Here is a 56624-nt window from a genome sequence, read left to right as displayed (position 1 = left end):
CGTACACCTCGGTGGTCGGCTCGACGAAGAGCGTGCCGCGCTCCTGCAGGTTGATCATCGCGTAGGACGTGGCGGTGCCGGACCGGTCGGCCACGAGCGAGCCGCTGGGGCGGGTGCGCAGCTCGCCGAACCAGGGCTCGTAGCTGTCGAAGACCTGGTGGGCGAGGCCGGTGCCGCGGGTCTCGGTGAGGAAGTCGGTGCGGAACCCGATGAGCCCGCGGGCCGGCACGACGAACTCCATGCGGATCCAGCCGGTGCCGTGGTTGGTCATCTGTTCCATGCGGCCCTTGCGGACGGCGAGCAGCTGGGTGATCGCGCCGAGGTACTCCTCGGGGCAGTCGATGGTGAGCCGCTCGACCGGCTCGTGCACCTTGCCGTCGATCTCGCGGGTGACGACCTGCGGCTTGCCGACGGTGAGCTCGAAGCCCTCGCGGCGCATCTGCTCGACGAGGATGGCCAGCGCCAGCTCGCCGCGGCCCTGCACCTCCCACGCGTCGGGGCGCTCGGTCGGGAGCACCCGGAGCGACACGTTGCCGACCAGCTCGGACTCGAGGCGGTCCTTGACCAGCCGCGCCGTCACCTTGGTGCCGCCGGAGCGGCCGGACAGCGGCGACGTGTTGGCGCCGATGGTCATCGACAGCGCCGGCTCGTCGACGGTGATGAGCGGCAGCGGCCGTGGGTCGTCGACGTCGGCCAGGGTCTCGCCGATGGTGATCTCGGGGATGCCGGCGACGGCGATGATGTCGCCCGGGCCGGCCTTCTCGGCCGGGACCCGCTCGAGCGCCTCGGTGATGAGCAGCTCCGTGACCTTGACCCGCTCGATGCTGCCGTCCTTGCGGCACCAGGCGACCTGCGCCCCCTTGGCGATCTCGCCCTCGTGGACGCGGCACAGCGCGAGGCGGCCCAGGAACGGCGACGCGTCGAGGTTGGTGACGTGGGCCTGCAGCGGCGCGCCCTCGGTGTACGTGGGCGCCGGGATGGTCTTCAGGACGGTGTCGACGAGCGGCGCGAGGTTCTCGGAGTCGGGCATCGCGCCGTCGGCCGGCCGCTCGATGGAGGCCTTGCCGTCGCGGGCGCAGGCGTAGACGATCGGGAAGTCGAGCGCGGCCTGGTCGGCGTTGTCGTCGAGCAGGTCGATGAAGAGCTCGTAGGTCTCGTCGACCACCTCGGCGATGCGAGCGTCGGGCCGGTCGGTCTTGTTCACCACGACGACGATGGGCAGCCGGCCCTGCAGCGCCTTGCGCAGCACGAACCGCGTCTGCGGCAGCGGCCCCTCGCTGGCGTCGACCAGCAGCACCACGCCGTCGACCATGGACAGGCCGCGCTCGACCTCGCCGCCGAAGTCGGCGTGGCCCGGCGTGTCGATGATGTTGATCGTGGTCTCGCCCCACCGCACCGCGGTGTTCTTGGCGAGGATGGTGATGCCCTTCTCCCGTTCCAGGTCACCGGAGTCCATGACCCGGTCGGCGACGTCCTGGTTGGCGCGGAACACCCCTGACTGCCACAACAGCGCGTCGACGAGGGTGGTCTTGCCGTGGTCGACATGGGCCACGATGGCGACGTTGCGGAGGTCGTCGCGGCTGCGCACGGACATGCGGAGAACTCGTTCCTGAATGGGGGAGATGACGCCTAATCCTACGGCCTGCCGCCCCGCTCCCCCGCATCGCGCACCCCGCGCCGCCGTCCACAGCCCCGATGTCCCCCGAGGAGGTGGTGCGGCCGGCGGCACGTCAGGACGGCCTGGTCACCGGGGAGGCGACCGGTGGCCGGCGACATGACGCCCGAGAGCATCCGCCACGCGCTCGGTTCCGGGCGGCGCCGGCAGCGGCCGGCGAAGGGTGTGGTCGCGACCCCCACCGGTCCGTCGAGCCCACGGCAGCCGGTGCGCGCAGTCCTGCCGTCCTCGCCACCCAGGCTCGCCCATCCCGGGGCTGCCGGGCACGATGCCCACGTGGTGGTCGAGGTCGAGGCAGCGGTTCTCACCGGCCGACGACGGCGTGCCGGGTGACCTCGGCCGGAACGTCTCCGGGGTGAGGTCAGACGACGCGGGTGTTGACCTCGGCGAAGTGGCAGGCGACCGGGTGGCCGACACCGGTGTCGATGAGCGGCGGCTCCGTGGTGGCGCAGATGTCCTGGGCCTTCCAGCAGCGGGTCCGGAACCGGCAGCCGCTCGGCGGGTCGAGGGGGCTGGGGACGTCGCCGGAGAGGATGATGCGCTCGCGGCGGCGCTCCTCGACCGGGTCGGCGGCCGGAGCGGCCGAGAGCAGCGCCTGGGTGTAGGGGTGCGCCGGCCGCTCGTAGACCTCGTCGCGGGTGCCGGTCTCGACGATCTTGCCCAGGTACATGACGGCGACCCGGTCGGAGATGTGCCGGACCACCGAGAGGTCGTGGGCGATGAAGATGTACGCCAGGCCGAGCTCGTCCTGCAGGTCCTCGAGCAGGTTCACCACGCCGGCCTGGACCGACACGTCGAGCGCGGACACCGGCTCGTCGAGGACCAGCAGGCGGGGCTCGAGGGCGAGCGCCCGGGCGATGCCGATGCGCTGGCGCTGGCCGCCGGAGAACTCGTGCGGGTAGCGGTTGCCGTGCTCGGGGTTGAGACCGACGAGCTCGAGCAGCTCGGCGACCCGCTTCTTGCCGCCGCCGCGCCACCGGCCGTGCACCTTGAGCGGCTCGGCGATGATGTCGTTGACCGGCATCTTCGGGTTGAGCGACGCGTACGGGTCCTGGAACACGATCTGCAGGTCGCGCCGGACCTCGGTCATGCCGCGGGCGTCGAGGCTGGTCAGCTCCTTGCCCTGGAACACGACGGAGCCCGACGTCGGCTTGTGCAGCTGCAGGATGGCCCGGCCGGTGGTCGACTTGCCGCAGCCGGACTCGCCGACGACCCCGAGGGTCTCGCGCGCGTCGACGTGCAGAGAGACGCCCGTGACGGCCTGCACGTGGCCGACGACGCGGCGCAGCAGGCCGCCGCCGTAGACCGGGAAGTGCATGACCAGGTCGGTGACGTCGAGGAGGTGCTGCCCGGTGCCGGCCTCGGACGCCGCCTGCGGCGAGGTTTCCGTGGACGTCGCCATGTCAGACCGCCTCGCTCTCAGTGCGGAAGAACACCGTCGGGTCGTCGACCTCGGCGAGCTTGTCCCAATGGTGGCACGCCGCGACGTGGCCGAGCTCGTCGGTGGGCGCCAGCGGCGGCTCGACCTCGCGGCAGATGCCGGTGGCGAGCGGGCAGCGCGGTGAGAACGGGCAGCCCGTCGGCATATTGATCAGCGACGGCGGCGTCCCGACGATGGGCCGCAGCCGCGAGCCGGCGCCGTTGCCCTCCAGCGACGGGATCGAGCCAAGCAGGCCGGCGGTGTACGGCATCCGCGGCTGGTAGAAGACGCGGTCGGTCTCGGCGATCTCGACCGGCTTGCCCGCATACATGACGAGCACCCGGTGCGCCATGCCGGCGACCACGCCGAGGTCGTGCGTGATGAGCACGATGGCGGCGTTGACCTGGTCCTTCACCTGGACCAGCGTCTCGAGGATCTGCGCCTGGACGGTGACGTCGAGGGCCGTGGTGGGCTCGTCGGCGATGATGACGTCGGGGTTGTTGATGACCGCCATGGCGATCATCGCGCGCTGCCGCATGCCGCCGGAGAACTCGTGCGGGTAGTTGTCGAGGCGCCGGTTCGGCTGCGGGATGCCGACCAGGGCCAGCATCTCCTCGGCCCGGGCCAGCGCCTTCTTGCGGGGCATGATCTCGTGCGAGAGCACCGCCTCGGCCAGCTGGTCGCCGATGGAGTAGACGGGGTTCAGCGCGGTCATCGGGTCCTGGAAGATCATCGCGATCTTCTTGCCCCGCAGGGCGCGCTGCTGCTTCGCCGACTTCTTCAGCAGGTCGTCGCCACGGTACAGGATCTTGCCGGCGATGCGGGCGGACTTGGGCAGCAGCCCCATGACCGCCATGGACGACACCGACTTGCCCGATCCGGACTCGCCGACGATGCCCAGGACCTCGCGCTCGTGGACGGCGTACGAGACGCCCCGCACGGCGCGGACCAGGCCGTCGTCGGTGGGGAACGAGACGGTGAGGTCCTCGACGCGCAGGACCTCCTTCTCGCCGGGGCCGGCGGTCTCCTCGAGCTTGGTGGCGACGTGCACCTCGGCTGCGGACTCGGTGACGGCGGGCTGGTCGAGGCCCCCGCCCGCGGCGGGGCCGGGCAGCGGGGCGCCGATCGGCATGCTCGGATTCGTCATCAGTCACGCACCCGGTTCTGTCGAGGGTCGAAGGCGTCGCGCAACCCGTCGCCGATGAAGTTCACCGACAGGGCGATCGCGATGATGAACACGCCGGGGAACCAGAACAGCCAGGGCCTGGTGGAGAACGCCGTCTGGTAGGTGCTGATCAGCTTGCCCAGTGACGTGTCCGGGTCCTGCACGCCGAAGCCCAGGAAGGACAGCGCGGCCTCGAGCAGGATGGCCGCGGCGATGGCAAGCGTCGCCGCGACGATGATGACGCCGACGATGTTCGGCAGCATGTGCTTGACGATGATGCGCCGCGCCGACGTGCCGGCCGCGCGGGCCGCCTCGACGAACTCCTTCTCGCGCAGCGACAGGAACTCGCCGCGCACCAGCCGGGCCAGGCCGGTCCAGGTGACCAGGCCGATGACCAGGCCCAGGACGACGATGCCCGAGTCGCCGTAGCGGCGGCCGAGGACGGCGGCGACGACCAGCAGCGGGATGGTGATCATGACGTCGGTGAAGCGCATCAGCACGGCCTCGATGCGACCCCGGAAGTAGCCGGCGGTGGCGCCGATCAGGGTGCCGATGACCGTGCCGACGAGGCCGACGATGAACGCGATCGTGAGGGACTGCTGCACACCGCGCATGGTGAGCGCGAAGTAGTCCTTGCCGACGTTGTCCTGGCCGAACGGGTGCTCGCCGAGGTGCATGCCGCTGCCGCCGAGCCAGGTCGGGACGACGCTGAGCGTCGGCCGGCCGCCGTTCTCGACGGTGGCGATGGAGAAGTAGTCCTTGTCCCACCAGCCGGGAACGCTGGCGAAGCCGATGGAGCTGAACGCCAGCAGCACGATCAGCACCAGCGCGATCAGGCCGCCCATGGCGGCGCGGTGCCGGAAGAACCGGCGCCGGACCATCTGGGCCTGGGTCCGGGCGACGACGGTCATGCCCTGGGCGTCGGTGGCCGCGTCCGCGGCGGGAACGGGCCCGGGGTCCGGAGTCGTGGGGTTGCTCATCGTTTCGTCCTCCTCACGACAACCGGATGCGCGGATCGAGGAACGCGTAGGCGATGTCGGCCAGCATGTTGAACACGACAGCTGCGGTGCCGGCGATCAGGAAGAAGCCCATGACCGGGTTCGGGTCGACGGCTCGCAGTGAGTCGGTGAACAGTCTGCCGAGACCGGTCCAGCCGAAGACGTTCTCGGTGATGACGGCACCGCTCAGGACGCCGGCGAAGTCGAACGCCATGAGGGTCGTGATGGGGATCATCGCGTTGCGGAACGCGTGCTTGACGATGACCCCGCGCTCCGCGAGGCCCTTGGACCGGGCGGTGCGCACGTAGTCCTGGTTCAGCACCTCGAGCATGCTCGACCGGGTGTACCGGGTGTACGTGGCGAACGAGATCAGCACGATGGCGATGGTGGGCAGGACCAGGTGCGTGGCGCGGTCCAGCCCCTCTTCCCAGAACGTGCCCTCGAAGTTCGGGGTGCGGGCGCCGATGGTCGCGATGACGCGGCCGTTGACGCGGTCGGAATAGCTGTCCCAGGCGCCCAGCAGCCGGTCGAGGAAGAGCAGCGCGCCGGTGCCGAGACCGGTGAACACCGCGGCCTGGATGGCCTGCCGGCGCTGCAGCCCGCCGAGGGCGTAGCCGATGCCCACGCCGACGCCGACGGTCACCAGCGCCAGCAGCAGGATGGTGAGGCTGCTGGGGTCGTCGAGGACCGGGCCCAGCGCGAAGTGGCAGACGATGCCGACGGCGGCCGACGCGAGGGCGGAGTACAGCACGTTGCGATAGGTGAACCCGGCCACGACGGCGGTGGTCAGGAACGCCAGCCCGACGGCGGTGACGGCGATGACGACGACGCCCAGGCCGGGGTCGGCGAACCACTGGGTCTCAGACAGCAGCCAGAGGGCGCCGGCGGAGGCCACGAAGGCCGCGACGAACGTGGTGATGCGTCGGTTCCGGTCGCCCGCGATGACGATCATCCAGAACAGGGCGCTGATGGCCCCGAGAACCACCGCCACCGTTATGGGGACGGTCGGGTCGGCGAGCCAGTCGTTGAACCGGATCGCGCCGTACTCCTTGAGCAGCACCGCGACCCAGAAGATCGGCAGCGAGAAGAAGAGGAAGGCGCTGAACGTGACGGTGTAGTCCAGCCCGCTGTACTGCCGCAGGGCGGTGACGATGCCGACGGTGATGCCGAGGATCATGGCCAGGACGGTGGCGGCGACGACCAGCTGCAGGGTCTGCGTGAATGCCACGCCGAGCAGTGCGCTGACGTCCTGGCCCTGGATGCTCTGGCCGAGGTCGCACTCGAGCGCGAACGGCACGAGGCAGCCGGCCGCGCCCTTGAGCCAGATGAAGTAGCGCAGCGGCGCCGGGGTGTCCAGGTTCAGCAGCCGGATGCGCGCCTCGATCAGGGCCTCGCGGTTCGGCGCCCGAGACTCCTGCAGGTCACCCAGGGGATTACCCGAGTTGGCCGTGAGGAGGTACATCACGAACGTCGCGGCCAGCAGGATGAAGAAGGAGATGATCACCCTGCGCACGATGAAGACCAGCATGGCTACACCAGCCCGTCGACAGTCATCAGATCAGGTCCAACCCTCGTAAGGTCTCACACCTCCGCCCGACGTGGTGGGTGCGGGCATCGGCGCAAGGTTCGGGCCAGGGGCGTTGGCGCCCCTGGCCCGAACCAGCGGGCCGGTCCGGCCGGGATTCCCGGCCGGACCGGCAACGGTCAGGAGCGCGACCACTCTTCCATGTTGAACGACACCTGGGTCTGGGCGGCGTTCTGCTGGACGCCCGTGACGTCGGGCGCGTGCGCCGTGACACCCGGGTGCGCGTACAGCGGGATGCTGAACAGGTCGGCCCAGAGGTGGGTCTCGATCTCGGTCAGCAGCTCCACCTGGCGAGCCTCGTCGGTCGTCACGACCAGCTCGTCCCAGGCCGCGTCGACGGCCGGGTTGGAGTAGCCGTACGGGTTCTGACCCTCGGCGGTGCGGTAGAGCGAGGCGCCGGAGGTCATGACACCGGAGCCGGCCCACGCGAACAGCGCGACCTCGTAGCTGGTCACGTCGGTGATGCCCGCGCCCAGGTCGGGGGTCGGGGTGTCGACGATCTCGAAGCCGGCCTGGTCGCAGGAGGCCTTGATGGCCGCCACGGTGTCGGCGCGACGCGGGTTCGGGTCGGACCGCAGGATGCGGACCTGGGTGCCGGTGGCGCCGGCCGCCTCGATCAGCGCCGCAGCGCCCTCGATGTCGGGCTCGTCGTACTCGCCGCCGTAGGCCTCGCCGACGACCTGGTCGTACTCGGGGTCCCACGGGAAGAACTCGCGCAGGTTCATGACGACCGCCTCGGGGTTGGCCGGGGCGATGAGGTTGTCGACGATCTGCTGGCGCGGGACGCACATGGCGAACGCCTGGCGCAGGTTCGGGTCGGCCATGACCGCACCCGGCGTCTGGTTGAAGTCGAGGTGCTCCCAGGTCATCTCGTCACCGGTGATCATGGTGACCTGGTCGCCCAGCGCCTCGAGCGAGGCCACGAGGTCGACGTTGACCTGCGGGGCGATGACGTCGACCTCGCCGTTGGCCAGCGCCTGGACCTGCTGGTCCTGCGGGATGAACCGGATGACGATGGTGTCGGTCGCCGGGGGGTCGCCGTAGTAGTTCTCGTTGGCGACGAGCGTCAGCGACTGGCCCGCCTCCCAGCTGTCGATCACGTACGGACCCGAGGAGGGCAGCACGGCCGGGTCGAGCAGAGCGCCGGGCTCCATGTCCCAGCCGGTGTTCCAGAACTCCGCGACCGGTGCGAGCGCCGTGAGGTCGTCGTTCTGGATGGCGGTGACGAGGTCCTCCGGCGTGATGCCGGCCTGCTCGGCCACGATGTGGGCCGGGAGCATGTTGGTGTTCGTCACCTGCTGCCAGTCGGCGAACGGCTCGGAGTAGACGAACTCGACTTCCTTGTCACCGGGCTGGCAGGTCGGCTTGGCCACCAGGTCGTAACCGGTGGTGCCGGGGACCCGGAACAGCGGGATCGGGTTGCCGTCCTCGCCGATCTCCGCGGTCTCGTAGCCGGCGCCCTGGGTCGCCCACTCCAGCAGGAGGTCGTCGCAGTCGATCGCCACGCCGTCGGACCAGGTGGCGTCCTCGGCGAAGGTGTAGCGGACGGTCAGCGGGTCCTCGGAGGTCACCTCGTACGTGCCGAACGCCTCGTTGCGGACGATCTCGCCCTGCGGGCCGTAGTCCCAGAAGCCGTCCTGGACGCCGTTGAGGACGAACGCGTTCCACGTGCCGTTGCCGGTCTCGGAGTTGCCGTTGTACGACGTGAACTCCGCGTCGGACGCGACCGTGATGGGGTCGCCGCCCGACTCGGCGGGGGACTCAGTGTTGCCGCCGCCGGACTCGTTGCTGTCGTCGTCGCCGCCGCCACAAGCAGAGAGCGCCAGCGCCCCTGCCGTGAGGACGGCGAAGACCGCCATACCCCTGCGCTTGGTGGTCAAGGTCTGACTCCTCGTGTGTCGGATCGCAAGGATCGCAGAATGAGAGTGGGCTAACACCATCACCGCTACTGACGTACACACAAGGTGGCAGGGCGCGCTGTTACTGACCTGAAACCCAACTGGGACGGCAGGCTACGAAATCACAACGGAACGGACACGAACGTTCCCGGAAATCCTCCTGTCTAATCCGTCTTGGACAGGACAGAAAGCGTCCTGCCCAGTAACAATCCCCCGGCCGCGATGCCCATTCCGCCGACGATGAAGGGCAGCCGGAGGTCGATGCTGCCGAGCAGTCCGCCGAGGAGCGTGCCCACCGGCATCAGCCCCCAGCCGAAGGTCCGCCAGGCCCCGTGGACACGGCCGAGCAAGCGGTCCGGCACCAGCTCCTGCCGGACGGTGATGCTGACGATGTTCCAGGCGGCCACGCTGCCGCCGACGATCACCAGGCCGGCGCTCGCGGCGGCGACGTGCGGGACGAACCCGCACAGCGCATAGGACGTCCCGGTCAGCAGTACCGACCCGAGCATCACCCGGCCGCGGCCGAGCCGGCGGATCAGCCGCGGCGCGACCAGCGCGCCGAGCACCGCGCCCACGGCGGCGGCCATGGCGAACACGCCGTAGACGGCCTCGGGCAGGTCCAGCAGCTCGAGGACGTAGAGGACGAACACCGCCTGGGCCAGCGCGTTGAGCATCGCGAGCACGATGTTGAGCGCCCACAGCCGGCTCAGCACCGGGTGGCCGGCGAGGAACCTGATGCCCTCGGCCAGCGAGCGGCGGGTCACCTTCTCCTTCGGCTGGTCACCGCGATGCGCCCGCCCGGCGCCGATCGGCAGCATGAGGACGAGCACGGCCGCCAGCACGTAACCGGCCGAGTGCGCGACGAACGGCAGCGCCGCCGCCACCGCGAACAGCACGCCGGCCAGCGGGGCGGCGACGAAGTTCTGTGCCACGACCTCGGTGCCCTGCAGGCGGCTGTTGGCCCGCACCAGCCGGGCGCCGTCGCCGTCGCGGCCGGCGATCGACGGCACCATGGCCTGCATCGACCCGTCGGCCACGGTCTCGAACGCGCCGAACACGAGCACCGCGGCGACGAGCACGGCCATGACCATGGTGTCGGTCGCGACCAGCACGCAGACCCCGGCGGCGACCACGGCCCGCACCGCGCAGGCCACGGCGGCGACCCGGCGCCGGTCGTAGCGATCGACGACGCTGCCGGACAGCACGCCGAGGAGCAGCCAGGGCAGGAACTGCGCGACGCCGACCAGGGAGATGAGGACGGGGTCGCGGGTCAGCGTGGCGGCCAGCAGCGGCGCGGCGGTGGCGGCGAACCCGTCGGACAGGTTGCTGCCGATGGCCGCGCCCCAGAGCCGGGTGAACGACGGGCCGAGCCGCCGGTCCCGCGCGGCCTCGACCGTCACGGGACGTCCTGCGCCGCGACGGGGAACGTGCGGACCTGCACCTCGACGATCCTCGACCCGTCGGCGGGGTCGCCCACGCTCTCGCGCTCGGCCACGGTGTCGCGCCAGGCGTCGACGACGGCGGTGAGCTCGGCACTGAGCCGGGCCAGCTCCTCGGGCAGCAGGCGAAGGTGCGCCGTGGAGTTCATGGTCGCCTCGCCCCACTCGCGCGGCACCTGCTGGTACCCGACCGCGAGCCAGTGCTCGAGCCGGGCGGACTGCGCTCGCTGGAACTCGTCGACCACGAGCCGGGCGGCCTCGCCGTTGGCGCCGTCGGAGAGGTCGTAGCGGTCCAGCTCGCTGCCGCCGGGGTAGGCGCGCCAGAACCGCTCGCGGCCCACGCCGCGGGCCGGGTCCTCCTCGACGAAGCCGTGCTTGGCCAGCTGGCGCAGGTGGTAGCTGGTGGAGGCGCTGCTCTCACCGAACCGCTCGGACAGCAGGGTCGCCGTCGCCGGGCCGTAGGTGACCAGCGCGTCGTAGAGCTGCACCCGCAGCGGGTGCGCCAGGCCGCGGAGGGTGGTCGCGTCGATGCGGCGCCGGGGCGCTTCGGGCATGTCAGGACCGTAGCGCTTCCCAACATTTCTTTGCAACCATGCCTTTGCATAGCCGCGCGAATTTGACAACATGACCGTCCGGAAAATCAAGGGTGCGGCCATGTGACGTTGATCCCATCGCCGCCAACCCCTGGATTCGCGCCGGGACCCGTGCCAGGCTGCGGCCTATCGCGACCACCGACGCTCGCGGGAGGCTGTGATGGGAGTGCACGAGAGCCGCGCCGCCGTGGCCGAAGCCGTGTCCGCACTGGACGCGGCCGTGGCCACCCTGCGCCTGCACTACGGCGACACCCTCGGCGTTCGGCGGCTGGTCAGCGACGTGGCGCGGCTCGGCGACGACCTCGACGAGCTCGGCGACCCCCAGCCCGGCCATGGGCCGTATCCGGTTCGGCAACTGGAGGTCGTGCCCGACGAGCCGTACGACCCCAGCATGTGGGCCGGCGCGGAGGACGAGGGCCTGGGTGCCCCCGACCGGCGCGCCCCGTGAGCGGGCCTCCTGAGCCTCAGCTGAGAAGCGTACTTCGGCTACCCCGAACCCGCCGTCGCGTGAGGCCCGTTCGTCCCCGTCCCCCCGTCCTCTGAAAAGAGCGCACAAGAGATATGGCCGCCCCTACCGGAATCAAGTCTCCGACCCGGGCCCGCATCGCCGCCCGCACGCTGCGCACGGACCGCTGGTGGCTCTACCCCACGTTCACGGCGCTGGTGCTGCTCGCCTTCGTGGCGTACGCGACCTACCGGGCCTTCGTCGGCGAGCACTACTTCGCCGAGCCGTACCTGACGCCGTTCTATTCACCGTGCGTCACCACCGAGTGCGTCGAGGGCTCCAGTCACCTCGGCACCTGGGTGGGCGACTGGTGGCCGTTGTCGCCGGCGGTGCTGATCCTCGTGATCCCGCTGAGCCTGCGGCTCACCTGCTACTACTACCGCAAGGCCTACTACCGGTCGTTCTGGATGTCGCCGCCGGCCTGCGCCGTCGCCGAGCCGCACCGCCGCTACACCGGCGAGACGCGGTTCCCGCTGATCCTGCAGAACATCCACCGCTACGCCCTGTACCTGGCGCTGGCCTACAACGTGCTGCTGACCTATGACGCGGTCATGGCGTTCAAGTCGCCCGAGGGCGAGTGGGGGCACATGGGCCTGGGCACGCTGATCCTCGTCGTCAACGCCGTGCTGCTGGGCCTCTACAGCCTGTCGTGCCACTCGTGCCGGCACATCATCGGCGGCCGGCTGCGCAGCTTCTCCAAGCACCCGGTGCGCTACCGCGCCTGGGGCATGGTGTCGGTGCTCAACGGCCGGCACGCGCAGCTCGCGTGGGCGTCCCTGGTGTGGGTCGCGTTCACCGACTTCTACATCTGGATGGTCGCGTCCGGCACCTGGTCCGACCCGCGGTTCTTCTGAGGAGCAGAGCGACACCATGGCTGAAATCGAACGGCACCGCTTCGACGTCCTCGTGGTCGGAGCCGGCGGCGCCGGACTGCGCGCGGCCATCGCGGCCCACGACGCGGGGGCGAAGGTCGGCATCGTCTGCAAGTCGCTGCTGGGCAAGGCCCACACCGTCATGGCCGAGGGCGGCATCGCCGCCGCCATGGCGAACGTGTGGAAAGAGGACAACTGGCAGGTGCACTTCCGCGACACCATGCGCGGCGGCAAGATGCTCAACCACTGGCGCATGGCCCAGCTGCACGCGCAGGAGGCGCCCGACCGCGTCCGCGAGCTCGAGGAGTGGGGCGCGCTGTTCGACCGCACCCCCGACGGCCTGATCTCGCAGCGCGACTTCGGCGGGCACCGCTACGCCCGGCTGGCGCACGTCGGTGACCGCACCGGCCTCGAGCTGATCCGCACACTGCAGCAGCGCGCCGTGGCCCTCGGCATCGAGGTGTTCATGGAGTGCACGATCACCAAGCTGGTGAAGGGCGACGGCCGCATCGCCGGCGCCTTCGGCTACTGGCGCGAGTCCGGCCGGTTCATCGCCTTCGACGCGCCGTCGGTGGTGCTGGCCACGGGCGGCATCGGCAAGTCGTACAAGGTGACGTCGAACTCGTGGGAGTACACCGGCGACGGCCATGCGCTGGCGCTCGAGGCCGGCGCGAGCCTGGTGAACATGGAGTTCGTGCAGTTCCACCCGACGGGCATGGTCTGGCCGCCGTCGGTGAAGGGGATCCTCGTCACCGAGTCGGTGCGCGGCGACGGCGGCGTGCTGCGCAACAGCGAGGGCCGCCGGTTCATGTTCGACTACATCCCCGAGTTCTTCAAGGCCGAGACGGCGGACTCCGAGGACGAGGCCGACCGCTGGTACGAGGACAAGACGAACAACCGCCGGCCACCGGAGCTGCTCCCCCGCGACGAAGTCGCCCGGGCCATCAACGCCGAGGTCAAGGCAGGGCGCGGGTCACCCCACGGCGGCGTGTTCCTCGACATCGCCTCGCGCCGCAGCCCTGAATACGTCCGGCGCCGACTCCCTTCCATGTATCACCAGTTCAAGGAGCTGGCCGACGTCGACATCACGGCCGAGCCGATGGAGGTCGGCCCGACCTGCCATTACGTCATGGGCGGCGTCGCCGTCGACCCCGACACCGGCGAGTCGGCGGTCCAGGGCCTGTACGCCGCGGGCGAGGTGGCCGGCGGCATGCACGGCGCCAACCGGCTGGGCGGCAACTCGCTGTCGGACCTGCTGGTCTTCGGCCGGCGAACCGGGCTCAACGCGGCCTACGCGGCGGCCCGGCTGCGCCGGCGCCCCGAGGTCGGCGACGACGACATCCGCGCGGCCTCCGAGCACGCGCTGGCGCCGTTCGGCATCGAGGGCGGCGAGAACCCGTACGCCGTCCAGCAAGACCTGCAGGAGGTCATGCACAACCTGGTCGGCATCATCCGGACCGCCGACGAGATGGAGCAGGCGCTCACCGACCTCGCCGGCCTCTGGGAGCGGATCACGCGGCTCAGCGTCGAGGGGCACCGGCAGTACAACCCGGGCTGGCACCTGGCGCTGGACCTGCACAACATGCTGCGGGTCTCCGAGTGCATCGCACGCGCGGCGCTCGAGCGGACCGAGAGCCGGGGCGGGCACACCCGCGACGACTACCCCGCCACCGACGACTCCTGGGGCAGGGTCAACCTGCACTGCCGGATCGACGGCGACGGCGTGGGCATCACCCCCGAGCCGCTCCCCCAGATGCCCGACGAGCTGCGTGAGCTCTTCAACTAGCGACGTGTGACCGCCGAGGAGGCGTGAAGTGGGATACGACCTGCAGATGAAGGTGTGGCGTGGCGACGCCACCGGCGGGGAGCTGGTGGACTACACCGTCCCCGTCGAGGAGGGCGAGGTGGTCCTCGACGCGCTGCACCGCATCCAGGCGACGCAGTCCGGCGACCTCGCCGTGCGGTGGAACTGCAAGGCCGGCAAGTGCGGCTCGTGCAGCACCGAGATCAACGGCAAGCCGCGGCTGGCGTGCATGACCCGGCTGTCGACGTTCGAGGACGGCGAGACGGTGACGGTGACACCGCTGCGCGCCTTCCCCGTCATCCGCGACCTCGTCACCGACGTGTCGTACAACTACAAGGTCGCCGAGACGATCCCGGCGTTCGCGCCGGAGCCCCGCCCGGCCGACGGCGCCTACCGCATGCAGCAGGTCGACGTCGAGCGGGGCCAGGAGTTCCGCAAGTGCATCGAGTGCTTCCTCTGCCAGACGGTGTGCCACGTCATCCGCGACCACGAGGAGAACAAGCCGCAGTTCTCCGGCCCGCGGTTCTTCCTGCGCTACGCCGAGCTCGAGATGCACCCGCTGGACACCAACGACCGCCGGCAGCTGGCCCGCGAGCAGGCCGGCATCGGGCTGTGCAACATCACCAAGTGCTGCACCGAGGTGTGCCCCGAGGGCATCCACATCACCGACAACGCGATCATCCCGATGAAGGAGCGCGTCGTCGACCGGTCCTTCGACCCCGTCACCTGGCTCGGCCGCAAGATCTTCCGCCGCGACCAGCTCGAGGAGGCGCAGGTCCCGCAATCGCGAGCAGAATGAGCGCAGCGGCCCCCCGACGGGGACGCGCAGCCGTGAAGGGATTCGCATGACTCTGCTCGACGACGACGGCGTCCGGGCGGCCCTCGAGGGGCTGCCCGGATGGTCCGGCGACCCGTCCGCCATCACCCGCACCGTCGAGGCGCCGGACTTCTCCACGGGGATCCGCATCGTCGACGACGTCGCGGCGGCGGCCGAGGCGGCCGACCACCACCCCGACATCGACATCCGCTGGACCAAGGTGACGTTCACGCTGGCCACCCACTCCGAGGGCGGCGTGACCCAGAAGGACGTCGACCTCGCCGGCACCATCACCGAGATCGCCGACCGGCACGGTGCGCGGGGCTGATCCTGCGATAGCTTCCGGACATGGATGTCATCGACTACACGCCCACGCGCGATCAGTACGCCTACACCTTCGGTGGCGCCGCTGCCGCGCTGCGCGTGACGCCGGGCACCGCACTGCGGCTCTGGTCCGATGACGCGTTCGGCGGCGTCCTGCGCTCGGTCGACGACCTCTCCAGCGCGAAGGTCGACCTCCGGTTCGTCAATCCGCAGACCGGGCCGTTCTACGTCGAGGGCGCCGAGCCCGGCGACACCCTGGTGCTGCACCTGGCCGACCTGACGCCGGCCCGCGACTGGGGCGCCTCGGCGGCCATCCCGTTCTTCGGCGGCATGACCAGCACCGACCGCGTCGTCACCCTGCAGGATCCGCTGCCGGACACCACGTGGATCTACGAGCTGGACCGCGACCGCAACACGGTGGCCTTCGCAGCCCGGCACAGCGACCACCGCATCGAGCTGCCCGTCGCGCCCATGCTCGGCACGGTCGGGGTGGCGCCCGCCGGCGGCGAGGTGCGCTCCTCGCTGGTGCCCGACCGCTTCGGCGGCAACATGGACACCCCGCAGATGCGAGCCGGCACGACGGTCTTCCTCGGCGTGAACGTCGAGGGAGCCCTGTTCTCCGTCGGCGACGGCCATTACCGCCAGGGCGAGGGCGAGGCCTGCGGCACCGCCGTCGAGGGCGCCATGACGACGACCCTCATCGTCGACCTCGTCAAGGGCGGGGCGCCGGGCTGGCCCCGCCTCGAGGACGACACCCACTGGATGACGGTCGGCTCCAGCCGACCGCTCGAGGACGCGTGGCGCATCGGCAACGCCGAGCTGGTCCACTGGGTCGCCGAGCTCTACGGCCTGCACGTCATGGACGCGTACCAGCTGTGCTCGCAGCTCGCCGAGGTGCCGGTCGCGAACGTCGTCGACGCCAACTACAGCGTCGTGGTCAAGGCGGCGAAGTCGCTGCTGCCGGCGGCCGACGCGTTCGGCGGCATCCACGCCGACCTCCGCGCCCGCGCCGCCACGCTCTGACCTCTTCTCCCCTACGAAAGGCCGGCCATGGATCTGCAGCTCAGCGGCTCTCGCGTCCTCGTCACCGGCGGCACCCGCGGCATCGGCCGGGCCATCGTCGAGGCGTTCCTCGACGAAGGGGCCACCGTCGGGTTCTGCGGACGCACCGCCGACGCGGTGAGCGCCACCGAAGAGGCGCTCGGTGACCGCGGCGCCGTCACCGGCACGGTGGTCGACGTCGGCGACGGTGAGGCCCTCGCCGCCTGGGTGGACGCGTCGGCGGCAGCGTTCGGCGGTCTCGACTCCGTGGTGGCCAACGTCAGCGCGCTGGCGATCCCGGACACCGAAGAGAACTGGCAGCTGAGCCTGAACGTCGACGTCATGCACACCGTCCGGCTGGTCCGCGCCGCCCTGCCCCACCTCGAGCGGTCGCCGGCGCCGTCGATCATCGCGATCTCGAGCGTGTCCGGGCGCGAGTCCGACTTCGCGTCCGGCCCGTACGGCACGGCCAAGACCGCCATCATCGGCTACATCAGCGGGCTGGCCCTGCAGCTGGCCGACAAGGGCATCCGCGCCAACACCGTGTCGCCCGGCAACACGTACTTCGAGGGCGGCGTCTGGGCGAGCATCGAGACCGGCAACCCGGACCTGTACCGCACGGCGGTGGGCCTCAACCCCACCGGCCACATGGGCACGCCGCAGGAGGTCGCCGCGCCCGTGGTCTTCCTCGCCAGCCCCGTTGCGAGCCGGATCAGCGGCACCAACCTCGTGGTGGACGGCGCGCTGACCCGCGGCATCCAGCTGTAGCCGCCGGTCAGCGGTGCCGCAGCACGCTGACCGCGAAGTCGGCGTCGTCGTGCCAGGCGCGCAGGTCCCAGGTGGCGAACCGGTGCTCGACCCGCAGGCCCGCCTCGCCCACGGCCGCGTCGAAGTCGGCCAGGGCGAGGTTGCGGTTCACGTGGAAGCCGGCGACGACGAAGCCGTCCGGCACCACGTGCCCGCCCACCCGCCGCAGCACGTCGGCCTCGGTGCCGGGCGCGACGAACACCATGACGTTGCCGGCCAGCACCGCGGCATCGAACGTCTCGCGGAGGTCGAGCTCGCTGAGGTCGCCGACGAGGTAACGCGGGCCCGGATGGTCGGTCCGCGCCGCCTCGATCAGCTCCGGGTCGACGTCGACGCCGACGACGGTGTGCCCGCGCTCGTGCAGCGCCGCGGCGATGCGCCCGGTGCCGCAGCCGGCGTCGAGGACCCGGGCGCCGCGCGGCAGCATGGCGTCGACCAGCCGGGCCTCACCCGTGAGGTCGGCGCCGTCGGCCGCGAGCCTCCGGAACCGCTCGATGTACCACTGCGAGTGGCCCTCTTCGGTCTCGGACAGCCAGCGTGTGGGCTTCGCCATACACCCATCAGATCACGCGAGCACCAGCCCGATGAGGTCGGGACTGAACCGCACGCCCGTGGAGTCGACGTGCTTGTCGACGACGGTGAACCGGACTGTGTGCGTGCCCCGGCCCAGCTCGACCCGGCCGACCCGCTCGGTCCGGAACGAGCGCACCGACACCGTCGACGTGTCGATCGGGCCGCCCAGCCGCGATCCGTCGACGTCGACCACCACGACGCCGCTGTTCGCCTGGTGCCGGAACCGCGCGTAGAGGTCGTACGGCCCGCCGCGCGTGATCTCGACGGTGGCCTCGAGGTACTGGGCGTAGTCGGTGGCGCGCACCTCGACGACGGCGCCGCCGCTGGCCGCCGGGTCCGGCGTCCGGACGACGGTGAGACCGGGCGACGTCGTCCTCGGCAGGTCCTCGACCTCGAAGGAGAGCCGGGTCGCCGGCCCGCGCCGGCCGGTGTCGGCGCCGCCGGTCAGCCAGGCGAGGTCGAACGTCGCGAACACGACGTCACGCGAGAAGCTGGTCGTGACACCCGGCTGGTGCTCGCGGCCGTAGAGCACGCCGATCCGCCCGTCCGGCAGCGCGACGGTGTCGGAGTACGACGCCGGGCCCTCGGTCAGGACCCGGCTGTACGGCCAGCTCATGCCCTCGTCGTAGGAGATCGAGACGGTCATGTTGCGGCGAGTCGGCGAGTCGGTGCGCGAGAAGACGATCCGGCTGTCCTCGCGCTCGCCCAGCCCGGTCAGCCGGGTGACGCCGGTGTCGATCGCGTTGACCGGCCGCGCCGCCGCGTCCAGCACGGCGGGCGACCAGGTGGTGCCGCCGTCGGTGCTGACCGACGCGATGCGTGGGTGCGTGCCGCCCGAGGCGTACCGGCCGAGCACCACCAGCGCGCCGTCCGGCCGCTCGATGAGCCGCGCCTCGTTCAGCGGGTACGCGGGATCGAGCGGCACTTCGCCGCCCGCCTGCCAGGTCGCGCCGCCGTCGCCGCTGACGATCACCGAGACGCCGTACTGCCGCTCGGCCGCGGGGAAGGCGATCTCGCGCCGGTGCCAGACCTGCAGCATCAGCCGCCCGTCGGAGAGCTGGATGCCGTGGCCGGGGCCGGGCATGTGCATGCGGCGGTTCGTGGGGTCGCCGTCGAACAGGTGCGTCAGCTCGACCGGCTCCGACCATGTCTGGCCGTCGTCGCCGCTGCTCACGACAGAGAGCCGGGAGCTGTCGGGCGAGCCGCCGGTGTTGCCGGGGTCGCGGAAGCACTCGGCGTGGAAGAGGAAGATCCGCCCGGTCGACCGGTCGACCACGGGCGTCGGGTTGACCAGCGACTGCGTGCCGTCGGAACGGCGCACGTAGCGCAGCGGCTCCCACGTCCGGCCGCCGTCGCGGCTGCGGCGCACCGCCAGGTGGTGCGGATCGGCGTCGTGCTGCGTGATGCGGGCCTCGGCGAACGCGAGGACCGAGCCGGCCACCGTCGTCGTCAGGCCGAACACGTGGAAGACGGCCAGGCCGTCGTCGCCGGCCCGGAAGACCAGCGACTCATGGAAGTCGCCCGCGGCGGCCGCCGTCGTGACGGATCGGGTGGCTCCGGCCGGCGCGGCGGTCGCAAGCGCGCCGACCGCGGCGGTGCCGGCGGCGGCGCCGAGCACGAGCGTGCGGCGGCTGATCGGGGTGCGTTCCACGGGCTCTCCTTCAAAACGGGATCAGCGGGGGGTGATCAGGTGGGCGTCGAGCGGGGCGAGCAGGTCGAGCAGGCCGGCGCGTTCGGCCGGCGTGGCGGGCACGAACGGCGCCGCGACGTGCGGCGGGCAGAGGCCGCGGGCGGCGAGGACGGCCTTGACGGCGGGGACGCCGGGCCGGACGGTGTGCAGCGCGACCACGCGGTCGGCGATCTCCTGGGCGGCGTCGGCCGCGGCCACGCGCCCGGACCGGAACGCGTCGTACAGCTCCGCGCAGAGCCCGGGAGCGAGATTGACGATGCCGGGCACGATGCCGTCGGCGCCCGCCTCGAGCCCGGCGACCAGCTGCGTCTCCGAGCCTTGACTGACCCCCGCGTCGGGACGGCGCCGGGCCGCCGTGACCATGTGGCCGAGCAGCGCGAGGTCGCCGGAGCTGTCCTTGATGCCCACGACGTGCGGCATCGCCAGCACCTCGTCGAGCACCGCGGGCGTCATCGGCACGCTGTAGCCCGGGACGTTGTACGCGACCACCGGCACGCCGATGCCGGCGAACGCGGCGAAGTGGGCGACCACCTCGTCGTCGCGGTGCCGGTAGTAGATCGGCGGGCTGACGACGACGGCGTCGGGCTCGGCCAGGCGGACGGCGGCCGCCCGCTCCAGCGCCTCGGCGGTGCCGGCGGCCGTGACGTTGACCAGCACCGGCCCGGCGGCGGTCAGCTCCCGCCAGCGCGCCGCGACCCCGGCCGCGAACTCCGTCAGGGCGGAGGCCGGCAGCAGCGCGCCCTCGCCGTTGCTGCCGAACAGCATGAGGCTGCGCACGCCGGCCCGGGCCAGCGCGGCGAGCAGGTCGTACGCCGCGGCGGCGGACGGCTCCCCCGGCGCGCTCATCGGCGTCACGAGCGGAACCATCACGCCGCGGAGCAGGGCGCGTCCATCGGTCATCAGTACCCCTTGATCTCGGGCCAGGCGAGTTCGACGCCGTCGGCGGCCAGCTCGTCCTGGAATGCCGTCAGCCGGTCACCGGACTCGTGCACCTGCCCCGGCTCCAGCCCGCCGGCCAGGCAGTGCGCCGCCAGCGCGCCGGCCACCTCGCCGACGTTCCACTCGACCGGGTGCAACCGGTAGCTGCCGTTGGTGATGTGGGTGGTGCCGATGTTCTTGCCGGCCGGCAGCAGGTTGCGCAGCCGCACGGGCAACAGCGCGCCGAGCGGGATCTGGAACGGGCTGCTGGCGACGTCGATGTAGGTGTCGCCGCCGGTCGACGGGTGCAGGTCGATGCGGTACATGCCGACGCCGACGGAGTCGGGGTACCGCACCGCTCCGGCGTCGCCGCGGACCGCGAGCGAGAGGTCCTGCTCGACGATGCGGCGGCGGGCGACGATGCGGCGCGACTCGCGGATGTACGGCGCCTTCGCCAGCCCGTCGGTGCTGCCCATGACGTCGCCCCGCAGCCGCAGCCCCGGCCAGCCGGTGCCGCCGTCGGGCCGCGGCGCCTCGGTCTGCAGCCAGTAGAGCATCGACATCGACAGCTCGCGGGCGCCGGCGAGGTGCTTCTCGCGCTCCTCGTCACTGACCCCGATGAGCGGGCCGGGCAGGTAGTCGATCATCGGCCAGTTGACGACGGTGACGTCGCTCGCGGCGAAACCGGGCCGGAACACCGAGCGCGCGACGATGCGGCGGAACGCCCACAGCTCGCGGTCGCCGGGATCCTTGCTCTGGTCGGCGACGACGGGGCCGGTGTCGCCGTTGGGCAGGAACGCCCGCTCGAACGGCTCGAGCGTGCGCGGGTCCGGCGCGCGCAGGCTGATCAGCGGGTTCGGCCACTTCGGCGGCTGGTACTCGCGCCACGAGGCGTACCCGGCCGGCCGGTCGATCGTGTGGTCCTCGCCGGCGCGATGCTCGACCGCGAAGACCCACGAGAACGCCTGCATGTTGTCCGGCTGCGCCTCGTCGGGCGCGCTCGGCTCGCCGGTGTCGTGCCGCGACTCGAACCCGGTGACATGCTCGGTGCCGGTGAGCGGCAGCAGGTCGCCCAGCTCGGTGGCGTCGAGGACGTACGGGGCGCGGAGCTCTACCCGGACGCCGTCGGGCCCCTCGACCACGACGGCGGTGACGCGGTCGCCGTCGACGGAGGCGGCCACCGGGCGGTGCCGGTACAGGATGGTGAGCCGGCCGGCCGCGATCCACGGCGCCACCATGGCCTCGAGCACGGCGGCGCCGACCCGCGGCTCGTGGCAGAGCCGGCTGACCCGGCCCTGGCCGGGGTTGAGGGCGCGGGCGGTGCGCGCCTCGTCGGTGAGCGGGTACCAGGTGCGGTAGTAGGCGCGGATGTTCTCGCGCAGCTCGCGGTAGGTGCGGGTGCTGCCGAACTGCTCGATCCAGGCGTGCTCGTCCGGCGGGACGCCCTGGCTGGTCAGCTGGCCGCCGATCCAGTCGGTCTCCTCGGTGAGCAGGACGTACCTGCCTCGCCGCAGTGCCGCCAGGGCCGCGGCGACGCCGCCCAGCCCGCCGCCCACCACGAGGATGTCGGTCGTCGTTGCCGTCGCACTGCTCACGCGGGGGATCCCTCTCTGACGAGCTGGACGGGCCGGGTGCCGCCGTCGACGGTGACGGCTTGCGGCTCGCCTTGCGTATCGGTGATGCGGATGTCACCCGTGCCGGTGACGACGGCGCTGACCTCGTCGGCCGTGCGCCGGTACGCGGTGACGACGACGCCCGGGCCGGCGTCCAGCAGGACGACGCCGTCGAGCGCGACGACCAGCCGGTCGCCGGCCGTCACCGTCAGCCGGCCGTCGCCGAGCGGCAGGTTGGCCAGCTCGGCCGGCTCGCCGGGATGGGCGAAGCGCCAGCCGTCGGCGCGCGCCTCGGCCAGTTCGCCGAAGGCGAGGTGCGCCAGCAGCCCGCCCCAGGCCATCAGCCCGTCGGAGCGCTGCTGGAAGCCGGTGAGGTCCTCGCCGTCGAACGCCGGGTAGTTCTCGCGGACCGCGCTGTGGGTCTCCCACTCGGCGAGGAACAGCTGGAGCAGGGCGCCGCAGACGGCGCGGCTGTGGTCGCGCAGGTCGTAGCGGCGCAGCCCCTGGACCGCGAGATAGGCCATGGGCGCCCAGATGCGGCCGCGCCAGTAGGTGGCGGCGAAGCCGGGGTCGTCGCGCGCGACGCTGGGCAGCGGCCGGTCGCCGCCGAGGATGCCGGGCCGCAGCAGCGCGTCGGCGATCTCGCGCGCGGTCTCCGCGGACGGGAAGCCGCCGAGCAGCGGGTACAGCAGCGTCGGCGAGACGTGCGGGTCGTGGCTGCCGTCGGCGCGCAGGTTGCGGTAGCCGTGCGCGTCGTCGTCCCAGAACAGCGTCGCGGCGACGGCACGCGCGTCCTGGGCCTCGGCCGCGAGCCGGGCGGCGGTGGCGTCGTCGCCGAGGATGCCCGCGATGGTGGCCAGCGCCTCGGCATCGGCGACGTGCAGCGCGTTCAGCCCGGCGTCGGCGAGGTCCATCGTGTGCGTCGCCGGGTCGTACGTCGCATCGTCGTACATCGGTGAGTCGTCCAGCCCGGACTCGCGCTTGGTGCGGTCGAGCGTGGCCGACTCCGGGTCGCCGTCGATCGGGTCCGAGCCCCACGCGAGCAGCCCGTGCGGGCCGCGCCGATGCGCCGGCCACCAGTCGTGCCAGGCCAGCAGGCCCGGGAAGGTCTCCTCGAGCAGGCGCCGGTCACGGGTTTCGTCGGACAGCCCGCCGGCGAGGTACGCCGACAGCACGGTCAACGCGCCCACCGGCGGCTGCGACCGGTCCCACGTGGTGCCGCGCTCGTCGCTGACGCGGTTCGGGATCATCCCCCTGGCGTCGGCGAACGGCAGGATCTGGCCGAGGATGCCGCGCGCGTAGTCGCGGTCGACCAGGCTCGCCACCAGGCCGGTGAAGAAGGTGTCCCACGCGTGCAGCGCCCAGCTGCCGTAGAACCCCTGCCGCTCGACGCTGACGAAGTCGCGCGACGTCGGCGTCAGGACGCGGTCGAGGTCCGGCGCGTGGATGGTGTTCCAGGTGACGGCGCGGGTCAGCGCGTCGGCGGCGGTCCGGTACCAGCCGCACGACCGGGGCCGCACGGCGTCGGCCGCGGCCCGGTGCTCCTCGACGACGGCGCTCGTGTCCTGCACCGAGGCCGTCGAGCCGGCCGGGGCGATGAGCACGTCGTCGCCGTCGCGCTCGAACCGCCAGCCGGTGTCGTCGGGCCAGTCGACGACGACGGTGCCGGCGGACTCCGCGCGCACGTACAGCTCGTCGCCGGGGCCGCCGGCCATGACCAGCCGCAGCTCGACGCCGTCGACCTCGACGGTGACCTCGGCGTACGAGCCGTCGACGGTGTGGTGCCCGATCCGGACCAGCCCGTGCCGCCAGGTGAAGCCGTCGAACACGGGCGTCCCGTCCCCGCCGAGCAGGCCGAACCGGACTCGCCGGCCCGAGGGGAGGTGGGTCATGCCGGTGTGGGTGCGGACGTCCCAGGTGTTCCAGCCGGTGGGCGCAGGAGTGGTCATCGGGTCACCGACCCGGCCTCGTCGAGGTCGAGCGCGGCGTCACGACGCGCCCTCCATCCGGATGCGCGGTCGAGCCGGGTGTCCCGCAGGTTCGCGAGCCCCCCATGACGAAGACCCCGATGAGCGGCCGCCGGAGGCCGACGCGGATCATGCGTTTGCTCCCCCGGTGCGGGGGGCCGGGCCGATGGAGTCGCCGGGGACGAACGTGCACGGGATGCTGACCTGCCGCGACGTGGACTGCGCGTCACCGAGCAGGTCGACCAGCATGCGGACCGCCTCGCGGCCCATCTGGGCACGCGGCAGCGAGAACCGGGTCCAGTCGCGCGGCTCCGGGGTCCACGACGACGGCTCACCGAGGAGGGCGATCGAGCAGTCCTCGGGGAAGCGCACCCGCTCGCCGTCGGTCATCGCCGTCAGCGCGTCGACCAGCCGGTTGTCCTCGGTCGGCTCGACCAGGATCGCGGTGACGCCGTAGGCGCCGATCCAGTGCCGGACGTGCTCGGCGGACAGGTCGGCGGGGTCGGCGAGGCCCTGGATGAGCCGCTCGTCGACCTCGAGGCCGGCAGCGGCCAGGCCCTCGCGGTAGCCCTGCTCGCGGTCGCGGGTCGGCTCGGTGTCCTCGATGGCACGCAGGTAGAGGATGCGCCGGTGACCGAGCCGGTGAAGCTCGGCGACCATGGCCCTGGTGGCGGCGACGTAGTCGGCCCCGACGTAGCTGATCTCGCCTTCGTCGACCTCGCGGCGGCCGATGAAGACGAACGGGAAGTCCTCATGGACCAGCGCGTTCAGATCTTCGCGGCGGACGTTGCGTCCGAGCAGGACGCAGCCGTCGGCGAGCTTGAGCCGGTTGGCGCCGCCGGCGTAGATGGACCGGTCGGGCGACGAGGTGACCGAGCTGAACAGCAGCAGGTCGTAGCCCTGGGCCGCGGTCTCCTCCTCCACCCCCAGGAGGAACGGGTAGTAGAAGTCGCGCCGGTCGGTCGGGAACACCGGCTCGAACGTGTAGAGGCCGAGCAGGCGGTTGCGCCCGCCCTTGAGGCTGCGGGCCGCGACGTTGGCCGCATAGCCGAGCTCCGCCGCGGCCGCGAGGACGGCCTGCCGCGTCGACTCGGCGATCTGGTCGCTGGCCGCACCGCCACTGATGACCAGCGAGACGGTGGCCTGAGAGACGCCGGCGCGGCGCGCGATGTCGACCTGCGTCGGCCGCCGTCGTCGCCCCTGGGGTGGCACGTCCCATTTCTCCGTTCATACGTATTAGATGCGGTGGCGTCGAGAGTACGCGGACGCTTCACGAACCGTCAAGACGTCGCATCCGCGCCGCTGGAGCGGCTCGCGGCCGCCGCCGCGGTGTCAGTCTCGACCCTGTGCCGGGGCGTTCCAGCGGCGGTTCGGGATCGGACCGGTCGCGGCGCTGGAGCGGCTGCGGCTGGCACGGGCCGAGCCGCTGCTGTGGATGAGCAACCTGCCCTCGACGCGCTCGTCGCCCTCTGAGCCGGCGTCAGGACCCGCCGACCTGACGGAACCGGTACCGGGGCTTGATGACCTGGTTAATGAAGGTGCCCTTGCTGTCGGCCAGGATGAGGCCCTCGACGTCCGCGGGAGCGACGCTGTAGTAGCGGTACACGTCGCCGGAGCTGAACTCGACCTCCAGCGTCGACGACTCGGCGTCGTAGCCCATGGTCCGCACCGCGGACGACTCGATCGGCCAGCGCGTGATCTTCATCGCTGTCGATCGTCCGTGGTCGGCGCGGTGCCGGTCAAGGGCGCGTGCGGGCGAAATCGCATTGCCGCCGGGTGGTTGCGCGGATAGAGTCCGGTGTCTTGTGCGGCGCTTCCCCGACGCGGACCCCGGTGAGCCGAGCCGCCTGACCCCCGGCCACTACCTGCTCTGGCTGGCACGTACCCAGCTGGGCGTGGTCCTGCTGGGCGCCTTCTACGGCTGTCTCTGGCCGACGGCGCAGGCGCTGATGCCGTACGCCGTGGGCCGCGCCGTCGACGACGGTCTCACCGGGCGCGACCGCGGCGACCTGCTGCTCTGGGCCGGCGTGGTGCTGGCGCTGGGAGTGCTCCAGGCGGCGGCCGGCATCCTGCAGGACCGGTGCGCGCTGACCAACGCGCTCGGGGCGCGGTACCGGACGTTGCAGCTGGTCACGCGGCAGGCGGCCCGGCTGGGCGCGACGCTGCCGCGGAAGACGTCGGCCGGCGAGGTCATGAGCGTCGGTGTGGCCGACGTGCTGCAACTCGGCCGGGCGCTGGACCTCAGCTCGCGCGGCATCGGCTCCGTCGTCGCGATCGGCGTGGTGGCCGCCGTCATGCTCGCGACGTCGTGGGAGCTCGGGCTGGTCGTCCTGGCCGGGGTGCCGGTCATGGTCTGGGCGGTCGGGGCACTGCTGCGGCCGATGCACGACCGGCAGGCGCGGCTGCGCGACCAGCAGGCGGAACTGAGCGCGCACGCCGTCGACATCGTCGGCGGGCTGCGGGTCCTGCGCGGCATCGGCGGCGAGGAGCTGTTCGCGCGCCGCTTCCACGCGGAGTCCCAGCGGGTCCGGCACGCCGGCGTGCGCCTCGCGGCCGCCGAGGCGGTGTTCGAGAGCGCGCGGATGCTGCTGCCCGGGCTGCTGGTCGCGCTGGTCGTGTTCCTCGGCGCGCGGTCGGCGCTGGCCGGCGACCTCACCGCCGGCCAGCTGGTCGCGTTCTACGGCTACGCGGTGTTCCTGGGGACGCCGGTGCGGCGGATCACGGTCTTCGCGAGCGCGGTGACGAAGGGCTACGTGGCGGCGCGGCGGGTGGTCGCGCTGCTGGCGCTGACGCCGTCGATCGACGGCGGCGGCTCGGCGGCGCCGCCCGTGGGCGGCGACCTCGTGGACCCGGCGTCCGAGCTGGTCGTGAAGGCTGGCGGGTTCACCGGCGTGGCCTGCACGGCGCCCGCCGACGCGGCCGAGCTGGCCGACCGGCTGGGGCGGTACGTCCCGTCCGAGGTGACCTGGGGCGGGGTGCCGCTGGGCGACGCGGCGCTGGACGAGGTGCGGCGGCGCATCCTCGTGGCCGGCAACGAGGCGAAGCTGTTCGCCGGGCCGCTGCGGGCGGAGCTGACGGCGGACGGCGCTGTCGCTGGTGATGACTCGCGGTTGCTGGCGGCCATCGAGGTCGCGTCGGCGGCGGACGTGCTCGAGGCGTTGCCCGACGGCCTCGACACCGTCGTGACCGCGGGCGGCAAGGAGTTCTCCGGCGGCCAGCAGCAGCGGCTCCGGCTGGCCCGGGCCGTGCTGACCTCGCCCGACGTGCTGGTGCTGGTCGACCCGACCAGCGCCGTCGACGCCCACACCGAGGCCCGCATCGCCGCCCGCCTGGCCGCCGCCCGGGCCGGGCGGACCACCATCGTCTTCGCCACCAGCCCGATCCTGCTCGACCACGCCGACGAGGTGGTGCTCGTCGACGGCGGCCGAGCGGTCGCCGTCGGCACCCACGCGTCGCTGCTGGCCGACCCGCGTTACCGCGGGCTGGTCGCCCGTGAGGAGGGGGCGGCGTGAACGAGGCGTCTCCCGGGTTGCCGGTCGCGTCGGTGCGGGAGGTGCGCCGCCACGCCCGCCGGCTGGCGCTGCGGCACCGGCGGGAGCTGGCCGTCGCCGTCGCGCTGCACTCGCTCGGCGCGGCGTCCGGGCTGGCCGGGCCGTGGCTGATCGGCCGGCTGGTCGAGGCCGTCAGCGCCGGCGTCGACGACGTGGGCCGCGTGACCGCGCTGATCTGCGTCTTCGTCGCCACACAGGCCGTGCTGACCGGGCTGGCGATGTTCGTGTCGGCGCGGCTCGGTGAACGGGTGCTGGCCCGGCTGCGCGAGGAGTTCGTCGACGGCGTCCTCGCCCTGCCGCTCGGGACGGTCGAGGAGGCCGGCACCGGCGACCTCGTCACCCGCACCACCCGCGACGTCGACCTGCTGGCCCGCGCCGTGCGGTACGCGATCCCGGACACCCTGATCAGCGCGGTGACGATCGTGCTGACGCTCGGCGGGCTGGTGCTGCTCGGGCCGCTGCTGGCGCTGCCCTGCCTGGTCGCGGTGCCGATCCTGTGGGCGGCGACGCGCTGGTACCTGCGCCGGGCGCGCGACGGCTACCTGCGCGAGAACGCGTCGTACTCGCGGCTCGCCGAGGGCCTGGCGGAGACCGTCGACGGCGCCCGGACGGTGGAGGCGTTGCGGCTGGGCGGGCGGCGGGCGGCCCGGGTCGACGACGACATCGCGGCGTCGTCCGCGGCCGAGCACTACACCATGCGCCTGCGCACGGTGTACCTGCCGACCATCGACGTCGCGTTCGTGCTGCCGGTGGTCGCGACGCTGGTCGTGGGCGGGCTGCTGTACCTCGACGGCATGGCGTCGCTGGCCGCCGTGACCGCCGCGACGCTGTACACGCAGCAGCTGCTGATCCCGGTCGACACGCTGCTGTTCTGGCTGAACGAGGTGCAGATCGGTGGCGCGGCGATGGCCCGGCTGCGCGGCGTCGGCCGGTCCCCGGCGGCGGCCTCGGGTGAGTCCCGCGGTCCGCGGGCCGACGCCGTCGTCGCTGGGTCCGCCGCGGTGGAGCTGCGCGGGGTGAGCCACGCCTACCGGGCCGGACACGACGTGCTCCACGACGTCTCGCTCGGCATCGCGCCCGGCGAGCGGCTCGCCGTCGTCGGGCCGTCCGGGGCCGGGAAGTCGACGCTCGGGAAGCTGATCGCCGGCATCCACGCGCCGCGGGCCGGCACCATCACCGTCGGCGGCGTCCCAGTGGGAGCGCTCTCGCTGGAGGAGCTGCGCGCCGAGGTCGCGCTGGTGACGCAGGAGCACCACGTGTTCCGCGCCTCGCTGCGCGACAACGTGCTGCTGGGGCGGCCGTCGGCCTCGGATGCCGCAGTGGAATCGGCGTTGCGGGCCGTCGACGCGTGGTCCTGGGCGTCTTCTCTCGGGTTGTCGACGGCGGTCGGTACCGGTGGGGTGGAGCTGTCGCCCGCGCAGGCACAGCAGCTGGCGCTGGCCCGGCTCGTGCTGGCCGATCCGCACACGCTGATCCTCGACGAGGCGACGTCGCTGCTGGACCCGCGGGCGGCGCGGCACCTGGAGCGGTCGCTGGCGGCGGTGCTGGCGGGGCGGACGGTGATCGCGATCGCGCACCGCCTGCACACCGCCCACGACGCCGACCGGATCGCCGTCATGGAGGCCGGGCGGATCGTCGAACTGGGCTCGCACGACGAGCTGGTCGCCGCGGGCGGCGCCTATGCCGCGCTCTGGGCCTCGTGGCACGGCACGGCGCAGGCGTGACCGGCCGCCGTCAGTCGCGCGCGGCCTCCTCGGCGGTGCGCTTCAGCCTCTCGACGTAGTCGGCCCACCACTGCGCGTTCTGGTCGGGCAGGTTGGAGACGCCGTCGCGCAGGCCGGCGGCGCCGTCGATGGTCTCGCGGACGATGTCGGCGTGGCCGGCGTGCCGGGCGGTCTCGGCGATCATGTGCACGAGGATCTGGTGCAGGGTGACCTGCCGTCCCTCCTCGGGCCACCACGGCACCGAGCCGGTGTCGTCGAGCGCTAGCGCGTCGATGGTGGCGTCGGCGTGCGCGGTGGCGCGACGGTAGAACCCGACCACCCACTCGATCGACTGGTCCGCCGTCGCCCAGAGGTCGGCGTTCGCCTCGGCGTCGTCGTCGAGCCAGGGCATCGGCTCGGGCTTGGGACGGTCGAAGACCAGCCCGAAGTAGTCGTACTCCATGCTGCCGACGTGTTTGACCAGCCCCAGCAGGTTGGTGCCGGTGGGCGTCATGGGCCAGCGCGCGTCGCGCTCGCCCAGCCCGTCGAGCTTCCACAGCAGCGCGTCGCGCTGGGCCTGCAGGTAGCGCTTGAGGGTGTCCTTCTCGTCCGGCATGGCCGTCACGCTAGCCGACGGCGGCGACAGCCTCGATCTCGACGAGGGCGCCGGGCACTCCGAGCGCGGCCACGAACGCGGCGGTGATGGCGGGCGGGTTCGGGCGCTGACCCCACACCTCGCCGAACGCGGCGAAGCCCTCTTCGACCGACTCGCCGGCCTGGATGAGGATGGTCCACTTCACCACGTCCTCGGGCTGCGCGCCAGCGGCGTCGAGGCAGGTCAGCAGGTTCGTGACCGCCTGCCGGGTCTGGCTCGCGAGGTCCGGTCCGACGACCTGCCCAGAGGCGTCGACGCCGTTCTGCCCGCCGACGAACACCAGGTCGCTTCCCGCCGCGACCCGCACGACCTGCGAGAACGCGGGGTTGGAGTGCATGGACTCGGGATTGATGTGTGTGATGTGCGTCATAGTGAGACTGTAACCTGTTATAATGGTTTCATGCAAGGACGGGCAGAGCTTCCCCTCGACGTGCGGCGCCGCTTCCTCACCGGCCGCGTCTCACTCGACTTCAGCCACACCGGCGGCGACGGCGACTGGGCGGTGTGGGAGATCCTCCACACGCCCGCCGACCTGGCGCACTGGCTCGGGGTGATCCTGTCGGTCGACGATGTGGCGGTGGGGCCGGGCGATCTGGCAGCGATGCGGCCGGTGCGGATGGCCATCGCCGTCGGGGCCCGGTCACTGGCCGCGGGCGGTTCCGTGTCCGCCGCCGACGTGGCCGTGCTGAACGCGGCGGCCACCGTGCCTCCGCTGGTGCCGCAGCTGACGCCGTCGACCCCGGGGGTGTCGTTCGCCGCGCCGACGGCGCCTGCCGCTCTCTCCACCCTCGCCCGCGACGCGATCGATCTGTTCGGCGGGCCGCTGGCCGGGCGCATCCGGGTCTGCGCCGCCGCGGACTGCGGGCTGCTGCTCGTCGACACCTCCCGCCCGGGCCGGCGGCGGTGGTGCTCGATGCAGCGCTGCGGCAACCTCGCCAAGGTGCGCGGCCACCGTCAGCGCGTGCCGTCCTGACGGTTGGGGCTATGCTGGATGGTGCCGGCGGAGGTGCTTCCACCACCTGTGATGCGGTCGGCCGCGGCGCAGTCCCACACCGGTGCTGCGTCGCGGTCATTTCACGTGATTGGTCCGTCTATGGTCGCTAGGCTTGCCGGCCGTGGGTACTTTCGCGACCTTCGTCTACAGCGACGGCGGATGGGACGATCACGGCGCCTCCGAGCGGTTCCTCTCGATCGACATCCACGACAGCGACATCGCGACCCTCCGGTTCGCGCCGGCGGAGTCGCCCGCTCGTGGCCTCCTCTATCTCGGCTACGAGCCCCGGCACTACTTCGAGGACCCCTCGGCCAGCGATCCGGTCGACGTGGTGGCCGAGACCGATGCGCTCATCGCCTGGGCGGCGGACGTGACCGGCGTGCTGGTGGCCTCGGAGGAGGTCATCCCCTTCCTCGCCTCCCCCGACGGCGACGAGCCCGGAGACGTCTTCGTCGAGGAGACCGTCGCCCAGCTGCTGAAGGTCATCGGCCTCCTCCCCCCACCCGACCTCGACGTCGAGGACGTGTAGGCGGCCCGGCCGGGCCACGCGTCAATACCCGGATCGAGTGGCCGCCGGCCATACGCTCGGAGCGTGCCGTCCCGCAGCCGAGCAGCGACCTACGCGCGTCGCCGGAAGCGCCGCATGGGCAAGGTCGATCACGACCTGACCGACGACCAGTGGTCGGCCCTCGTCGCCGCCTGGGGCGGTTGCGCCTACTGCGGCGCTCCCGAGACGCAGCCGAGGCTGCAGAAGGACTGCATGCTGCCCATCTCGCGCGGTGGCCGCTACACGCTCACGAATGTGGTGCCCGCCTGCCGCTCGTGCAACGCGAGCAAGTGCAACGTCGAGGTCACCACGTGGATGCGCCGCAAGAAGCTGGACGAACAGGCCTTCCTCGTCCGGCAGGTCGAGATCAGCCGTGCCGTCACTCGTTGAAGGAGCACGTGCGGAACCCCGACGACGATCGGTCTGCCGCTCCGGTTGCCACCGAGCCCCCGTGAGCCGGATCGGTCCGGGACTGCTCAGCTGAGCCGGGTCAGACGTTGAAGCGGAACTCGACGACGTCGCCGTCGGCCATGACGTAGTCCTTGCCCTCCATGCGGACCAGGCCTTTCGAGCGCGCCTCCGTCATCGAGCCGGTCGCGACCAGGTCGTCGAACGAGACGACCTCGGCCTTGATGAAGCCCTTCTGGAAGTCGGTGTGGATGACACCGGCCGCTTCGGGGGCCGTGGCGCCCTTGCGGATGGTCCAGGCGCGCGCTTCCTTGGGACCGGCGGTGAGATAGGTCTGCAGCCCCAGCGTGTCGAAGCCGACCCGGGCGAGCATGTCGAGGCCGGACTCCTCCTGGCCCATCGACTGCAGCAGTTCGAGCGCCTCGGCGTCGTCGAGCTCGGAGAGCTCGGCCTCGATCTGGGCGTCGAGGAAGATCGCCTCGGCCGGCGCGACCAGCGCGCGCAGGTCGGCCTTCAACGCGTCGTCGGAGAGTTCCTCGTCGTCCATGTTGAAGACGTAGAGGAACGGCTTGGCGGTGAGGAGGTGCAGGTCGCGCAGCGGCTCGAGGTCGAGACCGGCGGCGAAGACCGTCTGCCCGCCGTCGAGAACGTCCTTGGCCCGCTCGACGGCGGCGACGATCTCCTGCTTCTCCTTGGCCATCCGCGCCTCCTTGACCAGGCGCGGCAGCGCGTTCTCGATGGTCTGGAGGTCGGCGAGGATGAGCTCGGTGTTGATGGTCTCGATGTCGGCCTTCGGCTCGACGCGGCCGTCGACGTGGACGACGTCGGGGTCGTTGAAGACGCGGATGACCTGGCAGATCGCGTCGGCCTCGCGGATGTTGGCGAGGAACTTGTTGCCCAGCCCCTGGCCTTCGGAGGCGCCCTTCACGATGCCGGCGATGTCGACGAAGCTGACGGTGGCCGGCACCTGACGCGCGGAGTCGAAGATCTCGGCCAGCCTGCCCAGCCGCGCATCGGGCACGCCGACGACACCGACGTTCGGCTCGATGGTGGCGAACGGGTAGTTCGCGGCCAGCACGTCGTTCTTCGTCAGGGCGTTGAACATCGTGGACTTGCCGACGTTGGGCAGGCCGACGATGCCGATGGTGAGACTCACAGGTGCCAAGGGTACGTGCCCCGCCCGCGCGGGAGAAGTGGATCTCACGATCGGACGAAACACCTGATCCGGGCCCGTTCTCGCCGTGCCTCCCCGACTTTGTCGGAGGTCCCCGGCAGAGTAGCCCTCATGAACGCTTCCGCCATCCTCGTCGCGCTGACCGCCCTCGTTCTGGGCGGTGCCGTGGGCGCGCTCCTGGTCCGGGTCCGCACCGCCGCGGCCACGGCCACGGTGGCCGCCGAGCGCGACGCGGCGCGGGCAGAGCTCGACACCGTCCGGCGCGAGAAGCAGGCCCTCATCGCCGAGCGCGAGGTCGACCGCGAGCGCATGCTCGACGCGCAGGCCGAGCAGACCCGGCTCGAGACCGAGCTCGCGCACGCCCGCACCAGCGGCGAGGAGAAGCTGGCCCTGCTGCGGGCCGAGCAGGAGCGGCTCACGCAGGAGTTCCAGCGGCTGTCGGCCGATGCGCTGCGGCAGAACCGCACCGAGTTCCTCGAGCTGGCGACCGAACAGTTCAAGGGCTCCGAAGAGCGGGTCAAGACCGAGCTCGAGCACCGCCGCCAGGCGGTCGAGGCCATGGTCAAGCCGCTGAACGACCAGCTCGAGAAGGTCACCACCCACGCCCACCAGCTCGAGAAGGCCCGCGCCACGGCCTACGGCGAGCTCCGCACGCAGCTCGAGACCATGGGCAAGAGCTCCGAGCAGCTGCGCCTCGAGACCCAGCAGCTGGTGACGGCGCTGCGGGCGCCCCAGGTGCGCGGCCGCTGGGGCGAGCTGCAGCTGCGCCGGGTCGTCGAGGCCGCCGGCATGGTCGAGCACGTCGACTTCGCCGAGCAGGCCACCGCCGACACCAGCGACGGCAAGCTCCGCCCCGACCTCCTGGTCAACCTCGCCGGCGGCAAGAAGGTCGTGGTCGATGCGAAGGTGTCGTTCAACGGCTACCTCGAGGCGATGGAGGCGCGCGACGAGGCCACCCGCGACAAGCGGCTGGCAGCGCACGCCCGGCACCTCAAGACGCACATCGACTCGCTGGCCGGCAAGCAGTACTGGGAGCAGTTCGCGCCCACGCCCGAGTTCGTGGTCATGTTCGTGCCGTCCGACGTCTTCCTCAACGCGGCCATGGAGCAGGACCCCACGCTGTTCGAGCACGCCTTCGAGCGCAACGTCGTCATCGCGACGCCGTCCACGTTGGTGGCGCTGCTGCGCACGGTCGGCTACACCTGGCGGCAGGAGGCGCTGGCGCAGAACGCGCAAGAGGTGCTCAACCTCGGCCGCGAACTGCACTCCCGGCTCGCCACCATGGGCGGTCATCTCGCCCGGCTCGGCCGCCAGCTCGACGGCGCGGTCAAGGCCTACAACGACGGCGTCAGCTCGCTCGAGAGCCGGGTCCTGGTCAGCGCCCGCAAGATGGCCGACCTCAAGGTGGTCGACGAAGAGATCGAGGCGCCGCCGCAGGTCGAGCGGGTCGCCCGCCAGCTCCAGGCGCCCGAGATGGTCGACGACGCCCTCATCGCGCTCGAGGACATCCAGGTCGACCCGCGCTTCGGCCTCGGCCCGGCCGCCGGCAAAGGGTCCCGGTCCCGGCGCCGGAACGGCACCGACGGCTGAGACACGTGATGGTGCCAGAAGCAGGACGCCGGTTGTGGCGGGCTTGGCGTGGGTGAGGTCGCGCTGATCCTGCTCGGTGTGGTGCTCGGAATCGCCGGCGACGAGGGCTACGCATTCGTGAAAAAGCGGCTCGACTCACGCCGTCAGGGAACGGTTCGCCGCAGATTGGCAACGGCAACCGACCCGGTGAGGCATGCGGCGAACCTCGGCGAGATCTTTGGGCGCCACGGTCTGGCGGACCACCTCTTCCGCCCCGCGACCACGCAGGACACCGCACCACTCCCACTCGTCCACGACGCGGCCCACCGGTTCGTCGGCGATCTCCCAGCCGCTTCCGACGGGCCGCTACGGCTGACAGAACCCGACCGCGTCGACTTTCCCTACGACCAAGCTGTGATCGAGCAGATGCGACGGGGAGGCGTAGAGCTCTGGGACGGCTCGCTCCTGTACTCGGTCAACGACGGCCCGCTGGACGGCGCACTTCCCGTCGGCGTCTGCAACTACTTCGCGTACGTCGACCTTTGCCACCGGGTACTGCGCGAGTCCGACAAGCCGAAAGGAGAGAAGCCGTACCTACTCGGCAGCTTGCGCACGTTCGACGACGCCATCTGCGGCGTCATCCGGCCCCTCGTCATCGCGGCCACCGCGACCTGCGTCTTCGACGACGGGAGCGGCGGACTCGAGACGGCCATCCAACGTCGCTCCCCGCAGGTCGTCGTCGCGCGCGGGATGTACGCCGCCGCGCCGGTCTTCGGGCTCGAATCCAACGTCATCGGCCGTGCCACGAGCCGATTCGGAATCGTCACGTACAACGTCCTCAAAGAGATCCTCGAGGAGTACTTCGACGAGCCGGAGCTGACTCGGGCCGGCGACCACCCAGCCGGAGCCCACCCGGACTGGATCTTCCGGACCGAACATGGACGGCGACTGGTCGACGAAGTGGACGCCGGACGAATACTGCTGCGCTGCACGGGAGCAGCCATCGACGTCCTTGACGGCAGCCTGGTCCTCGCCGTGCTAGCCCAATTCACCTCGCCTGAGTACGCGCGCGAGGTGAAGCTCAGCGCCCGAGGAAGTTGGGAGTCCGACCACACGAGCGGACCGCGCATCGAGTTCGTTCCGCTCCACGGCCTGGAACTGGAAGCGCGTATGTCGATCGAGACCATGACCGCGTCGAGCATCTATTCACTCGACCGCGCACGCGAGTACCTCCGTCCCCGCGACGCCCGCCCCGGGCCGGAGGCGTAGTTCCGACGGCCGCGCCGCGCCGGGTCACACCCTGCGTTGGAGGAGGCGGCGGCCGCCGTGCGACCACGGTCGTAGGGCAGCGGCCGACCACGGTCAGATGTTCTCTGACCAGGGAATTCCTAGCGTTGAACGGCATGACCCACGCCGTGATCGACACCACGACGCGCCGCCGGGCGGCGGCCGTCGCCGCAGGGCTGGCCACCTTCAGCGCCACCACCTCCCTCGCACACGACGACCTCTACCGCACGGTCGCGGGCACCGCGGCCGACGCGCCGTCACCACTGCGCGCCCTGGTCGACCTGGTGGCCGGCCAGGGGTTGCTCGTCCTCGTGGCGACGGCGGTGCTGGTGGCGCTGAGCACAGCGGTGCGGGGAGAGCGCGACCGGTTCCTGCTGACCGTCGCGGCGGGCATCGGGACCGTGCTCTCCTACGGCGCCAGCGAGCTGCTCAAGGCGACGGTCACCGCGGAACGACCGTGCATGACGGCAGGCGTCGACATCGTCCTCGGCTGCCCGCCGCACGGCGACTGGTCCTGGCCGAGCAACCACGCCACGATCGCCGCCGCCCTCGCGACCGCGTGCCTGCTCGTCGCGCCGAGGCTCTGGCCGCTGGTGGTGCCGGCCGCGGCCGCGGTCGCTGTGGCGCGGGTCGCGGGCGGGGTGCACTACCCGCACGACGTGCTCGCGTGGGCGGCGCTCGGTGTCGCCGTCACGGCGGCCGCAGGCGTGCTCGCCCCACGATGGGTGAGCGTCTACCGGCGCAGCTCCGGCAGACGCTGACCCGTCTCCTGACCAGGTCAGCCGGTGCCGAGATAGGCGCCCAGCGTGTTCGCGAACTGGTAGCCGTTCGCCGCGTCCCAGTTGACCGACCAGGTCATCGCCCCGCCGATCGGTCCCCACGGATTCGGCGGGACGAAACCACCGCACCGCGTGGCCGTCGCCAGGCAGTCCAGCGCCGCGGTGACGTTCGACGGCGACTGGTAGCCGCCGCCCGCGGCCTGCGACGTCGCGGGCAGGCCGAGGCCCACCTGGTGCGGCGCCAGCCCGGCCTGCAGCTGGATGCACGCCAGCGCGGTCAGGAAGTCGACCGTGCCCTGCGCGTACACCTGCTGGTTGCAGCCCAGCATCGTGCCGGAGTTGTAGTACTGCATGTTGACGATGGTGAGGATGTCGCGGATGGCCAGCGCCAGCTTGTAGTACTCGAACGTCGGCGCCTGGAAGTCGATCGTCTGCGGGGCCATCGTGACGATCAGGCCGGAGCCGGCCAGGGCACGCAGCTGCCGAAGCGCCTGCTCCATGTACGTCGCGTTGATCCCGTGCTCCAGGTCGATGTCGACGCCGTCGAAGCCGTACTCCTGCATCAAGGCATAGGTGCTCTGCGCGAAGTTGGCGGCCTCGGACGCGTTGGTCACGTTGACATGGCCGTTCTGTCCGCCGACAGAGATGACGACGGTGCCGCCTGCGGCCTGGCGGGCGGCGACGTCGGCCTTGAACTGGGCGACGGTGTAGCCGCCGAGCCCGCCGGAGTCGAGAGTGAACGTGATGCCGCCCGGCGTGCCCGGCTGGTTGTCGGCGAACGCGATGGCCAGCAAGTTGTACGCCGCCGGCACCTGCGAGACCCGCAGCACCGTCGACCCGTTGTCGAAGTTGTGCCAGTAGCCGGTCAGCCAGCGGTGGCCGAGCGGGTCACCGGGGTCGCCGGGATCGCCATCCTCGGTGCCGGTCTCCGACCCGGACTCGGAACCCGCATCGGCGCCGTCGTCGGCGCCGTCGTCGGCGCCGTCGTCGGCGCCGTCGTCGGAGCCGGAGTCGGCGCCCGTGTCCGAACCCGACTCGCTACCGCCGCCCGAGCACGGGCCGTCGTCGCGCCAGGGACCCCACTCGCTCGGTGCCGGGGTGTCGCCCTGGGTCCAGTGCCGGGCCGTCCAGTGGTGCCCGCTGTACGACACCCGGTCGCCACCGACGTAGACGGTGGTCCGCTCCCAGGGCGGGGCCGAGCAGGCCTGCGGCTCGCCGTCGTCGCCGCCCGAGACGTCACCACCGGAGACGTCACCACCGGAGACGTCACCACCGGAGACGTCACCACCGGAGACGTCACCGCCGGAGACGTCACCTCCCGACTCGTCACCACCGCCCGGATCGCCGGGACCCCCGGTCGCCAGCCGCGAACCCATGAGTCCGACCAGTTCGTTCTGGTGGTCGCCGGCCAGGTCCCACCACATCGCGCCGCCGAAGCCGCCGGCGGTGATGTAGTCGGCCTTCTTGTCGACCAGCCAGGGGTCGTCGAAGGACCAGAACTCCGTGCCGTCGTAGGACCAGGACGCCAGGACCTCCTCGTCGTGGAAGATCTGACCCCCGCGCAGGTTCCGGTAGCGATCGGTCCCCGGCTCCTCTGCGAACTCGCCCGGCGCCGCGCCCGTCGCCGGCTGCCACGCGCCGTGCGAGCCGCCGTCCGTGACCCCGGTCCAGCCACGGCCGTACAGCGGGATGCCCACGGTGAGCTGCGACGGCGGCACACCGCGGTCGACGTAGTAGCTCATCGCCGCGTCGACGCTGAACCGCTGCGCCTCTTCGAGCGGGTTCGCCGGGTCGTCGTAGGTGTTGGCCTGGTGCCCGGCGAGGTCCGGCCGCCAGGTGCCGTGCAGGTCGTAGCCCTGCACGTTGCCGAAGTCGAGCGAGTCGAAGATCTGCGTGACGTCCCAGCCGGCGTCGATGAGGACGGGGTTCGCCGGCAGGAACGCGCTCAGCTCGTACGACGAACCCGTCTGCGCTCCGTACGCGTCGAGTTGGCGGCGGAACTCCGCCAGCAGCGCGGTGAAGTTCTCCTTGTCGTTCGCCGACCAGTGGTTGCCGGGGTGCTGCAGCTCCTCGGGCACGCCGGGCCACTCCCAGTCGATGTCGAACCCGTCGAAGACGCCGGCGCCGGAGCCCGGTCCGCCACGGCCGTCGATCACCGGCAGGTTGCCGCGCAGGAACAGGTCGATGCACGACGACACGAACCGCTCGCGCGACTCCGCCGTGGCGGCCGCCCGCGAGAAGTGCCGCGACCAGGTCCAGCCGCCGATCGAGACCAGCGCCTTGAGGTGCGGGTACTTCGCCTTCAGCTCTCTGATCTGGTTGAAGTTGCCGGCCAGAGGCTGGTCCCAGGTGTCGCCGACGCCGTCGACGGACTCGGCGGCGGTGAAGCCGCGGCCGTAGTCGGCCCAGGCGTCGCCGGCATAGTCGCCCTCGGCCGGCGAGTCCTTCGGCCCGTTCGGCCTGTTCGCCGCGAAGCAGGTCAGCGTGTCCGGGTGGATGTTGGCGAACGCGTAGTTGAGGTGGGTGAGGTCGGCCGCCGCGCCGGTGAGGTCGAGATCCTGGACCAGGTGGTCGCGGGCGTAGATGCCCCACTGGGTGAAGTAGCCGACGTTGCGGTAGCCGTTCTCGGCGGTGGCGGTCGCGCGGACGTGCGCCGCAGCCGTCGCCGTCGTCGCCGCCGGGTCGTCCTCCGGGAGCGACGCGGGGCCGGCGAACGCCGCCGCGACGCTCGTGGCCAGCAGACCCGCGGCGGCGCCGTACGCCACCGCGGTACGCCATCGAGTCTTCATGGGCTGACTCCTCGCATGATGGAAGTCCGTGACGGGGCTCGGATCCCGGGGATCCGATCGCGGGTTCGCATCACCTCCACGAGGGCGCGCAGGCTCACGCGCCGCGTTGACTGAGGAGGTGACTCGCCGACGCAGCGTGAGAATCGCGATGACTCCCAGCCTTCTGGACAAGGCGCCGGAATGGGCTCGAATCGAATTGGAAAGAAAGTTAGCAGAAGCGTTCCATCCTGCCAAGGGGTCGTGACCGGTTGTCAGCACCACGTCATGCGCACGCCGCACCGGGCCGACGGGAGCACGGCCACGCTGGTCGTATCCTTGCTGCGGGCACGCCGACGGGAGGGGATGCGATGAACGATCTGCCCGCGCGCCGCCCAGAGCAGCGCGCCGCCGACTCCGATCGCGATCTCGTGGCCGAGGATCTACGCGACGCGTTCACCGAGGGACGGCTCGACGACGACGAGTACGAGCGCCGCCTGCAGGCGGTCTGGGAGGCCCGCACCTACGGCGAGCTCGACCGCCTCACCGCCGACCTGCCGCAGCCGCTGCAGCGTGTGCAGCGGCAGGCCGAGGCGGAACAGCACCAGGCGGTCGCCGAGCGCAAGAGACGCGAGGTACGCGAGTACCTCGACGAGTGGCAGTCGTGGCTGGGCGGCGCCGTCATCATGATCGGCATCTGGGCCATCAGCAGCATCGCGTCGGGCGAGCTGCAGCGGTTCTGGCCGATCTTCCCGATCGGCATCTGGGGACTCATCCTGCTGGCCGCCGCCTTCGGCAAGCGCGACGGCGGCAAGGGCTGACCCGCCGGGCGGATCGCCCTCAGTCAGACGAGACCGGAGCGGACGCCGTCGGCGCCTTGAGGTCGCGGCGCAGTTCGCGCGGCAGCGAGAAGATCAGCGACTCCTCGGTGGTGCGGTGCTCCTCGACGGTGGGGAACCCGCGCTCGCCCAGGTACGCGACGACGCCGTCGACCAGCTCTTCGGGCACTGACGCGCCGCTGGTCAGGCCCACCGTCGACACACCGGTGAGCCAGGCCTCGTCGATCTCGCCGGCGTTGTCGATGCGGTACGCGGCGTCGGCTCCGGCATCGAGCGCGACCTCGACCAGACGCACCGAGTTGGAGGAGTTGGCCGATCCGACCACCAGCACCAGCTCGGACTCGCGGGCGATCTCCTTGACCGCGACCTGGCGGTTCTGGGTGGCGTAACAGATGTCGTCGCTGGGCGGGCTGATGAGCGCCGGGAACCGCTCGCGCAGCTTGCCCACGGTCTCGTAGGTCTCGTCGACCGACAGCGTGGTCTGCGACAGCCACACCACCCGCGAGGGGTCGCGGACCTGCACCTTGTCGACGTCGTCGGGGCTCTCGACCAGCTGGATGTGCTCGGGCGCCTCGCCCGCGGTGCCCTCGACCTCTTCGTGCCCGTGGTGGCCGATGAGCACGATGTCGAGGTCGTCCTTGGCGAACCGGCGGGCCTCGTTGTGCACCTTGGTGACCAGCGGGCAGGTGGCGTCGATGGTGCGCAACCCGCGCTCGCCGGCCTCGGCGTGCACCATGGGCGACACGCCGTGCGCGGAGAAGACCACCAGGGCGCCCTCGGGCACCTCGGACAGCTCTTCGACGAAGACGGCGCCGCGCTGCTCGAGCGTCTCGACCACGTGCTTGTTGTGCACGATCTGCTTGCGGACGTAGACCGGCGGGCCGTAGTGGTCCAGCGCCTTCTCGACGGTGACAACGGCGCGGTCGACGCCCGCGCAGTAGCCCCGCGGGGCGGCCAGGAGGACTCGTCCCGAAACAGTCATGTCCTCCATGGTAGGTGCCGACACCGCCGGTCCCATCGGCTACGGTGCCCATCGTGGCCCTCGACACATCCCCGGAGAAGCCCGCACCGGTCCGCGTCATCTCCCAGCTGATCGGCCAGTGGGTGGCCCGGCTCGGCCCGGTCTGGGTCGAGGGGCAGGTGGCGCAGTACTCCCGCCGTCCGGGTACGTCGACGGCGTTCCTCACGCTGCGCGACCCGCACGCCGAGGTGTCGCTGACGGTGACCTGTCCGGTGGGGCTGCTCGATGCGCTCCAGGTGCCCCTGGCCGACGGCGCCCGGGTGGTCGTGCACGCCAAGCCGTCGTGGTACTTCACCCGCGGGACGCTCTCGCTGGCCGCCGACGAGCTGCGCACCGTCGGGCTCGGCGACCTGCTGGCCCGGGTCGAGCGGCTGCGCAAGATCCTGGCCACCGAGGGCGTCTTCGCCGACTCGCGCAAGCGCCCGCTGCCGTTCCTGCCGCGGGTCGTCGGGCTGATCTGCGGCCGCGACTCCAAGGCCGAGCACGACGTCCTCGAGAACGCCCGGCGCCGGTGGCCCGGCGTGCGGTTCCGGGTCGAGACGGTCGCGGTGCAGGGGCTGAACGCCGTCAGCCAGGTCATGGACGCGCTGCGGGTGCTCGACCGCGACCCCGAGGTCGACGTCGTCATCATCGCCCGCGGCGGCGGATCGGTCGAGGACCTGCTGCCGTTCTCCGACGAGGCGCTGGTGCGCGCGGTCGCCGCGGCCACCACTCCGGTGGTCAGCGCCATCGGGCACGAGGCCGACACCCCGCTGCTCGACCTCGTGGCCGACGTGCGGGCGTCCACGCCCACCGACGCCGCGAAGCGTGTGGTGCCCGACGTCGCCGAAGAGGCCGACCGGGTCGCCCGGGCCCGCGAGCGCATCCGCTCCGCCGTCCGGCACCGTCTCGACCGCGAGCGCCACGGCCTCGCGTCGCTGCGCTCGCGCCCGGCGCTGGCCGACCCGCACCACGGCCTGCGGCTGCGCGCCCAAGAGGTCGACGCGCTGGTACAGCGGGCCCGGCGCACCGTGCGGCACCTGCTCGACCGCGCCGCCGTCGACGTCGACCACACCCGGGCCCGTATCCGGGCGCTCTCCCCCGCCGCCACGCTCGAGCGCGGGTACGCCGTCGTGCAGAAGGACGACGGCACCGTCGTGCGCCGGCCCGCCGACGTCGCGGCCGGCGACCACGTGCGCCTCCTGGTGTCCGGCGGCGAGATCTCCGCGACCATCAGGTAGGTTGGCTGCCCATGCAGGCCGCCGAACCCAGCTACGAAGAGGCCCGCGACGAGCTCATCCAGATCGTCGCGACGCTCGAGGCCGGCGGCACCACGCTCGAGGAGTCGCTGGCCCTCTGGCAGCGCGGCGAGGAGCTCGCGGCGCTGTGCGAGAAGTACCTCGACGGCGCGCGCGAGAGGCTCGACGCCGCGAGCAAGGCCGAGCCCGACGGCGGCGCGGCCGGCTGATCAGGTCTTCCGTCCCAGCACCACCAGGTACTCCAGCGCCCAGACGATGCCGCCGTCGCGCGCCGTCGTCGCCCGCTCGAAGTAGGCCCGCAGATCGTCGTGCAGCGCCGGCCAGCGGCCCTGTGGCTTCAGCAGCCCGCGCGCCGCGACGATCGGGCCGAACCGGGTCGAGTAGAACTCGAGGATCTCCGCGACCGAGCCGAACGGCAGCTCGACCACGTCGTCCTCGAACTCCAGCTCGAGGCCGGCGCCGTCGAACAGCCGCCGCACGTGATCCGGGTCGCCCCACATCGGCGGTGGCGACGCGTACGGCGGCGGTGGCGGCACGTGCCCCATGACCGTGGCGAAGAAGCCGCCGATCGTGCCGTCGGGCCGCCAGTTGCACAGACCCAGCCGGCCGCCGGGGCGCAGCACCCGGGCCAGCTCGCGGGCGGTGACCTCGTGCCGCGGCGCGAACATGGCGCCGAAGGTCGACAGCACGACGTCCTGCGTTCCGTCGGCGATCGGCAGGTCCTCAGCATCGCCCTCGCGCCAGTCCACGGTGACCCCGGCGGCCGCCGCCGCGTCGCGGCCCGCCGCGAACAGCTCGGGCGTCAGGTCGACGCCGGTGACCCGCGCCCCGGCGACCGCGGCCGGGATCGCGGCGTTGCCGGTCCCGCAGGCGACGTCGAGCACCTCGTCGCCCGGCCCGACGCCGACCCGGTCGACGATCCGGCGGCCGACGGCGGCGATCTTCTCGGCGACCGACGCGTAGTCCCCGGCCGCCCACAACGCTCGTTGACCCCGTTTGAGCTGGTCGACGGGGATCGCGGCGGAGTCGTCGGGCGCGCTCATGGCAGCCTCCCTGGTCGGGACGCGACCCAGGATGCCGCGCACCGCCGCCGTCGGCAAGACCCCTCCGGCGGCCGATCAGCGCAGCAGCGTCACGAACTCCTCGAGGTCCTCGTACGGGACCGTCCCGCGGACGATGGTGAGCGCGCCGCCGTCGACCCGGACCAGGGCGCGGTCGGGGGCGTCGTCGTCCTCGACCAGGCGCTCCCAGGTGGCGCCGTCGATGCTGCTCTCGCCGTCGGGCACGAAGCCGCCGAGACGGTCGTCGCGGTAGCTCTCGATCTCGCCGTCGGTCTGCTCGATGCCGACGAACTGCTCGCCGTCGATGAGGAAGCCGAGTCGCCAGCGGTCGCCGCTGCTCTCCTGTGCGAAGTCCATGCTGGTGGCGCGCCAGCCGTCGGGGACGGGCTCGGGCGCCAGCACGTCGTAGCCGAACTCGGCGCGGGCCACCTCGAGCGCCGGCTGGTAGTCGACGGGTTCGGGCAGCCGCGGCTCGGGGTCGTTGAGCAGGTTGAACACGATGGCGATCGCGGCGATGACGCCGGCGAGGACGCCGACGCTACGCAGGATGTCGCCCAGCGACGGGTTTCCGCGGGTCGAGGTGGCCACGGACAGCATGGTGTCACGCCGGGTACACGCTGATCTCGCTGGCCTTGACCGACGCCCACACCTGCCCGCCGGGCTCCAGCCCCAGGTCGGCGACGGCGAGCGGGGTGACGTCGGCCAGCACCGGCACCGCACCGTCGGCCGTCACCCGGACGAGGTCTCCGTGCGCCTCGAGGTCGGCGATGACCAGCGGCCAGGCGTTGCGGGCCGACCCCTCGGGCCGGCGCAGGCTGAGCGTGACCGCGACCGGCGGGAATGCGATGTGCACCGGCCCGGTGGCGTCATGGGCCAGCGCGACGACGGCGCCCGTCGGCAGCTCCGCGGTGCGGCCCGACGCCGTGCCGGTCAGCAGATTCAACCCGACCAGCCGGGCGACGTAGTCGGTGCGCGGACGGCGGGCAACCTCGGCGGGCGGGCCCTGCTGGACGACGCGGCCGCGCTCCAGCACGACGACGCGGTCGCCGAGCACCATCGCCTCGAGCGGGTCGTGCGTGACGACGAGCGTGCAGCCCCCGTAACCGGCGAGGTGGCGGCGCAGCTCCGCCCGGACCACCGGCCGGGTGCCGGCGTCGAGGGCGGCCAGCGGCTCGTCGAGCAGCAGCAGCCGCGGCTCCACGATCAGCGCCCTGGCCAGCGCGACCCGCTGGGCCTGCCCCCCGGAGAGCTCGGCCGGACGCCGTCGTTCGTAGCCCTCCAGCCCCATGCGGGCCAGCCAGCCGCGCGCCTCGGCCCGTGCCCGGTCTCGGGGCAGGCCGCGCGAGCGCAGCCCGAACGCGACGTTCTCGAGCACGCTCATCCTCGGGAACAACAGGTAGTCCTGGACGACCATGCCGACGCGGCGCTCGCGCGGGCGCACGTGCACGCCGGCGGCGGCGTCGTCGAGCGTCACCCCGTCGAGCTCGACCCGGCCGCCGTCGGGCACCAGCGTGCCGGCCAGCAGCTGCAGCGTCGTCGACTTGCCGGCGCCGTTCGGGCCGAGCAGCGCCACCACCTCGCCGGGACCGACGGCGAGGCCGATGCGCAGCGCGAGGTCGCCGCGGGTCAGCGCGAGGTCGGCGTCGAGGCTCATGAGGTCCCGATCCAGCGGTCGCGCAGCCCGACGAGGATCGTCACCGACACCGCGATCATCAGCAGGCTGAGCACGATGGCGACCTCGGTGTCGCCGGCGTTGATGGCGACGTAGGCCTCCAACGGCAGCGTGCGGGTGGTGCCGGGGAAGCTGCCGGCGAAGGTCACCGTGGCTCCGAACTCGCCGAGCGCCCGGGCCCAGCAGAGCACCGCGCCCGCCAGCACCCCGGGCGCGACGCCGGGCAGCGTGACGCGGCGAAACGTCGTCCACGAGGTGGCGCCGAGGGTCGCCGCGACGTCCTCGTAGCGGCGGTCGGCCGTGCGCAGCGCCCCCTCGACGGCGACGATGAGGAACGGCATCGCGACGAAGACCTGCGCGAGCACGACCGCCTCGGTGGTGAACGGCAGACTGATCCCGAACGTGTCATGGAGCCAGCCGCCGACCAGCCCGCGCCGGCCGAACACCATGAGCAGCGCGACGCCGCCCACCACCGGCGGCAGCACCAGCGGCACCGTCACCAGGCCCCGGAGCACCGACCGCCCGGGCAGCCGCGTGCGGGCCAGCAGCCAGGCCACCGGCACGCCGCACACCAGCGCGACCCCCGTCGACACCGTCGCCGTGACCAGCGACAGCCGCAGCGCGGTCAGGACCTCGTCGGAGGTGAGGATCGACGGGAGGCCGCCCCAGGGCGCGCGCAGGACCAGGCCCACCATGGGCAGGACCAGGATCGCGACGCCGAGCGCCGCCGGGATCAGCAGCACTGCCGGGACCCGCGGGTCCTGCCGGCGACGGGTGCGGCTCACTGGGCCGGCAGGAAGCCGGCCGCGTCGAGGATGCTCCGGCCCGGCTCGCCCGTGATGGCGTCGAGGAGCGCCTGCGCGCCCTCGGGATTCGGGGCATCGGCGAGGACGGCGACCGGATACTCGTTGACGACGGTGTTCGCTTCGGGGACGTCGATGGTCTCGACGGCGTCGCCCACGGCCGCGGCGTCGGTCAGGTAGATCAGCGCCGCGTCGGCCTCGCCCAGGGCGACCAGTGACGCCGCCTCCTTGACGTCCGTGGTCAGCGTGTCCGGCGCCGCGGTGACGCCTGCGGCGTCGAGCAGCCGCTGCGCCGAGCTTCCGCACGGCACCTGCGGCTCGCAGATCGCGATGCGCAGGTCCGGGTTCGCGAGGTCGGCGAGCCCGGTGACGCCGGCAGGGTTCCCGGCCGGGACGGCCAGGGCGAGGGTGTTGCGGGCGAAGATCTCCGGCGCGCTGTCGACCACCCCACCGGCGACGGCGTCGTCCATCGTCGTGGTGTCGGCGGTGGCCAGCACGTCCGCCGGCGCGCCCGCGAGCAGCTGCTCGACCAGGCCGGAGCTCGGGCCGAAGGAGTACACGATCTCGAGGTCCGGATGGTCGTCGCCCAGCTGGTCGGCGAGGGTCTCGAACGACTCCGTCAGCGACGCGGCCGCCAGGACGGTGACCGTCCCGCCGGGTGCGTCGTCGCCTGGCCCGCTCGCCACGCCGGACGGTGCCGCGGCGTCGTCGCCGTCGTCCCCGCAGGCGCTGAGCAGGGCGGCCGCCGTGACGGCGAGGGCGATCGCGCCGAAGCGCGGGCGGCGGCTCACGCCCGGCCCGCCGGCAGGTCGACGACGACGTTGGTCGCCTTGACCGACGCGATGGCGGCGACGCCGACCTCGAGCCCGAGCTCGTCCGCCGCCTCGCGGCTCATCAGCGACACCACCCGGTGCGGACCCGCCTGGATCTCGACCTGGGCCATCACTCCGTCCTTCTTCACCGAGACGACGATGCCGGGAAAGTGGTTGCGCGCGGACTCGCGCGGCGTGGGCAGGGCGGCCTCGTCGGGCATGATCTCGCGCGCCACCCTGGCCAGCTCCGCCCCGTCGACGACCATGCGCCCGGCATCGTCGCGGTCGAGCGTCAGCCGGCCCGCGTCGGCCCATCGTCGCAACGAGTCGTCGCTCACCCCGAGAAGGCGAGCGGCGTCGGACACCCGAAACTGCGGCACAAGGTGAAGCATAGACCCGCATCTGCGGATCGAGGGCCCGGAACTCCCGCTGCGCGACGTCGATCGTGGAGTGCCGGGGCGATCGCCGGGCGACATGTCCGAAAGACGGGCTCACGTTCTCCACGATCGACTTCTGCGCGGCGGGAGGGGCGCGGTCGAACGGCGAAGGGTCAGCGGCGGCGGGAGGCGCGGCGACGGAGCACGAGGGCGGCGACGAGGACGAGGCCGAGCCAGCCGAAGCCGGCCCAGACGATGCCCGACGGACCCCAGCCGAAGCCGGAGTCGTCGCGGTCGTCGGCGTCGTCGGGAACGACGCGGGCCGGCGGCGGGTCGGCCGCCGGGGCGGACCGGACGAAGACCGTCACGCTCGCCGCGGCTGCGGGCCGCCAGGGCTCCGCGGCGGCCGGGGCGCCGGCGCCCATCGCCACGGCGACCACCAGGGTGAGTCCCACGAGCAGGCGGCGCAGCGGACGGAGAGGGCGCACCGAGAAACGGTCGTGCACGACGGTGAATCCCCGGGGTCGTGCAGGCCGCCGGTCAGTGACCGAAAAGCGAACGACGCTGGTCGCGTGGCGGCCGGACGGTGACCTCGCCCAGCAGCACGAAGCCGCGCACGTGGTAGACCGGGCCACCCGGGGTGACCGGCTCGCGCAGCTTCATCTTCCGCTCACCCAGGACGTTGATGCCCTCGTCGAGGCGGACCTCGATGCCCTCGGGGACGATCATGGTGAGGCTGCCGAGCACGATCGCCGTCTGGATCTCGACCTCGGGGGTGCGGACGACCGCCTCGGAGAAGTCGAGCACGACCTCGCCCAGCACGGCCGTGACGTCCATGCGGGCCGGGACCTCCCAGCGGCCCTGGCGCTTCTCGTTGCTCAGCACGCTGGTGATGCGCTCGGTCCGGCGCACGGGTCCGGCCGACGGCGGCAGCGGCGGCTGGACACCCGCCGCGGCCACAGCGCCCGCGGGTCGGCCCTGCTGCCAGGTGGCCACCGCGTTGCCGCCCGGCAACGGGTACGGGCCCTGCGGGAGGTCGCGCGTGATGGGCTGCAGCTCGCCGTAGGTGCGGGCCTTGAACGTCGCCTCGAGCCGCTCCTCGAGCTCGGTGAGCGTGAGCCGGCCGTCGCCCGCGGCCTGGCGCAGGGCCTCGGCGACCCGCTCGCGGTCGACGTCGGAGCAGCGCAGGTCGGCAGGGCTGCGGACGTCGGGATACTCGGAGTCGGGCGCCGGTTTCGACTGGTCGGGGACCTCGCTCATCAGTGGCCCAGGGCCTTGCGCTCGACGTTGACGCCGCCGAAGACGGCCTTGCCGGTGACCCGGACCAGCGGCGCGCCGGGGTCGGGCCGGCCGCCCTTGGCGGTGTCGTCGTTGAATGCGCCGAACACGCCCTCGCCGTCGACCTGGACGCGGATGTCGGGCGGCACGACGATGTTGACCCCGCCGAACACGGCCTTGACGTGGATCTCGACCTCGGCGGCCTCGAGTGTCGCCTCGCGCAGGTCGAGGTCGGCGCCGCCGAAGACCGCCTTGATGCGGTAGTGCTGCGGGACCACCCAGTCGCCGCGGCGCTGGATGCCGCTGAACACGACCTTGGCGCTGCGCGTCGACGCGACACCGCCGACGCGGGCCGACGGGGAGGTCGACGGCGACGGGACCGGCGCGGAGTCCACCCGCCGCGCGATGGCGGCCGACGGCGGCAGCGGCAGGTGACCGGGGAGGTCGCGGATGACCGGCTCGAAGTCGGCGTACGTCTTGGCGGCGTACAGCGCCTCGATGCGTTCCTCGAGCTCGGACAGGCTCAGCCGGCCGTCGGACGCCGCCTGCCGCAGGACGTCGGCGACCTGCTCGCGGTCGGCATCGGACGCCCGCATCGCCCGCTGGTCGTGTGTCTCGTCCACAACAGATGACCTTAGCAATCACCCGGCCGTCCAGACGGAGGAGAAATCCCGGAGATCTACCCCCGAGGAAGGATCGGGGAGACCTCCGGGACACCCCTCAGGACGTCGCCGGCGCCTCACCCGATTCCGTTGCCGATCCCGATGCCGTGGCCGGCTGGTCCGTCGTGCCCGGCCCAGGAGCCGGCCGTCTGCCGTCGCCCGTGGCCGCCGGCTGGTTCGGCTCGGCCTCGCCGCGCTGCGCCAGCGCCGACACCGTGAGGTTCTCGCCCGACTCCGGGTCGAAGACGTGCACTCGGCGCAGGTCGAGCCAGATGCTGGCCGGGGTGCCCTCGGGGATGCGGCTGCTGGCGTCGAGCGCGACGACCAGCTGGGTGCGCAGCGCCTCGCTGTCGAGCTCGCGCTCGAGCTCGGCCAGCTGGGCGCGGATGTCCTCGGGTGCCTCGTACGGCACGTAGGCGTACTGCTCGTTGCCCAGCCACTCGATGACGTCGATGGTCGCGTCGAACACCACGCCGTGCTCGCGGACGGTGTCGGAGACGACGGACGCGTCCTCGAACGCCTCGGGCCGGGCGCCGAGCAGCACGACCTCGTGACCGCTGAGATCCACCGTCCGTGACGACGGCAGCTTCCACTCGCCGAACGGCGTGTGCAGGCTGTCGCCGGTCACCGTCGCCGAGATGAAGTTCATGGGCGGCGACCCGATGAACCCGGCGACGAACAGGTTGACGGGGTTCTCGTACAGCTCGCGCGGGGTGGCGACCTGCTGGATGACGCCGCGGCGCAGCACGACGACGCGGTCGCCGAGCGTCATGGCCTCGACCTGGTCGTGCGTGACGTACACCGTGGTGATGCCCAGCCGCTTCTGCAGCCGGGAGATCTCGGTGCGCATCTGGCCGCGCAGCTTGGCGTCGAGGTTGGACAGCGGCTCGTCGAACAGGAACGCCTGCGCCTCGCGGACGATGGCCCGGCCCATGGCGACGCGCTGGCGCTGGCCGCCGGAGAGGTTGGCCGGCTTGCGCTCGAGGTGCTCGTTCAGCTCCAGCAGGTCCGACGCGCGCCGCACCCGCTCGTCGATCTCTTTGTCGGGCGTCTTGGCCAGGCGCAGCGGGAAGGCGATGTTCTCGTAGACCGTGAGGTGCGGATAGAGCGCGTAGTTCTGGAACACCATCGACAGGTTGCGGTCGCGCGGGGCCTTCTCGTTGACCCGCTGGTCGCCGATGCGCAGCTCGCCGCTGGTGATGTCCTCGAGCCCGACGATCATGCGCAGCAGCGTCGACTTCCCGCAGCCGGACGGGCCGACGAGGATGACGAACTCGCCGTCGGCGATGTCGAGGCTCACGTCCTTGACCGCGTGGAAGCCGTCGCCGTAGCGCTTGTTGATGTCCTTCAGCGTGATGGCAGCCATGGGATCTCCTCCAGTAGCAGCGGGGTCAGCCCTTGACGGCGCCCTGGGTCAGGCCGGACACGATCCGGCGTTGGAACAGCAGGACGAGGATGACGACGGGGATGGTGACGACCACGGCGGCCGCCGCGATGGCCCCGGTCGGCTCCTCGAACTGCGACGCGCCGGTGAAGAACGCCAGCGCCGCGGGGACCGGCCGAGCCGCCTCGGTCGAGGTCAGCGAGATGCCGTAGACGAAGTCGTTCCACGCGATGAAGAACGAGATGATCGCCGTGGTGAACACGCCGGGCGTCGCGAGCGGCACGATCACCTTGCGGAACGCCTGCCAGGTGGTGGCGCCGTCGACCTGCGCGGCCTGCTCGAGCTCCCACGGGATCTGACGGAAGAAGGCCGACAGCGTCCAGATCGAGATGGGCAGCGTCAGCGAGAGGTAGGGGATGATCAGCCCCGGCCAGGTGTCGTAGAGGCCGATGTTGCGCCACAGGTTGAACAGCGGCGTCACGATGGAGATGACCGGGAAGATCGCCACCGCGAGCGCCGTCGTCAGGATCAGCCGCTTCCCGGGGAAGTCGAGCCGGGCGATCGCGTAGGCCGCGAACGTCGCCAGCACCACCGAGATGAACGTGGCGATCAGCGAGATGCCGACGGAGTTGCGCAGCGCCGAGAGGAAGAGATCCTGGGCGTCGCCGCGCAGGATGTTGTCGTAGTTGTCCCAGACCCAGTTCGTCGGCAGGAACTGCAGTGTCGCGAGGTCGCTGGGCGTCTTGAACGACAGCGACACGATCCACGCCACCGGGAACAGCGCGTAGACGATGACGACGACGCCGGCCACCCACCACCAGGCCTTGGTGCCGCGCGAGAGCTGATTCTCGTCCATCACCGCTCCCCTCTCGCGCTGGCCAGATCGACCTTGAACAACTTGATGAACAGGAAGCTGATCAGCACGACGCAGAGGAACAGCAGGACCGAGACGGCCGAGCCGAGGCCGATCTCGAGCCGGCTGATCGTCTGCCGGTAGGCGAGGAACGAGACGACCTCGGTGTTGTTGGCGCCCTGGGTCATGATGAAGACGTTGTCGAAGATGCGGAACGCGTCGAGGGTCCGGAACAGCAGCGCGACCATGATCGCGGCCTTCATGTTCGGGATCGTGACCTTGTACATCCGTTGCCACCAGGTGGCGCCGTCGACCTTCGCCGCCTCTTGGAGGTCCTCGGGCACCTGGGCCAGGCCGGCCAGCAGGAGCAGCGAGATGAACGGCGTCGTCTTCCAGATCTCAGACGCGATGATGACGAACACCGACGTGCCGAACTCCCCGAACCAGTTGGTGTTCTCGCTGATGCCCGGCACCCAGGCGAACCAGGAGTTCACGAACCCGGAGTCGATGCTGAAGGCGTAGAACCAGGCGAACGCCGAGACCACGGTGATGATCGCGTACGGGACGAGGATGGCCGTGCGCAGGACCGGCCGCAGCGTCCTCAGCGCCCGGTGCATGACCAGCGCCAGCGCGAAGCCCAGCACCGCCTCGACGGCCACGGTGATGACGGTGATCAGCACCGTGACGCCGACCGCCCGCCACCACACGCCGTCGGTCAGCACCACCAGGTAGTTGTTCAGCCAGGTGAACTCGCGGGCGTCGGGGTCGGTGAGCCGGTACTTGAATAGCGACTCGTAGAAGGCCTGCAGAATCGGATAGGCGGTGACCAGCAGCATCACCACGAACGCCGGGCCGGCGAGGTACCAGCCGAGGCGCCGTTCCGACCGGGCGCGATCGCTGAGCGGGACCTTGCCGCCGTTGTCGCCGTCGCCGCCGCCGGCTGCCCGGCCGACCTCGCCGGCCGCCGCCGATGTCGTGCTCATAGCAGCCTCTCCCCCTTCAGCACCTCGGTGATCAACGTCGTGGCTCTCTCCGGGGACGAGTCGGGGGTGACGGAGCTCGGCGGGTGCCAGGTGTTCTGCAGGCCGGTGGAGACCTCGTTGTAGTACGGGGTCTGCGGCCGGGGCGCCGCCGCCTCGAGCGATTCGCGGATGAGGTCGGCCATCGGGAAGGTCTCTTGGACGTCCGGGTCGTCGTAGGCCTCGGTGTTGGACGCCGGGTTGCCGTTGGTGACCATGTAGTACGCCTGGTTGTCGGGCGTGACGATGCACTGCGCGGCCTCGAGGGCGAGGTCGGGGTGCTCGCTGAACGCGCCGATGCCGAGGTTGATGCCGCCGTAGGGCGGGCGCGAGTCCTCGCCCTCGGCGACCGCCGGGTACTGCGCCCAGCCGATGTCGTCGACCAGCGACTGGTCGAGGTCGCCGGCCTCGACGCCGGCCAGCGTGGCCGACCAGACGAACGGCCAGTTGACCATGAACGAGCCGCGGTCGCCTTGGAAGAGCAGCATGGACGCGTTCTCGTCCTCGTTGGCCAGGCCCGGCCCGCCGAGGCCGTTGCGGGCGATGTCCTCGATGATCTGGGCGGCGGCCCGGCCGGCGTCGGTCTCGAGGCCGAGCTGGACCTCGTCGGCCGGCGCCTCGGGGTTGTCGAGGATCTCGCCGCCGGCCGACGTGACCAGCGCGTTGATCCACACCGTCAGCGCCTCGGCCCGGATGCCCTGGACCCCGAGGTACTTGTCCTGCGACTGCGCCGCCTCGATGATCTGCTCCCAGGTGACCGCCTCGTTCTCGGGGTCGAGTCCGGCCGCCTCGGCCACCGACCTGCGGTACCAGAGCAGCTGGGTGTTCGCCCAGAACGGGACGGCGACGAGCTCGTCGCGCCAGGTGGCGCCGTCGATGGCGCCCTGAACGACGTTCTCGGTGACCGATTCGGCGACGTCGTCGGGGATCTCGGCGAGGTAGCCGGCCTCGGCCAGCTCGGGGATGAACGGCGGGTCGAGGCTGATGATGTCGATCGAGGAGTCGTTGGCCGCAAGGCGCCGGGCCAGCTGCTCGCGCTGCGCCGACGCCTCGCGTGGCAGCAGCGACGTCCTGATGGTGTAGGCGCCGTCGGCGGCCTCGGTACATCGGCTGGCCAGCTCCACCTGGCCGCCGTTGTCCGGGTTGATGTACCAGGTCAGGGTGGGAGTGGATTCGTCACTCCCACACGCGGCCAACCCGGCGAGCACGACGGCGGCCGCTGCAACGCTGCCGGTCCTTCTGCCCACATCGCCTCCCTGGAGCAGACTGCCGCCCCCAGGTGACCGCTGCGTCATCGGAGCGTCAGAGTGTGAGTCGAACCTACGACATCGAGTGCCCTCGGTCGAGGACATACCCTCATCTCGTGTTCGACACCCCGGAGACACTCGCCCGACGTGACGGCGTCGACGGCGAGGTGGTCGTCAGGCGGCGCTCGTCGCCGTCCGGACCGGTCTACGAACTGATCGTCAACGGCACCTTCCTCATGGACACCGCCGAGACGTCGACGGAGCGGCTGCTGGCCGAGGTGCTGCTCGGCGGCCATCCCGAGCCGGCGACGGTGCTGGTCGCCGGGCTGGGGTTCGGCTGCACCGTCGCGTCGCTGCTGGCCGACGCCCGGGTGCTGCGGGTCGACGTCGTCGAGCTCGAGCCGGCGCTCGTCGACGTGCTGCGGCGAGGGCTGGTGCCGGGCCTCGACGCCGTCGTCGGCGACCCGCGGGTGCACGTGGTGATCGACGACGTGCGCGCCGTCCTGCCGGGGCTGGCTCCGTCGGCGTACGACGGCATCCTGCTCGACGTCGACAACGGCCCGCACTTCCTCGTGCACCGGACCAACGCCGACGTGTACGAACGGCCGCTGCTCACCGCCGCCGCGCGAGCGCTGCGGCCGGGCGGCCTGCTCGCGGTCTGGTCGGCGGCGCCCGCGCCGGCACTCGCGGACGCGCTGGCCGACACCGTCGGCCCGGTCGAGCAGGTGGTGCGGACGGTGCGGCGCGAGTACCGCGACGTGGACTACCACGTCTACGTCGCGCGGCGCCACTAGGGAGTGTCCGTCAGACACCCCCTCGTCAGGTGGCGGGCACGCCGCGGGCGTCGAGTGCGTCCTGCACGATGCGCAGGCCCTCGAGTCCCGGCATCCTCGCGATGTGCTCGTCGATGGAGCGAGCCGCCCGCCGTCCGTCGGGGCCGCTCATGAGGTGGCGCAGCACGTGCCGCACCTCGGACTCGGCCATGACGCCGGAGCCGACCGGCCCCCAGAACTTCCGCAGCGCGAACCGGGCGATCCGCTGCGCCTTGCGGCTGCGGTCCAGCCGGTCGCGGGCCTGGGTGGCGTAGAAGGCGACGTGCCGCGCCTCCTGCTTGGCGATGCGCTGGAGCAGCTCGGCCAGGACGGGGTGCTGCTCGAGCTGGGCCAGCCGGTTGTAGGCGGTGATGGCCGACCACTCGTTGGCCGCGCCCCAGATCATGTGGACGGCGACGAAGTCGTGGCCGACCACATTGGCGAGCAGCGACTGCTTGATCGGGTCGAGCTTGTCGCGCCAGCCGAGCTTGAGCCGGGTGGCTTTGAGCTCGTCGTAGTCGACGCTGACGCCGTGCATCGCCAGCACGGCCGCGAGCGCTTCGCCGTGCCAGAACTCCTCCATGTTCCACATCGTCATGAACGCGGTGACCTGCGGGTCCTTGTGCGACGGCGTCACGAGCATGTCGCGCAGGTAGCAGACCGTGTGGTACTCGACGTCGCACATGTAGCGGAGGCTGCGCAGGGTGTCGGGCGGAAGCGGGTTCGTCCGGAACTCGTCCAGCGGCAGGTCCTGCCACTGCACGGCCCGGGACGTTCGGGTGTAGTCGCGGATGTCGAAGGCCATGTCGTGCCGGGGCGCCGGGATGGGTCCTCGCCCCGTCCCTCCCTAGGTCCTCGTAAAACGGAGGCTCATTCTTTATTGCTCGATTATGCCTGCTCACATAGTGCCCGGGCAATGTGCCCCTGATCACCCGGATTTCCCCTGATACAGCCCTGACCCCGGCTACTCCGGCCGGCGTAGGACCCACCATGATGGGGGCCATGAGCGACCAGGAGTACCGCATCGAACACGACACCATGGGCGAGGTACGGGTTCCCGCGGCGGCGAAGTACCGCGCGCAGACCCAGCGCGCCGTCGAGAACTTCCCGATCTCCGGGACGCGCATCGAGCGTGCCCTCATCCATGCGCTGGCCTCGATCAAGGGCGCCGCGGCGCAGGTCAACGCCGAGCTTGGGGTGGTCGACGCCGACCTCGCGAAGGCGATCCACGAGGCCGCCGCCGAGATCGCGAGCGGCGCCCACGACGACCACTTCCCCATCGACGTCTTCCAGACCGGGTCCGGCACGTCGAGCAACATGAACACCAACGAGGTCATCGCGACCCTGGCCACTGAGCGGCTCGGCCAGCCGGTGCACCCGAACGACCACGTCAACGCGTCGCAGTCGAGCAACGACGTGTTCCCGTCGGCCATCCACATCGCCGCCACCCAGGCGGTCGTCCGCGACCTCGTCCCCGCGCTGCAGCACCTCGAGCGCGAGCTCTCGCGCAAGGCCGCCGAGTTCGCCGCCGTCGTCAAGAGCGGCCGCACGCACCTCATGGACGCCACCCCGGTCACACTCGGCCAGGAGTTCGGCGGTTATGCGGCGCAGGTCGCCTACGGCGTCGAGCGGCTCGAGGCCGTGCTGCCGCGCGTCGCCGAGGTCCCGCTGGGCGGCACCGCCGTCGGCACCGGCATCAACACCCCGCCCGGGTTCGCCGCCGCCGTCATCGACCGCATCGCCGCCGACTCCGGGCTACCCATCACCGAGGCCCGCAACCACTTCGAGGCGCAGGGCGCCCGCGACGGCCTGGTCGAGCTCTCCGGCCAGTTGCGCACCATCGCGGTCTCGCTCTACAAGATCTCCAACGACGTGCGCTGGATGGGCTCCGGCCCGCGTGCCGGCCTGGCCGAGATCGCGCTGCCGGACCTGCAGCCGGGCTCGTCGATCATGCCCGGCAAGGTGAACCCGGTCATCCCCGAGGCCATGTGCATGGTGTCGGCACAGGTCATCGGCAACGACGCCGCCGTGGCGTTCGCGGGGTCGGCGGGCAACTTCGAGCTCAACGTGATGCTGCCGGTCATGGCCCGCAACGTGCTCGAGTCCATCCGGCTGCTCGCCAACATCGCGCGGCTGTTCGCCGACCGCTGCGTCGCCGGCATCGAGGCGAACGAGGAGCGCTGCCGCGAGTACGCGGAGTCGTCGCCGTCCATCGTCACGCCGCTCAACCGCTACATCGGCTACGAAGAGGCGGCCAAGGTGGCCAAGCAGGCGCTGGCCGAGCGCAAGACCATCCGGCAGGTCGTCATCGAGCGCGGCTACGTCGTCAACGGCCAGCTCACCGAGGAACAGCTCGACCAGGCCCTGGACGTGCTGAGCATGACCCGCCCGCCCACGGCCGGCTGAGTCC

At 71.8% G+C, this 56624-nt stretch carries 53 protein-coding genes and 2 pseudogenes (1 of these 55 running past the window's edge); 20 read left to right on the top strand and 35 right to left on the bottom strand.

Annotated elements, in window-relative coordinates:
• The 8 genes from typA to E1212_RS14605 form a co-directional block, all read right to left on the bottom strand.
• Positions 1-1594, bottom strand: the 5' portion of a protein-coding gene (typA, locus tag E1212_RS14640; protein ID WP_131983669.1) for a translational GTPase TypA. 266 nt of this gene lie to the left of the window's left edge; the window shows 1594 of its 1860 coding nt (coding positions 1-1594); its start codon is at positions 1592-1594; its stop codon lies off the left edge, out of view.
• 442 nt (positions 1595-2036) lie between these two features.
• A complete protein-coding gene (locus E1212_RS14635; protein ID WP_131983667.1) occupies positions 2037-3077 on the bottom strand; it encodes an ABC transporter ATP-binding protein in 1041 nt (346 codons plus the stop codon).
• 1 nt (position 3078) lies between these two features.
• Positions 3079-4242, bottom strand: a complete 1164-nt coding sequence (locus E1212_RS14630) for an ABC transporter ATP-binding protein (protein ID WP_131983665.1) — start codon at positions 4240-4242, stop codon at positions 3079-3081.
• Positions 4242-5240 (bottom strand): ABC transporter permease, encoded by a 999-nt coding sequence (locus tag E1212_RS14625; protein ID WP_131983663.1) that lies wholly within the window; start codon positions 5238-5240, stop codon positions 4242-4244. Before E1212_RS14625 ends, E1212_RS14630 begins: the two co-directional genes overlap by 1 nt.
• A 13-nt stretch (positions 5241-5253) precedes the next feature.
• The gene (locus E1212_RS14620) at positions 5254-6786 is read right to left on the bottom strand and encodes an ABC transporter permease (RefSeq protein WP_131983661.1); all 1533 of its coding nucleotides are present in this window, start codon (positions 6784-6786) and stop codon (positions 5254-5256) included.
• Positions 6787-6962: 176 nt separating this feature from the next.
• Positions 6963-8723, bottom strand: a complete 1761-nt coding sequence (locus tag E1212_RS14615; RefSeq protein ID WP_203416862.1) for an ABC transporter family substrate-binding protein — start codon at positions 8721-8723, stop codon at positions 6963-6965.
• A gap of 182 nt (positions 8724-8905) precedes the next feature.
• Complete coding sequence (locus tag E1212_RS14610) at positions 8906-10141, bottom strand: MFS transporter (protein WP_162605472.1); 1236 nt, start codon at positions 10139-10141, stop codon at positions 8906-8908.
• Positions 10138-10734 carry an ArsR/SmtB family transcription factor gene (locus tag E1212_RS14605; protein ID WP_162605471.1) on the bottom strand — a complete coding sequence of 199 codons (597 nt, stop codon included), beginning with the start codon at positions 10732-10734 and terminating at the stop codon, positions 10138-10140. The genes E1212_RS14610 and E1212_RS14605 overlap by 4 nt, the downstream gene beginning before the upstream one ends.
• A 199-nt stretch (positions 10735-10933) precedes the next feature.
• On the opposite strand from E1212_RS14605, the gene E1212_RS14600 reads away from it, so the two are divergent.
• The 7 genes from E1212_RS14600 (at position 10934) to E1212_RS14570 (ending at position 16904) form a co-directional block, all read left to right on the top strand.
• Entirely contained in the window at positions 10934-11221 is a 288-nt protein-coding gene (locus E1212_RS14600) for a hypothetical protein (protein WP_131983655.1), read from the top strand.
• Positions 11222-11334: 113 nt separating this feature from the next.
• Complete coding sequence (locus E1212_RS14595; RefSeq protein WP_131983654.1) at positions 11335-12132, top strand: hypothetical protein; 798 nt, start codon at positions 11335-11337, stop codon at positions 12130-12132.
• Positions 12133-12148: 16 nt separating this feature from the next.
• Positions 12149-13936 (top strand): fumarate reductase/succinate dehydrogenase flavoprotein subunit, encoded by a 1788-nt coding sequence (locus E1212_RS14590; protein ID WP_131983652.1) that lies wholly within the window; start codon positions 12149-12151, stop codon positions 13934-13936.
• Positions 13937-13964: 28 nt separating this feature from the next.
• Positions 13965-14753 (top strand): succinate dehydrogenase/fumarate reductase iron-sulfur subunit, encoded by a 789-nt coding sequence (locus E1212_RS14585; RefSeq protein ID WP_131983650.1) that lies wholly within the window; start codon positions 13965-13967, stop codon positions 14751-14753.
• Between the two features lie 46 nt (positions 14754-14799).
• Positions 14800-15099: a 4a-hydroxytetrahydrobiopterin dehydratase gene (locus E1212_RS14580; RefSeq protein ID WP_131983649.1), complete on the top strand. Its 300-nt coding sequence runs from the start codon at positions 14800-14802 to the stop codon at positions 15097-15099.
• Between the two features lie 20 nt (positions 15100-15119).
• Positions 15120-16118, top strand: coding sequence for an acetamidase/formamidase family protein (locus E1212_RS14575; protein ID WP_131983647.1), 999 nt, complete (start codon positions 15120-15122; stop codon positions 16116-16118).
• Between the two features lie 27 nt (positions 16119-16145).
• Positions 16146-16904: an SDR family NAD(P)-dependent oxidoreductase gene (locus E1212_RS14570; protein ID WP_131983645.1), complete on the top strand. Its 759-nt coding sequence runs from the start codon at positions 16146-16148 to the stop codon at positions 16902-16904.
• Positions 16905-16911: 7 nt separating this feature from the next.
• Here the strand turns inward: E1212_RS14570 and E1212_RS14565 are convergent, their stop codons facing one another.
• The 7 genes from E1212_RS14565 to E1212_RS14535 all read right to left on the bottom strand — a co-directional run bounded on the left by E1212_RS14565 (position 16912) and on the right by E1212_RS14535 (position 25409).
• Positions 16912-17496, bottom strand: coding sequence for a class I SAM-dependent methyltransferase (locus tag E1212_RS14565; protein WP_131983643.1), 585 nt, complete (start codon positions 17494-17496; stop codon positions 16912-16914).
• Positions 17497-17508: 12 nt separating this feature from the next.
• Positions 17509-19167 (bottom strand): sialidase family protein, encoded by a 1659-nt coding sequence (locus tag E1212_RS14560; protein WP_131983641.1) that lies wholly within the window; start codon positions 19165-19167, stop codon positions 17509-17511.
• A 21-nt stretch (positions 19168-19188) separates the two neighbouring features.
• Complete coding sequence (locus tag E1212_RS14555) at positions 19189-20106, bottom strand: dihydrodipicolinate synthase family protein (protein ID WP_131983639.1); 918 nt, start codon at positions 20104-20106, stop codon at positions 19189-19191.
• Positions 20106-21719, bottom strand: a complete 1614-nt coding sequence (locus tag E1212_RS14550; protein ID WP_131983637.1) for an FAD-dependent oxidoreductase — start codon at positions 21717-21719, stop codon at positions 20106-20108. Before E1212_RS14550 ends, E1212_RS14555 begins: the two co-directional genes overlap by 1 nt.
• Positions 21716-23686 (bottom strand): MGH1-like glycoside hydrolase domain-containing protein, encoded by a 1971-nt coding sequence (locus tag E1212_RS14545; RefSeq protein WP_131983635.1) that lies wholly within the window; start codon positions 23684-23686, stop codon positions 21716-21718. The genes E1212_RS14550 and E1212_RS14545 overlap by 4 nt, the downstream gene beginning before the upstream one ends.
• A gap of 147 nt (positions 23687-23833) precedes the next feature.
• Positions 23834-24916, bottom strand: coding sequence for a LacI family DNA-binding transcriptional regulator (locus E1212_RS14540; RefSeq protein WP_131983633.1), 1083 nt, complete (start codon positions 24914-24916; stop codon positions 23834-23836).
• A gap of 268 nt (positions 24917-25184) precedes the next feature.
• Positions 25185-25409: a KTSC domain-containing protein gene (locus tag E1212_RS14535; protein WP_203416861.1), complete on the bottom strand. Its 225-nt coding sequence runs from the start codon at positions 25407-25409 to the stop codon at positions 25185-25187.
• Positions 25410-25509: 100 nt separating this feature from the next.
• Between E1212_RS14535 and E1212_RS14530 the strand changes: the two genes are divergently transcribed.
• Together E1212_RS14530 and E1212_RS14525 are read left to right on the top strand one after the other, a co-directional pair.
• Positions 25510-27216, top strand: coding sequence for an ABC transporter ATP-binding protein (locus tag E1212_RS14530; protein ID WP_131983631.1), 1707 nt, complete (start codon positions 25510-25512; stop codon positions 27214-27216).
• A complete protein-coding gene (locus E1212_RS14525) occupies positions 27213-28979 on the top strand; it encodes an ABC transporter ATP-binding protein (protein ID WP_131983629.1) in 1767 nt (588 codons plus the stop codon). The genes E1212_RS14530 and E1212_RS14525 overlap by 4 nt, the downstream gene beginning before the upstream one ends.
• A 10-nt stretch (positions 28980-28989) precedes the next feature.
• On the opposite strand, the gene E1212_RS14520 is transcribed toward E1212_RS14525, so the two are convergent.
• The gene (locus E1212_RS14520; RefSeq protein WP_131983627.1) at positions 28990-29574 is read right to left on the bottom strand and encodes a DinB family protein; all 585 of its coding nucleotides are present in this window, start codon (positions 29572-29574) and stop codon (positions 28990-28992) included.
• Between the two features lie 10 nt (positions 29575-29584).
• Entirely contained in the window at positions 29585-29983 is a 399-nt protein-coding gene (locus E1212_RS14515) for a RidA family protein (RefSeq protein ID WP_131983625.1), read from the bottom strand.
• A 30-nt stretch (positions 29984-30013) separates the two neighbouring features.
• Between E1212_RS14515 and E1212_RS14510 the strand changes: the two genes are divergently transcribed.
• From E1212_RS14510 to E1212_RS14500, 3 genes are all read left to right on the top strand, one after another.
• Positions 30014-30586: a CGNR zinc finger domain-containing protein gene (locus E1212_RS14510; RefSeq protein ID WP_203416860.1), complete on the top strand. Its 573-nt coding sequence runs from the start codon at positions 30014-30016 to the stop codon at positions 30584-30586.
• A gap of 142 nt (positions 30587-30728) precedes the next feature.
• Positions 30729-31136: a hypothetical protein gene (locus E1212_RS14505; protein ID WP_131983623.1), complete on the top strand. Its 408-nt coding sequence runs from the start codon at positions 30729-30731 to the stop codon at positions 31134-31136.
• Positions 31137-31250: 114 nt separating this feature from the next.
• A complete protein-coding gene (locus E1212_RS14500; RefSeq protein ID WP_131983699.1) occupies positions 31251-31544 on the top strand; it encodes an HNH endonuclease in 294 nt (97 codons plus the stop codon).
• Between the two features lie 100 nt (positions 31545-31644).
• Here E1212_RS14500 and ychF read toward each other — a convergent pair whose 3' ends face one another.
• Positions 31645-32718 carry a redox-regulated ATPase YchF gene (gene ychF / locus E1212_RS14495; protein WP_131983621.1) on the bottom strand — a complete coding sequence of 358 codons (1074 nt, stop codon included), beginning with the start codon at positions 32716-32718 and terminating at the stop codon, positions 31645-31647.
• Between the two features lie 129 nt (positions 32719-32847).
• Between ychF and E1212_RS14490 the strand changes: the two genes are divergently transcribed.
• The 3 genes from E1212_RS14490 to E1212_RS14480 all read left to right on the top strand — a co-directional run bounded on the left by E1212_RS14490 (position 32848) and on the right by E1212_RS14480 (position 36353).
• On the top strand, positions 32848-34326 hold the full coding sequence (locus E1212_RS14490; RefSeq protein WP_131983619.1) for a DNA recombination protein RmuC: 1479 nt from the start codon (positions 32848-32850) through the stop codon (positions 34324-34326).
• A gap of 48 nt (positions 34327-34374) precedes the next feature.
• Positions 34375-35574 (top strand): hypothetical protein, encoded by a 1200-nt coding sequence (locus tag E1212_RS14485; RefSeq protein WP_131983617.1) that lies wholly within the window; start codon positions 34375-34377, stop codon positions 35572-35574.
• 134 nt (positions 35575-35708) lie between these two features.
• The gene (locus E1212_RS14480; RefSeq protein ID WP_131983615.1) at positions 35709-36353 is read left to right on the top strand and encodes a phosphatase PAP2 family protein; all 645 of its coding nucleotides are present in this window, start codon (positions 35709-35711) and stop codon (positions 36351-36353) included.
• Between the two features lie 17 nt (positions 36354-36370).
• On the opposite strand, the pseudogene E1212_RS31085 reads toward E1212_RS14480, so the two are convergent.
• Positions 36371-37246: pseudogene (locus tag E1212_RS31085) on the bottom strand (chitinase); the annotation flags it as partial.
• Positions 37247-37453: 207 nt separating this feature from the next.
• Positions 37454-39160 (bottom strand): annotated as a pseudogene (locus E1212_RS31080) (glycosyl hydrolase family 18 protein); the annotation flags it as partial.
• A 347-nt stretch (positions 39161-39507) separates the two neighbouring features.
• On the opposite strand from E1212_RS31080, the gene E1212_RS14470 reads away from it, so the two are divergent.
• A complete protein-coding gene (locus E1212_RS14470) occupies positions 39508-39957 on the top strand; it encodes a DUF1707 SHOCT-like domain-containing protein (RefSeq protein WP_131983611.1) in 450 nt (149 codons plus the stop codon).
• Between the two features lie 19 nt (positions 39958-39976).
• Here the strand turns inward: E1212_RS14470 and E1212_RS14465 are convergent, their stop codons facing one another.
• Complete coding sequence (locus tag E1212_RS14465) at positions 39977-40966, bottom strand: 4-hydroxy-3-methylbut-2-enyl diphosphate reductase (protein ID WP_131983609.1); 990 nt, start codon at positions 40964-40966, stop codon at positions 39977-39979.
• A gap of 44 nt (positions 40967-41010) precedes the next feature.
• Between E1212_RS14465 and xseA the strand changes: the two genes are divergently transcribed.
• Positions 41011-42216, top strand: coding sequence for an exodeoxyribonuclease VII large subunit (xseA, locus tag E1212_RS14460; RefSeq protein ID WP_131983607.1), 1206 nt, complete (start codon positions 41011-41013; stop codon positions 42214-42216).
• Between the two features lie 11 nt (positions 42217-42227).
• Complete coding sequence (locus tag E1212_RS14455) at positions 42228-42443, top strand: exodeoxyribonuclease VII small subunit (RefSeq protein WP_131983605.1); 216 nt, start codon at positions 42228-42230, stop codon at positions 42441-42443.
• Here E1212_RS14455 and E1212_RS14450 read toward each other — a convergent pair whose 3' ends face one another.
• From E1212_RS14450 to E1212_RS14390, 13 genes are all read right to left on the bottom strand, one after another.
• Positions 42444-43277 carry a class I SAM-dependent methyltransferase gene (locus E1212_RS14450; RefSeq protein ID WP_131983603.1) on the bottom strand — a complete coding sequence of 278 codons (834 nt, stop codon included), beginning with the start codon at positions 43275-43277 and terminating at the stop codon, positions 42444-42446.
• A gap of 75 nt (positions 43278-43352) precedes the next feature.
• Positions 43353-43883, bottom strand: coding sequence for a DUF4245 domain-containing protein (locus tag E1212_RS14445; RefSeq protein ID WP_162605470.1), 531 nt, complete (start codon positions 43881-43883; stop codon positions 43353-43355).
• Between the two features lie 13 nt (positions 43884-43896).
• Complete coding sequence (locus E1212_RS14440; RefSeq protein ID WP_131983599.1) at positions 43897-44949, bottom strand: sulfate/molybdate ABC transporter ATP-binding protein; 1053 nt, start codon at positions 44947-44949, stop codon at positions 43897-43899.
• On the bottom strand, positions 44946-45752 hold the full coding sequence (locus tag E1212_RS14435) for an ABC transporter permease (RefSeq protein ID WP_238992346.1): 807 nt from the start codon (positions 45750-45752) through the stop codon (positions 44946-44948). Before E1212_RS14435 ends, E1212_RS14440 begins: the two co-directional genes overlap by 4 nt.
• Positions 45749-46561 (bottom strand): molybdate ABC transporter substrate-binding protein, encoded by an 813-nt coding sequence (gene modA, locus E1212_RS14430; RefSeq protein ID WP_203416858.1) that lies wholly within the window; start codon positions 46559-46561, stop codon positions 45749-45751. Before modA ends, E1212_RS14435 begins: the two co-directional genes overlap by 4 nt.
• Positions 46558-46974 (bottom strand): TOBE domain-containing protein, encoded by a 417-nt coding sequence (locus E1212_RS14425; protein WP_420814378.1) that lies wholly within the window; start codon positions 46972-46974, stop codon positions 46558-46560. The genes modA and E1212_RS14425 overlap by 4 nt, the downstream gene beginning before the upstream one ends.
• Positions 46975-47132: 158 nt before the next feature.
• Positions 47133-47447, bottom strand: coding sequence for a hypothetical protein (locus E1212_RS14420; RefSeq protein WP_131983595.1), 315 nt, complete (start codon positions 47445-47447; stop codon positions 47133-47135).
• A gap of 52 nt (positions 47448-47499) precedes the next feature.
• Positions 47500-48219 (bottom strand): DUF1707 SHOCT-like domain-containing protein, encoded by a 720-nt coding sequence (locus E1212_RS14415; protein WP_131983593.1) that lies wholly within the window; start codon positions 48217-48219, stop codon positions 47500-47502.
• Entirely contained in the window at positions 48219-48860 is a 642-nt protein-coding gene (locus tag E1212_RS14410; protein ID WP_131983591.1) for a DUF1707 SHOCT-like domain-containing protein, read from the bottom strand. The genes E1212_RS14415 and E1212_RS14410 overlap by 1 nt, the downstream gene beginning before the upstream one ends.
• A 97-nt stretch (positions 48861-48957) precedes the next feature.
• Entirely contained in the window at positions 48958-50265 is a 1308-nt protein-coding gene (locus tag E1212_RS14405; RefSeq protein ID WP_131983589.1) for an ABC transporter ATP-binding protein, read from the bottom strand.
• A gap of 25 nt (positions 50266-50290) precedes the next feature.
• Positions 50291-51139: a carbohydrate ABC transporter permease gene (locus tag E1212_RS14400; protein ID WP_131983588.1), complete on the bottom strand. Its 849-nt coding sequence runs from the start codon at positions 51137-51139 to the stop codon at positions 50291-50293.
• The gene (locus E1212_RS14395) at positions 51139-52119 is read right to left on the bottom strand and encodes a carbohydrate ABC transporter permease (RefSeq protein ID WP_131983586.1); all 981 of its coding nucleotides are present in this window, start codon (positions 52117-52119) and stop codon (positions 51139-51141) included. Before E1212_RS14395 ends, E1212_RS14400 begins: the two co-directional genes overlap by 1 nt.
• Complete coding sequence (locus tag E1212_RS14390; protein WP_203416857.1) at positions 52116-53402, bottom strand: extracellular solute-binding protein; 1287 nt, start codon at positions 53400-53402, stop codon at positions 52116-52118. The genes E1212_RS14395 and E1212_RS14390 overlap by 4 nt, the downstream gene beginning before the upstream one ends.
• 116 nt (positions 53403-53518) lie before the next feature.
• Here E1212_RS14390 and E1212_RS14385 point away from each other — a divergent pair, with 116 nt between their 5' ends.
• On the top strand, positions 53519-54196 hold the full coding sequence (locus E1212_RS14385) for a spermidine synthase (protein ID WP_131983582.1): 678 nt from the start codon (positions 53519-53521) through the stop codon (positions 54194-54196).
• 25 nt (positions 54197-54221) lie between these two features.
• On the opposite strand, the gene E1212_RS14380 is transcribed toward E1212_RS14385, so the two are convergent.
• Entirely contained in the window at positions 54222-55019 is a 798-nt protein-coding gene (locus E1212_RS14380) for a ferritin family protein (protein ID WP_131983580.1), read from the bottom strand.
• 197 nt (positions 55020-55216) lie between these two features.
• Here E1212_RS14380 and E1212_RS14375 point away from each other — a divergent pair, with 197 nt between their 5' ends.
• On the top strand, positions 55217-56620 hold the full coding sequence (locus E1212_RS14375; protein ID WP_131983578.1) for a class II fumarate hydratase: 1404 nt from the start codon (positions 55217-55219) through the stop codon (positions 56618-56620).
• The last annotated feature ends 4 nt before the right edge of the window (positions 56621-56624 follow it).

The organism is Jiangella ureilytica (genome assembly GCF_004348545.1).
In the GTDB taxonomy this organism is placed as follows: domain Bacteria; phylum Actinomycetota; class Actinomycetes; order Jiangellales; family Jiangellaceae; genus Jiangella; species Jiangella ureilytica.
Note: the sequence above shows the minus strand (reverse complement) of the source record. Positions and strands in the feature narration are given on the sequence as shown.

Excerpts from the sequence above, each read along its gene's own strand:
- E1212_RS14630 (WP_131983665.1), bottom strand. The coding sequence starts at position 4,242 with ATGACGAATCCGAGCATGCCGATCGGCGCCCCGCTGCCCGGCCCCGCC.
- E1212_RS14405 (WP_131983589.1), bottom strand. The coding sequence starts at position 50,265 with ATGGCTGCCATCACGCTGAAGGACATCAACAAGCGCTACGGCGACGGC.
- E1212_RS14380 (WP_131983580.1), bottom strand. The coding sequence starts at position 55,019 with ATGGCCTTCGACATCCGCGACTACACCCGAACGTCCCGGGCCGTGCAG.
- E1212_RS14510 (WP_203416860.1), top strand. The coding sequence starts at position 30,014 with ATGCAAGGACGGGCAGAGCTTCCCCTCGACGTGCGGCGCCGCTTCCTC.
- E1212_RS14415 (WP_131983593.1), bottom strand. The coding sequence starts at position 48,219 with ATGAGCGAGGTCCCCGACCAGTCGAAACCGGCGCCCGACTCCGAGTAT.
- E1212_RS14575 (WP_131983647.1), top strand. The coding sequence starts at position 15,120 with ATGGATGTCATCGACTACACGCCCACGCGCGATCAGTACGCCTACACC.
- E1212_RS14600 (WP_131983655.1), top strand. The coding sequence starts at position 10,934 with ATGGGAGTGCACGAGAGCCGCGCCGCCGTGGCCGAAGCCGTGTCCGCA.
- E1212_RS14605 (WP_162605471.1), bottom strand. The coding sequence starts at position 10,734 with ATGCCCGAAGCGCCCCGGCGCCGCATCGACGCGACCACCCTCCGCGGC.
- E1212_RS14595 (WP_131983654.1), top strand. The coding sequence starts at position 11,335 with ATGGCCGCCCCTACCGGAATCAAGTCTCCGACCCGGGCCCGCATCGCC.
- E1212_RS14570 (WP_131983645.1), top strand. The coding sequence starts at position 16,146 with ATGGATCTGCAGCTCAGCGGCTCTCGCGTCCTCGTCACCGGCGGCACC.
- E1212_RS14590 (WP_131983652.1), top strand. The coding sequence starts at position 12,149 with ATGGCTGAAATCGAACGGCACCGCTTCGACGTCCTCGTGGTCGGAGCC.
- E1212_RS14535 (WP_203416861.1), bottom strand. The coding sequence starts at position 25,409 with ATGAAGATCACGCGCTGGCCGATCGAGTCGTCCGCGGTGCGGACCATG.
- E1212_RS14545 (WP_131983635.1), bottom strand. The coding sequence starts at position 23,686 with ATGACCACTCCTGCGCCCACCGGCTGGAACACCTGGGACGTCCGCACC.
- E1212_RS14480 (WP_131983615.1), top strand. The coding sequence starts at position 35,709 with ATGACCCACGCCGTGATCGACACCACGACGCGCCGCCGGGCGGCGGCC.
- E1212_RS14455 (WP_131983605.1), top strand. The coding sequence starts at position 42,228 with ATGCAGGCCGCCGAACCCAGCTACGAAGAGGCCCGCGACGAGCTCATC.
- E1212_RS14565 (WP_131983643.1), bottom strand. The coding sequence starts at position 17,496 with ATGGCGAAGCCCACACGCTGGCTGTCCGAGACCGAAGAGGGCCACTCG.
- E1212_RS14635 (WP_131983667.1), bottom strand. The coding sequence starts at position 3,077 with ATGGCGACGTCCACGGAAACCTCGCCGCAGGCGGCGTCCGAGGCCGGC.
- E1212_RS14425 (WP_420814378.1), bottom strand. The coding sequence starts at position 46,974 with ATGCTTCACCTTGTGCCGCAGTTTCGGGTGTCCGACGCCGCTCGCCTT.
- E1212_RS14375 (WP_131983578.1), top strand. The coding sequence starts at position 55,217 with ATGAGCGACCAGGAGTACCGCATCGAACACGACACCATGGGCGAGGTA.
- E1212_RS14470 (WP_131983611.1), top strand. The coding sequence starts at position 39,508 with ATGAACGATCTGCCCGCGCGCCGCCCAGAGCAGCGCGCCGCCGACTCC.
- E1212_RS14395 (WP_131983586.1), bottom strand. The coding sequence starts at position 52,119 with ATGAGCACGACATCGGCGGCGGCCGGCGAGGTCGGCCGGGCAGCCGGC.
- E1212_RS14625 (WP_131983663.1), bottom strand. The coding sequence starts at position 5,240 with ATGAGCAACCCCACGACTCCGGACCCCGGGCCCGTTCCCGCCGCGGAC.
- E1212_RS14500 (WP_131983699.1), top strand. The coding sequence starts at position 31,251 with ATGGGCAAGGTCGATCACGACCTGACCGACGACCAGTGGTCGGCCCTC.
- E1212_RS14450 (WP_131983603.1), bottom strand. The coding sequence starts at position 43,277 with ATGAGCGCGCCCGACGACTCCGCCGCGATCCCCGTCGACCAGCTCAAA.
- E1212_RS14440 (WP_131983599.1), bottom strand. The coding sequence starts at position 44,949 with ATGAGCCTCGACGCCGACCTCGCGCTGACCCGCGGCGACCTCGCGCTG.
- E1212_RS14580 (WP_131983649.1), top strand. The coding sequence starts at position 14,800 with ATGACTCTGCTCGACGACGACGGCGTCCGGGCGGCCCTCGAGGGGCTG.
- E1212_RS14465 (WP_131983609.1), bottom strand. The coding sequence starts at position 40,966 with ATGGAGGACATGACTGTTTCGGGACGAGTCCTCCTGGCCGCCCCGCGG.
- E1212_RS14620 (WP_131983661.1), bottom strand. The coding sequence starts at position 6,786 with ATGCTGGTCTTCATCGTGCGCAGGGTGATCATCTCCTTCTTCATCCTG.
- E1212_RS14400 (WP_131983588.1), bottom strand. The coding sequence starts at position 51,139 with ATGGACGAGAATCAGCTCTCGCGCGGCACCAAGGCCTGGTGGTGGGTG.
- E1212_RS14555 (WP_131983639.1), bottom strand. The coding sequence starts at position 20,106 with ATGACCGATGGACGCGCCCTGCTCCGCGGCGTGATGGTTCCGCTCGTG.
- E1212_RS14490 (WP_131983619.1), top strand. The coding sequence starts at position 32,848 with ATGAACGCTTCCGCCATCCTCGTCGCGCTGACCGCCCTCGTTCTGGGC.
- E1212_RS14520 (WP_131983627.1), bottom strand. The coding sequence starts at position 29,574 with ATGCCGGACGAGAAGGACACCCTCAAGCGCTACCTGCAGGCCCAGCGC.
- E1212_RS14515 (WP_131983625.1), bottom strand. The coding sequence starts at position 29,983 with ATGACGCACATCACACACATCAATCCCGAGTCCATGCACTCCAACCCC.